This is a genomic window from Flavobacterium degerlachei (assembly GCF_900106645.1).
In the GTDB taxonomy this organism is placed as follows: domain Bacteria; phylum Bacteroidota; class Bacteroidia; order Flavobacteriales; family Flavobacteriaceae; genus Flavobacterium; species Flavobacterium degerlachei.
In genome coordinates this window covers 1-57,671 of sequence record NZ_FNMV01000019.1, presented here as the reverse complement: position 1 = coordinate 57,671, position 57,671 = coordinate 1, and the positions used below count along the sequence as shown (strand labels likewise).

General features: G+C 34.2%; 52 protein-coding genes (1 of these 52 running past the window's edge). 23 read left to right on the top strand and 29 right to left on the bottom strand.

Annotated elements, in window-relative coordinates; all coding sequences use genetic code 11:
- Nucleotides 1-155: the start of an HIT family protein gene (locus tag BLV91_RS15905; protein ID WP_091435057.1), read on the bottom strand. Its footprint begins 235 nt before the window's first position; 155 of the gene's 390 nt are visible here — the first part of the coding sequence; the start codon lies at nt 153-155; the stop codon falls past the left edge of the window.
- A 42-nt stretch (nt 156-197) separates the two neighbouring features.
- Nucleotides 198-674 (bottom strand): transcription elongation factor GreA, encoded by a 477-nt coding sequence (gene greA / locus BLV91_RS15900; RefSeq protein ID WP_091435056.1) that lies wholly within the window; start codon nt 672-674, stop codon nt 198-200.
- A 164-nt stretch (nt 675-838) separates the two neighbouring features.
- Between greA and BLV91_RS15895 the strand changes: the two genes are divergently transcribed.
- Entirely contained in the window at nt 839-1,258 is a 420-nt protein-coding gene (locus tag BLV91_RS15895) for a Rieske (2Fe-2S) protein (protein ID WP_091435054.1), read from the top strand.
- A 56-nt stretch (nt 1,259-1,314) separates the two neighbouring features.
- Here the strand turns inward: BLV91_RS15895 and BLV91_RS15890 are convergent, their stop codons facing one another.
- The 6 genes from BLV91_RS15890 to BLV91_RS15865 form a co-directional block, all read right to left on the bottom strand.
- On the bottom strand, nt 1,315-3,552 hold the full coding sequence (locus tag BLV91_RS15890; protein ID WP_091435053.1) for a TonB-dependent receptor: 2,238 nt from the start codon (nt 3,550-3,552) through the stop codon (nt 1,315-1,317).
- Between the two features lie 303 nt (nt 3,553-3,855).
- The gene (gene arfB / locus BLV91_RS15885) at nt 3,856-4,260 is read right to left on the bottom strand and encodes an alternative ribosome rescue aminoacyl-tRNA hydrolase ArfB (RefSeq protein WP_091435052.1); all 405 of its coding nucleotides are present in this window, start codon (nt 4,258-4,260) and stop codon (nt 3,856-3,858) included.
- A gap of 22 nt (nt 4,261-4,282) precedes the next feature.
- Entirely contained in the window at nt 4,283-6,397 is a 2,115-nt protein-coding gene (locus tag BLV91_RS15880) for a DUF4301 family protein (protein WP_175514029.1), read from the bottom strand.
- Complete coding sequence (pnuC, locus tag BLV91_RS15875; protein WP_091435050.1) at nt 6,358-6,981, bottom strand: nicotinamide riboside transporter PnuC; 624 nt, start codon at nt 6,979-6,981, stop codon at nt 6,358-6,360. Before pnuC ends, BLV91_RS15880 begins: the two co-directional genes overlap by 40 nt.
- Nucleotides 6,982-7,007: 26 nt before the next feature.
- Complete coding sequence (locus tag BLV91_RS15870; protein WP_091435049.1) at nt 7,008-7,724, bottom strand: phosphoglycerol geranylgeranyltransferase; 717 nt, start codon at nt 7,722-7,724, stop codon at nt 7,008-7,010.
- A 66-nt stretch (nt 7,725-7,790) separates the two neighbouring features.
- Nucleotides 7,791-8,432 (bottom strand): 4'-phosphopantetheinyl transferase family protein, encoded by a 642-nt coding sequence (locus tag BLV91_RS15865; protein WP_091435048.1) that lies wholly within the window; start codon nt 8,430-8,432, stop codon nt 7,791-7,793.
- 250 nt (nt 8,433-8,682) lie between these two features.
- Between BLV91_RS15865 and ahcY the strand changes: the two genes are divergently transcribed.
- The 3 genes from ahcY (at nt 8,683) to BLV91_RS15850 (ending at nt 11,090) form a co-directional block, all read left to right on the top strand.
- The gene (gene ahcY / locus BLV91_RS15860) at nt 8,683-9,999 is read left to right on the top strand and encodes an adenosylhomocysteinase (protein ID WP_091435046.1); all 1,317 of its coding nucleotides are present in this window, start codon (nt 8,683-8,685) and stop codon (nt 9,997-9,999) included.
- 406 nt (nt 10,000-10,405) lie between these two features.
- A complete protein-coding gene (locus BLV91_RS15855) occupies nt 10,406-10,741 on the top strand; it encodes a DoxX family protein (protein ID WP_091435093.1) in 336 nt (111 codons plus the stop codon).
- A gap of 10 nt (nt 10,742-10,751) precedes the next feature.
- On the top strand, nt 10,752-11,090 hold the full coding sequence (locus BLV91_RS15850) for a DoxX family protein (protein ID WP_091435044.1): 339 nt from the start codon (nt 10,752-10,754) through the stop codon (nt 11,088-11,090).
- A 320-nt stretch (nt 11,091-11,410) separates the two neighbouring features.
- On the opposite strand, the gene rpmA is transcribed toward BLV91_RS15850, so the two are convergent.
- Nucleotides 11,411-11,677 (bottom strand): 50S ribosomal protein L27, encoded by a 267-nt coding sequence (gene rpmA / locus BLV91_RS15845; RefSeq protein ID WP_007137428.1) that lies wholly within the window; start codon nt 11,675-11,677, stop codon nt 11,411-11,413.
- 32 nt (nt 11,678-11,709) lie between these two features.
- Nucleotides 11,710-12,345 (bottom strand): 50S ribosomal protein L21, encoded by a 636-nt coding sequence (gene rplU, locus BLV91_RS15840; protein ID WP_091435042.1) that lies wholly within the window; start codon nt 12,343-12,345, stop codon nt 11,710-11,712.
- Between the two features lie 243 nt (nt 12,346-12,588).
- On the opposite strand from rplU, the gene BLV91_RS15835 reads away from it, so the two are divergent.
- Together BLV91_RS15835 and BLV91_RS15830 are read left to right on the top strand one after the other, a co-directional pair.
- On the top strand, nt 12,589-13,914 hold the full coding sequence (locus BLV91_RS15835) for a M16 family metallopeptidase (RefSeq protein WP_091435040.1): 1,326 nt from the start codon (nt 12,589-12,591) through the stop codon (nt 13,912-13,914).
- 7 nt (nt 13,915-13,921) lie between these two features.
- On the top strand, nt 13,922-15,337 hold the full coding sequence (locus BLV91_RS15830; protein WP_245709723.1) for a M16 family metallopeptidase: 1,416 nt from the start codon (nt 13,922-13,924) through the stop codon (nt 15,335-15,337).
- A gap of 116 nt (nt 15,338-15,453) precedes the next feature.
- Here the strand turns inward: BLV91_RS15830 and BLV91_RS15825 are convergent, their stop codons facing one another.
- The gene (locus BLV91_RS15825; RefSeq protein ID WP_091435038.1) at nt 15,454-16,320 is read right to left on the bottom strand and encodes a DMT family transporter; all 867 of its coding nucleotides are present in this window, start codon (nt 16,318-16,320) and stop codon (nt 15,454-15,456) included.
- A gap of 110 nt (nt 16,321-16,430) precedes the next feature.
- Between BLV91_RS15825 and BLV91_RS15820 the strand changes: the two genes are divergently transcribed.
- The gene (locus BLV91_RS15820; RefSeq protein WP_091435036.1) at nt 16,431-16,811 is read left to right on the top strand and encodes a heavy-metal-associated domain-containing protein; all 381 of its coding nucleotides are present in this window, start codon (nt 16,431-16,433) and stop codon (nt 16,809-16,811) included.
- 62 nt (nt 16,812-16,873) lie between these two features.
- Here the strand turns inward: BLV91_RS15820 and gldD are convergent, their stop codons facing one another.
- From gldD to mutY, 4 genes are read right to left on the bottom strand one after another with little or no spacing between them, the layout of a single operon-like run.
- A complete protein-coding gene (gldD, locus tag BLV91_RS15815) occupies nt 16,874-17,470 on the bottom strand; it encodes a gliding motility lipoprotein GldD (protein WP_394331845.1) in 597 nt (198 codons plus the stop codon).
- Entirely contained in the window at nt 17,445-18,761 is a 1,317-nt protein-coding gene (locus tag BLV91_RS15810) for a gliding motility-associated protein GldE (RefSeq protein WP_091435032.1), read from the bottom strand. The genes gldD and BLV91_RS15810 overlap by 26 nt, the downstream gene beginning before the upstream one ends.
- Nucleotides 18,762-18,784: 23 nt before the next feature.
- A complete protein-coding gene (locus BLV91_RS15805; protein WP_091435030.1) occupies nt 18,785-19,225 on the bottom strand; it encodes a single-stranded DNA-binding protein in 441 nt (146 codons plus the stop codon).
- A gap of 50 nt (nt 19,226-19,275) precedes the next feature.
- A complete protein-coding gene (gene mutY, locus BLV91_RS15800) occupies nt 19,276-20,310 on the bottom strand; it encodes an A/G-specific adenine glycosylase (RefSeq protein WP_091435028.1) in 1,035 nt (344 codons plus the stop codon).
- 134 nt (nt 20,311-20,444) lie between these two features.
- Here mutY and BLV91_RS15795 point away from each other — a divergent pair, with 134 nt between their 5' ends.
- From BLV91_RS15795 to BLV91_RS15780, 4 genes are all read left to right on the top strand, one after another.
- Nucleotides 20,445-20,735, top strand: a complete 291-nt coding sequence (locus BLV91_RS15795) for an HU family DNA-binding protein (protein ID WP_007137418.1) — start codon at nt 20,445-20,447, stop codon at nt 20,733-20,735.
- A 387-nt stretch (nt 20,736-21,122) separates the two neighbouring features.
- Nucleotides 21,123-22,667 carry an Rne/Rng family ribonuclease gene (locus tag BLV91_RS15790; RefSeq protein ID WP_091435090.1) on the top strand — a complete coding sequence of 515 codons (1,545 nt, stop codon included), beginning with the start codon at nt 21,123-21,125 and terminating at the stop codon, nt 22,665-22,667.
- A 238-nt stretch (nt 22,668-22,905) separates the two neighbouring features.
- Complete coding sequence (locus BLV91_RS15785) at nt 22,906-25,656, top strand: COR domain-containing protein (protein WP_091435026.1); 2,751 nt, start codon at nt 22,906-22,908, stop codon at nt 25,654-25,656.
- Nucleotides 25,657-26,245: 589 nt separating this feature from the next.
- Nucleotides 26,246-27,214, top strand: a complete 969-nt coding sequence (locus tag BLV91_RS15780) for an ion channel (protein ID WP_175514028.1) — start codon at nt 26,246-26,248, stop codon at nt 27,212-27,214.
- Between the two features lie 52 nt (nt 27,215-27,266).
- Here the strand turns inward: BLV91_RS15780 and BLV91_RS15775 are convergent, their stop codons facing one another.
- Complete coding sequence (locus tag BLV91_RS15775; RefSeq protein ID WP_091435022.1) at nt 27,267-27,710, bottom strand: nucleoside deaminase; 444 nt, start codon at nt 27,708-27,710, stop codon at nt 27,267-27,269.
- 38 nt (nt 27,711-27,748) lie between these two features.
- Between BLV91_RS15775 and BLV91_RS15770 the strand changes: the two genes are divergently transcribed.
- Nucleotides 27,749-29,530 (top strand): 1-deoxy-D-xylulose-5-phosphate synthase, encoded by a 1,782-nt coding sequence (locus BLV91_RS15770; protein ID WP_091435020.1) that lies wholly within the window; start codon nt 27,749-27,751, stop codon nt 29,528-29,530.
- A 35-nt stretch (nt 29,531-29,565) separates the two neighbouring features.
- Entirely contained in the window at nt 29,566-30,552 is a 987-nt protein-coding gene (locus tag BLV91_RS15765) for a DUF3078 domain-containing protein (protein ID WP_091435018.1), read from the top strand.
- Here BLV91_RS15765 and dgt read toward each other — a convergent pair whose 3' ends face one another.
- Entirely contained in the window at nt 30,553-31,899 is a 1,347-nt protein-coding gene (dgt, locus tag BLV91_RS15760; protein WP_091435016.1) for a dGTP triphosphohydrolase, read from the bottom strand.
- A gap of 234 nt (nt 31,900-32,133) precedes the next feature.
- On the opposite strand from dgt, the gene BLV91_RS15755 reads away from it, so the two are divergent.
- Both BLV91_RS15755 and BLV91_RS15750 read left to right on the top strand, forming a co-directional pair.
- Nucleotides 32,134-33,186, top strand: a complete 1,053-nt coding sequence (locus BLV91_RS15755) for a flavin monoamine oxidase family protein (protein WP_091435014.1) — start codon at nt 32,134-32,136, stop codon at nt 33,184-33,186.
- Between the two features lie 17 nt (nt 33,187-33,203).
- Nucleotides 33,204-33,938, top strand: coding sequence for a hypothetical protein (locus tag BLV91_RS15750; RefSeq protein WP_091435012.1), 735 nt, complete (start codon nt 33,204-33,206; stop codon nt 33,936-33,938).
- A 156-nt stretch (nt 33,939-34,094) separates the two neighbouring features.
- Here BLV91_RS15750 and BLV91_RS15745 read toward each other — a convergent pair whose 3' ends face one another.
- The 5 genes from BLV91_RS15745 to BLV91_RS15725 all read right to left on the bottom strand — a co-directional run bounded on the left by BLV91_RS15745 (nt 34,095) and on the right by BLV91_RS15725 (nt 39,939).
- Entirely contained in the window at nt 34,095-34,595 is a 501-nt protein-coding gene (locus BLV91_RS15745) for an RDD family protein (RefSeq protein ID WP_091435010.1), read from the bottom strand.
- Nucleotides 34,596-35,004: 409 nt separating this feature from the next.
- Nucleotides 35,005-35,202 (bottom strand): hypothetical protein, encoded by a 198-nt coding sequence (locus tag BLV91_RS15740; protein WP_091435009.1) that lies wholly within the window; start codon nt 35,200-35,202, stop codon nt 35,005-35,007.
- A 294-nt stretch (nt 35,203-35,496) separates the two neighbouring features.
- Nucleotides 35,497-37,923 (bottom strand): ribonucleoside-diphosphate reductase subunit alpha, encoded by a 2,427-nt coding sequence (locus BLV91_RS15735; protein WP_091435007.1) that lies wholly within the window; start codon nt 37,921-37,923, stop codon nt 35,497-35,499.
- A 221-nt stretch (nt 37,924-38,144) separates the two neighbouring features.
- Complete coding sequence (locus BLV91_RS15730; RefSeq protein WP_091435006.1) at nt 38,145-39,122, bottom strand: ribonucleotide-diphosphate reductase subunit beta; 978 nt, start codon at nt 39,120-39,122, stop codon at nt 38,145-38,147.
- A 250-nt stretch (nt 39,123-39,372) separates the two neighbouring features.
- A complete protein-coding gene (locus tag BLV91_RS15725) occupies nt 39,373-39,939 on the bottom strand; it encodes a DUF3109 family protein (protein ID WP_091435004.1) in 567 nt (188 codons plus the stop codon).
- Between the two features lie 225 nt (nt 39,940-40,164).
- Between BLV91_RS15725 and BLV91_RS15720 the strand changes: the two genes are divergently transcribed.
- The 4 genes from BLV91_RS15720 to BLV91_RS15705 all read left to right on the top strand — a co-directional run bounded on the left by BLV91_RS15720 (nt 40,165) and on the right by BLV91_RS15705 (nt 42,484).
- Complete coding sequence (locus BLV91_RS15720) at nt 40,165-40,740, top strand: MarC family protein (protein ID WP_394331844.1); 576 nt, start codon at nt 40,165-40,167, stop codon at nt 40,738-40,740.
- Nucleotides 40,741-40,863: 123 nt separating this feature from the next.
- Nucleotides 40,864-41,067 carry a hypothetical protein gene (locus tag BLV91_RS15715; protein WP_091435002.1) on the top strand — a complete coding sequence of 68 codons (204 nt, stop codon included), beginning with the start codon at nt 40,864-40,866 and terminating at the stop codon, nt 41,065-41,067.
- Nucleotides 41,068-41,069: 2 nt separating this feature from the next.
- On the top strand, nt 41,070-41,675 hold the full coding sequence (locus BLV91_RS15710; RefSeq protein ID WP_091435000.1) for an FAD-dependent oxidoreductase: 606 nt from the start codon (nt 41,070-41,072) through the stop codon (nt 41,673-41,675).
- Between the two features lie 59 nt (nt 41,676-41,734).
- A complete protein-coding gene (locus tag BLV91_RS15705; RefSeq protein WP_091434998.1) occupies nt 41,735-42,484 on the top strand; it encodes a lysophospholipid acyltransferase family protein in 750 nt (249 codons plus the stop codon).
- Between the two features lie 17 nt (nt 42,485-42,501).
- Here BLV91_RS15705 and BLV91_RS15700 read toward each other — a convergent pair whose 3' ends face one another.
- Genes BLV91_RS15700 through BLV91_RS15690 form a run of 3 tightly spaced genes read right to left on the bottom strand, consistent with a single transcriptional unit; the run spans nt 42,502 to nt 45,107 of the window.
- Nucleotides 42,502-44,079: a S41 family peptidase gene (locus tag BLV91_RS15700; protein WP_091434997.1), complete on the bottom strand. Its 1,578-nt coding sequence runs from the start codon at nt 44,077-44,079 to the stop codon at nt 42,502-42,504.
- Entirely contained in the window at nt 44,080-44,511 is a 432-nt protein-coding gene (locus BLV91_RS15695) for a deoxycytidylate deaminase (protein ID WP_091434995.1), read from the bottom strand.
- Nucleotides 44,512-44,513: 2 nt separating this feature from the next.
- A complete protein-coding gene (locus BLV91_RS15690) occupies nt 44,514-45,107 on the bottom strand; it encodes a HupE/UreJ family protein (protein ID WP_091434993.1) in 594 nt (197 codons plus the stop codon).
- Nucleotides 45,108-45,292: 185 nt separating this feature from the next.
- Between BLV91_RS15690 and BLV91_RS15685 the strand changes: the two genes are divergently transcribed.
- Nucleotides 45,293-45,721 carry a tellurite resistance TerB family protein gene (locus BLV91_RS15685; protein ID WP_091435087.1) on the top strand — a complete coding sequence of 143 codons (429 nt, stop codon included), beginning with the start codon at nt 45,293-45,295 and terminating at the stop codon, nt 45,719-45,721.
- A gap of 47 nt (nt 45,722-45,768) precedes the next feature.
- Here BLV91_RS15685 and fbp read toward each other — a convergent pair whose 3' ends face one another.
- Nucleotides 45,769-46,788 carry a class 1 fructose-bisphosphatase gene (fbp, locus tag BLV91_RS15680; protein WP_091434991.1) on the bottom strand — a complete coding sequence of 340 codons (1,020 nt, stop codon included), beginning with the start codon at nt 46,786-46,788 and terminating at the stop codon, nt 45,769-45,771.
- A 168-nt stretch (nt 46,789-46,956) separates the two neighbouring features.
- Between fbp and BLV91_RS15675 the strand changes: the two genes are divergently transcribed.
- The 3 genes from BLV91_RS15675 to BLV91_RS15665 all read left to right on the top strand — a co-directional run bounded on the left by BLV91_RS15675 (nt 46,957) and on the right by BLV91_RS15665 (nt 52,238).
- Complete coding sequence (locus BLV91_RS15675; RefSeq protein ID WP_091434990.1) at nt 46,957-47,436, top strand: GNAT family N-acetyltransferase; 480 nt, start codon at nt 46,957-46,959, stop codon at nt 47,434-47,436.
- Nucleotides 47,437-47,463: 27 nt separating this feature from the next.
- Nucleotides 47,464-48,723, top strand: coding sequence for an aspartate kinase (locus BLV91_RS15670; RefSeq protein WP_091434988.1), 1,260 nt, complete (start codon nt 47,464-47,466; stop codon nt 48,721-48,723).
- 83 nt (nt 48,724-48,806) lie between these two features.
- Nucleotides 48,807-52,238, top strand: a complete 3,432-nt coding sequence (locus BLV91_RS15665; RefSeq protein ID WP_091434986.1) for a hypothetical protein — start codon at nt 48,807-48,809, stop codon at nt 52,236-52,238.
- A 64-nt stretch (nt 52,239-52,302) separates the two neighbouring features.
- Here BLV91_RS15665 and BLV91_RS15660 read toward each other — a convergent pair whose 3' ends face one another.
- From BLV91_RS15660 to BLV91_RS15650, 3 genes are all read right to left on the bottom strand, one after another.
- Complete coding sequence (locus tag BLV91_RS15660; RefSeq protein ID WP_091434985.1) at nt 52,303-54,243, bottom strand: OmpA family protein; 1,941 nt, start codon at nt 54,241-54,243, stop codon at nt 52,303-52,305.
- A 9-nt stretch (nt 54,244-54,252) separates the two neighbouring features.
- The gene (locus tag BLV91_RS15655) at nt 54,253-55,179 is read right to left on the bottom strand and encodes a PorP/SprF family type IX secretion system membrane protein (RefSeq protein ID WP_091434983.1); all 927 of its coding nucleotides are present in this window, start codon (nt 55,177-55,179) and stop codon (nt 54,253-54,255) included.
- Between the two features lie 32 nt (nt 55,180-55,211).
- The coding region (locus tag BLV91_RS15650) for a T9SS type B sorting domain-containing protein (protein ID WP_139262358.1) at nt 55,212-57,671 on the bottom strand (2,460 nt) is incomplete at its 5' end.

Genomic DNA, 57,671 nt, shown 5'->3' with positions numbered 1-57,671 from the left:
ATATCAAAAATCTTATCGACTTCAAATTTGGGTATACATAAAGTATGACCTTTTGCATTAGGATTCACGTCTAAGAAAGCTAAATAATTATCGTCTTCGGCAATTTTATAAGATGGAATTTCACCGTTTACGATTTTCATGAAAATTGAACTCATATGCTAAATATTAAAATGGATTATAAATAGTTTGTTGCACTTTTAGTCACGTGAAATTTCTAAAATCTCAAATTGTAACACTCCGTTTGGAACTGTAATTTCAGCAACATCCCCAACTGATTTTCCTAGTAAACCTTTCCCAATTGGAGAGGTTACAGAGATTTTACCCGTTTTCAAATCCGCTTCACTTTCGGCTACTAATCGGTATTTCAATTCCATCCCATTAGACTTGTTTTTAATTTTCACATTCGATAAAACCAAGACTTTAGACACATCAAGATGTGTTTCGTCAATTAGTCTAGCATTAGAATGAACCTCTTCTAGTTTGGCAATTCTCATCTCAAGCATTCCTTGTGCTTCTTTTGCTGCATCGTATTCTGCATTTTCAGATAAATCCCCTTTATCTCTTGCTTCAGCTATATCTGCGGATGCTTTTGGACGCATCACACTTTTCAAATAATCTAATTCTTCTCTTAATTTTTTTAAGCCTTCTGCTGTGTAATAAGATATTGCACTCATAGTTTCATCATTTATGTAAATAGAAAAAATCCCATCAGGACGGGATTTCTTTCCACAAGAATATTATTGTTTTACTTTTGTCTATAATAATATGTTAATCATATTTAATTCAAAGTTAAATAAATTAAATTTGTTTAACTAATACTTTTAATTTATTTTAAATAATGAAAAAACACCTCCTCATACTCATTGTATTGACCTTGTTTTTGGGCTGTAGCGACAGTAGTTTTAACAATAAAAATCCTTATATACCTAACTATACTTTTACGATAGACATCAATATGAATTTACCTGCATATTCGAACTTGCAATACCCTAGTAATGCCATATATTACGCTGGTGTTGGTGCAAAGGGAATTTATATATTCAATACAGGAAGTGGTTACAATGCTTTTGATGCGGCTTGTCCTAATCAAGTAATTAGCAGTTGCTCTACCATGACCCTAAAAGGAATTAATCTGATTTGTCCTTGCGACAGTACTGAATACAGCTTATTCACTGGTTTAAGTCAAGCTGGCTCACAGTATCCATTAAAACAATATCGTGTGGAGGTTAACGGAAATGTCTTGCGCGTTTATAATTAATACAAAAGCCCAAAAGTAAAACTTTCGGGCTTTTTACTATATAATAGGTTTTTGATCTAAAACTTTAACGTCAATCCTACAAGGAAATTAATCCCAGCTTGCGGATAATACCCAGCTCCTTCAATAGTCGTAATTTGATTTGGATCACTCCAGTTATCATCATAGGTATAGAAATAACCATTTGAAATATATTTGTAATCAAAAATATTGTTTACTAATCCTGTTACTAATATAGATTTGAAAACCGACTTAGGTTTAAACTCATAAGAAACATTCAAATCGTTTACAAAATAGGATTTTAATTTAGATCCTTCTGAATCTATATTTCCCATATATTGCTCTCCAACAAATTTAGATAGTAATGAAACTTGCAAATTAGTCACAGGTAAAAAAGTAATGATATTACCTGCGATAAAATCTGGAGAATACGCAATATTAGTGTTTCCTAAAGCAGTTAACACCCCGTCTCTTTCAAAATTAAAGTCTTTGTTTTTGTTACTGCTAATGGTAAAGTTTGGTCTAATAATTAAGTTATCCAATAACGCTATTGTAGCATCAACCTCTAAACCTAAACGATAGCTATCACCACTGTTTTTACGAATTGGAGCACCTACATCATCGAGCTCACCAGTTAAAATCAATTGATCTTTATACGCCATATAATACACATTGGCATTAAGCTTAATTTTTTCAGAACCATGACGCAATCCCAGCTCAAAATCATTTAGTTTTTCAGGTTTTGGACTTCCGTTTTCATAATCGGTTCTGTTAGGTTCGCGATTGGCTCTTGCATACGAAGCATACAACTGATTGTTGTCACTAATTTCAAAATTCAAACCCGCTTTTGGATTGAAAAAATTAAAATTATCGTTAACCAAACCTATTTCAGGACTATTGGCTTTGTAATGCACATTTCTTAATTGCAAATCACCAAAAAGACTTAGTTTATCTGCTATTTGATAGTTTGCTTTTGCAAAAATATTTCCGTCAGTTTTTGTCGCCGCATCATCATAATAACGGTCTCCCAATTCAGATGTTGAAGCATAACGCGCCCATATCACTTTCCCGAAATGACTTCCTTCGTATTTGTTATATCCTCCACCAAGAATTACATCCAACTTCTCATTTTTATAATTGGCAGAAAATGTAGTTCCGTAAAAGTCATTGTCCAACCATTTTTGGCGAATCAGATCCGTTTTATTAATTGTTGTTCCAGAAAGAACAATTGGAGTTAGTCCATAATCAGAGAATTTTGCATTTTCTTTATAGTTCTCATAATAGCCTTTCCCTTTTGAATAAAAAACAGCCAGATTTGTATTCCAATGATTGGATACTTTTTCGCTCAAATGCAATTGGTAATGATCTTGCTGGTAATTATCAGTTTCGTTATCATAAAAACGAGTATTCCCAGCTTCATCAGTAAACATTCCGGCAGTATTGAATGTTCTATCATTTTTTAAAACATCCAAATCTTCTAATCCATTCCACGATTGGTATGTTTTTTCATTTCCTCCAAAAGCCAATGCTTTTATCAAGGTAGTTTCTCCCACATAAGTTCCTTGCAAGAAATAGGATTTCATATCAGAACTTGCACGGTCAATGTATCCATCAGATTTTAAAGCAGATAATCTTCCTGCCAATTCAAAATGATCATCAATCAAACCCGTACTGAACTTTACCGTATGTTTCCGAGTATTGAAACTTCCAAAAGAATTAGAAATTTCGCCATTACTTTCTTTAGCATAACTATCTGTAAGCATGTTTAGGCTTGCGCCAAAAGCACCAGATCCATTAGTAGAAGTACCTACACCGCGTTGCAACTGCAAGCTTTCTACCGAAGAAGCAAAATCAGGCATGTTTACCCAATACGTTCCATGACTTTCTGAGTCGTTGTAAGGAATTCCGTTGATGGTCACATTGACACGCGTTGCATCACTACCACGCACCCGAATTCCAGTATAACCAACGCCATTTCCAGCATCAGATGTTGTCACAACAGATGGTAAATAATTCATCAAGATAGGAATGTCTTGTCCTAGATTTCGAAACTTGATTTCCTTTTTGTCTAAATTACTAAAACTAACAGGTGTTTTTGCAGTAACACGCACTGCCGAAACCAGCACCTCATCGAGTTGATTAACCTGCGTAGTATCTTTAACCTGTGAATAAGAAAATAGAGAAAAGAAAATAGAGAAAAGAGTAAATAAAAATGTTTTGCGGTTTGCACATTTTTGTAATTTTGAGACTTTGCAACTTTGAGACTTTGCAACTCTGTAACCAATAATTGTATTCATCTGTAAATAAAATTACAAATAAAAGGGGGAATTATTCTTTTTGTTAATTAATAAATGATTGTTTCCTATGACAATTAGATAGCGTGCACACTATTGTGTTTTGTCATTTTTTCCCTTAGCGACATTACTCGCTCAGGTTCGTTGGGTATGATCTCAGCTCGTTATTTAGAGCACCCCTTTGAGACGGCACAAATATAATCTTAAAAAAAATTAAAATCCAACAAGATTTTACAATTTAATTGGGCATCACAAATAAAAGCAAACAAGTTAAAAATTCAAACAAAAAGCCGAATTATAATTCGGTCAATCCAAATCAGGTTTCCTTCTATTTTTTTTAACCTGAGACACATTCTTTTTATTCTTTATCCGTTTCCTGATTGCAGATTTCGGCAGCTTTGTCTCTTTTCGAGGCTTTTGTACAGTCAATCCTTTTTTGATCAATTCTAAAAACCGCTTAGTGACAATTTCCTTATTCCGTAACTGGCTTCGGTCTTCATCACAATTCAAAATTAATATTGAATCTGTAGTTAAACGCGAAGACAGATTTGCTTCTAACAACAGTTTTTCTTCCTCCGTCAAAGCTTTTGATTTTTTTAAATCAAAAGACAAGACCACTTTCGACGAGACTTTATTGACATTCTGACCGCCAGCACCGCTACTTCGAACTGCTTTATAATTTAGCTCTGATATGAGATTTTGAATTTCCATTTGCTCCACTTATTTCATAAGCCTATTTTGGTTGATGCGCTCCATTAAGCAAATCATTCACTGTTTTTACAGGATTAAAAGTAACTAACGGCACTTGTACGAAAACTGTTAACCAATTAGCCATCGCACCATTCCATAAACCAGGTAATTCATATGCTTTAATATCTTTTCCAGAAATACTTTTCTCAACAATAAAACCGCGATCCTGATCAACAAATTGTGTTAAATCAAACTTTGTTTTTTTATAGTTTTTAATCCCACAAACTAAATCTACAGGGTTAAAATGAGTCGAACCAGTCAATATCTTTTCTTGTTTCTTGTTTACCAAATCGACTTCAGAAGATTCAACTATCTGCAAAGAAACTACCCCATCTCCATTCTTAGTCCAAAATGGTCCTCCTCCAGGCTCTCCTTCATTTATTACCATTCCGCATACTCTGATAGGCCTATCAAGTAATGTTACAATACTCTGTGCCTTTTCTTCAAAATTCAAATTATTAAAATCTAAAGGCAGAATTACATTTAGATTCTCCTTTAAAAAAGCAACAATTTCATCAAGTAACATCATATCAATGGTACCGCAGTCAATACGCTCCAAATAATAAAATGTTTTCTGTTGCAATTCGATCAAAATTCCGGCTAGTACTTTTTTATAAAAAGCAACCTTATCAACATCATTTTGACTCACATTGTCAATATTTTTGACAAATACAATATCAGCGTCTAAGTTATTTAGATTTTCAATTAAAGCGCCATGACCTCCAGGTCTAAAAACTAGTTTATTAACTTCTGATCTAAAAACGCTATTATTGACATTTACAGCAATCGTATCCGTACTTTTTTTCTGAAAAGAATAGTTCACATCGATACTTATTTTAGCTTCCTTTTCAACCAAAGGTCTAATAGTATTTATTATTGCCTCAAATTGAGGCAAATGCTCTTCTGAAACCGTAAAATGCAAATTAGATACCCCATTTGAACATGAATATTGAACACATTCTTGTAAATGCTCTTCTATAGCGGTTGCTGTATGTGTTTTGTATTTATGAAAAGGGAGAACTCCCTTAGGCTTATTTGCATAATCAAAATAATCTCCTGACAATAGCAGCTTAATAAAGTAGTATATTTTTAAATTTCTATGAAGAGAATCAAAACTTAAAATTTCTTCTCTTAACTTTTTGTCAATTTCTTCATAAAACGGAAATTTCTCTAAACCTACCACAAAAACGGGAAGCTTATTATTTTTTTTTCTGTTTACATACGCATTAATACTTTCTTTTGTAACGCTAAACTCCTTTAAAAAAGTAATTAAAAACTTAAACATTCGGCTAGCCGCTCCAGAAGCTGGAACAAATTTGAGTAGTGTATAGTCATCCTTATTATCATCAAAAAAAGCAGCTTTTTCTTTTGATTCTTTTTCAGAAAGATTAACTATCCCATTATCCAATGTAGCTGGCTCTATTAATTCCGTTTTAGAAATTCCTTTTTCAAATATATCTAGTTGCTTTTTAAAATTCCCTAACGAAATTCCGTGCTCATATAACTGCACAAAATCAATTGATGATAATCCCATTTCTTTGGCTTTAGCCAAGTCATCAATAATTGATATCGCTTTCTTAAGACGTAAATCTTTATCTCCAGAAAGTGTAATAAATGGTTTGTTATTATCTACCAATGATTTTTTAAAAACAGTAAAAACAGACTCTCTTCCTTGAGGTCTGTCTCTTAAATCATCCTTTTCCCAGGGAACATCAATATCCGTTAGAAAAAACAAATCATATTCGTGCTCTTGTGCTGCTTCATTCAATAATGGATCACAATAATCATAATACACTTCTGAAAAAACTTTAGTAACCATTAAATTAGTATCACAAAACAGATACTTATTAGCCACTGCTAGTTTTTCATTTTCTAATTTAGTTTGACCATATGCTATAGGTAACATATCATCGACATCACAAATAAGCTGGCTTTTATCCCATTTTTCTTGCAAATAATCCCTCGCAAATTCGGGAACCCAGACCGTTTTGTAGTATTCAGCCAGTTGTATGGCCAAAGTTGTTTTTCCAGTACTTTCTGGACCAAACATAGCAATTTTTATAATTGCAGATTGCTCTTGCGTAAGATTTTCCTCCATTCTAAATAAGCTGAAACAGCCAAAATTGTAAAAATTAAATATTGTAACGACAACATCCCTAGACCTCTATAAGCATATAACGGAGTGACAATCAAATCGCCAATAATCCAAAGTGTCCAGTTCTCGATTTTCTTGTTAGCCATGTACCACATGCCTGTAAAAAATATTCCTGAAGCAATTATGTCAATATAATTGTCTGCATTTATTTCATAATCAAACAGATTATATATCCCGAAAACTACAAAAATTGTAGCAAAAAACAACACAATACCAATTATTTTTTCTTTACTATTGGTTCTGGTAATTGGCATATTATCAGTGTCTTTTACTTTTCTAGTCCATTTATACCATCCATAAATACTCATTATTGAAAAGTACCCATTGATCATCATATCACCAAGATATCCCGCATTATAAAGCAAATAAGTCGAAATAATTGTTGCTATAAGTCCTGTGGGGTAAACCCAAATGTTTTCTTGTCTCGCATACCAAACACTTAAAATACCGAATACAAAAACGATGAATTCTAATATTATATGGGTCATGGACACATTACTGTAGGCATCTAGAAAAAAATCTATCATGGTCTTCTATTAATTCTTAATTGGAGCTATTTATTAAAAAAATCGTGGTCATTTTCAAAAGCCGTACCTATTACCACCAAATCAGCGCCAGCATCATAGGCTTTTTGAATATCATGCAAATCTACAATTCCACCCCCAACTATTAATGGAATTTTGATGTTTTGAGCAATTAACTCAATCATTCCTAACGGAACTGCTCTTTTCGCTCCACTTCCAGCTTCCAGATATATCAATTTATTCCCTAGCATTTCTCCTGCTTGGGCTGTCGCCAAAGCCAATTGGAAATCCTCCCTGCCTAAAGGTTTTGTTTTACTCACGCGTTCTACAGCAGTTTCCGTTCCGCTTTCTATGAGCATATATCCAGTAGAAATAACTTCTAGTTTGGTTTGTTTAAGAATTGGTGCCGCATTAACCTGATGTTCGATTAAATAATCTGAATTTCGGCCACTGATTAACGAAAGAAATAAAATAGCATCGGCCTCATTTGAAATTTGAGTTGGATTACCAGGGAAAAGCACCATAGGCAAATTCACTTTTTCTTTCAGCCGAATAATTAATTCGTCAATTCTATTTGTTTTAACCTGGCTTCCGCCAATGAATATATGGGTTGCTGGTGAATGATTTATTTTGGCAATTAGATTTTCCAAATTATCCCAGACAATCTTATCGGGATCAAGAAGAATAGCAAGGAGTTTTTTGAACTCATTTTTTGCCTGTATGATTTCTTTGTAAATATTTACCATTATTTGATATGCGAATTCTACTGATTTACGCGATTTTTTTTCTGAATAATAAAAAACTGATTCCTTTTATTCGAAGGCATACACAAGTCCAAAACCTTCAATTTCTTCATGAAACAATTTAAAATTTTTCACAATATCATCAAAGTGAAGTTCCGCTTTGGATTCTTTATCATCTAATCGAAATGCTTTGACTTTGATATGATCTTTGAAACTAATTCCCTTTTCGTTTCTTATTTTGAAAATCGCTTCTTTCGCCCCCCAAATCACGGTGAGTTTCTTGATGTATTCCTCCTGATTATTTTTATCTAAATAGCTAAATTCTTCGTCAACAAATTTATCTGCGATTCGGATGATTTTCTCTCGTTGTAATTCGATATCGATTCCTACAGTCTGATCACTGACGATTATTGCCGAAAAATGATGGGAATGGGTAATTGAGATATATTTGCCATTTTTGAGATAAGGCTTGCCGAATTCGTCATAATGTAAATCAAAATCACTGTAACCCGCTTCCTGCAACAACATACGTACACTTAGAAATCCCCGTTGATGCAATTCAGACTTCATACCGCTAAGTCGCCTGAGATTATTCTCATTCAAGAGCACTCCAGCAAATAAGTCGGAATAACTCTCGGTAATTTTCCAAACGAAAATTTGAGTCGAAGACCCGACACATTGAGCGAAATTTATGGTTTTATGTAAAGGCATGTTGTTCGTATCCTGATTTTTAGCCCCGATGGTAACGGCATCCTTATTATGGCGGTGTTAGCCATAAAAGATATAGTGTACAGCGGGAAATAGCTCCTCCCAAAAAATAAACTGGGATAAATTAAAAATTATTACGTTAATATTCAAAAGATTAACCCCTTAAACATTTCATAAATCTTTTAGAAATTAGTGTATTTCTAAAGATATTACGTAATTTTGCAAAAAATTTATAATTACAAATATACTATAAATGAGTACTACAACTATGCCTTTTGTGGCTTTCAAAGTAAAAGATATCTCTCTAGCAGCCTGGGGAAGAAAAGAAATTGAATTAGCTGAAGCTGAAATGCCAGGTTTAATGGCACTTCGTTCTGAATATAAAGACGAACAACCACTTGCTGGTTCTCGTATTGCTGGATGTTTACACATGACAATCCAAACTGCAGTTTTAATCGAGACTTTAATCGCTCTTGGTGCTGAAGTTACTTGGTCTTCTTGTAACATTTTCTCTACTCAAGATCAAGCTGCTGCTGCTATGGCTGCTGCTGGAATTCAAGTTTACGCTTGGAAAGGTCTTAATGAAGAAGATTTTGACTGGTGTATCGAGCAAACTCTTTTCTTTGGTGAGGACAGAAAACCATTGAACATGATCCTTGATGATGGTGGAGATTTGACTAACATGGTTATCGACCGTTATCCAGAATTAGTTGCTGGAATCAAAGGATTATCTGAAGAGACTACAACTGGAGTTCACAGATTGTACGAAAGAGTAAAAGCTGGAACTTTACCTATGCCTGCAATCAATGTTAATGACTCGGTTACTAAATCGAAATTTGACAACAAATACGGATGTAAAGAATCTGCAGTTGACGCAGTTCGTCGTGCAACTGATATTATGCTTGCTGGTAAAAGAGTTGTTGTATGTGGATACGGTGATGTAGGAAAAGGTACTGCTGCTTCTTTTAGAGGTGCTGGATCTATTGTTACAGTTACTGAAATCGATCCTATTTGTGCTTTACAAGCTGCAATGGACGGTTTTGAAGTTAAAAAATTAAACACTGTTGTTGGAAATGCTGATATCATCATCACAACTACAGGAAATAAAGATATCGTTCTTGGTTCTCACTTTGAGCAAATGAAAGACAAAACTATCGTTTGTAACATTGGACACTTTGATAACGAAATTGCTGTTGCTTGGTTAAACACTAACCACGGAGCTTCTAAAGTTGAAATCAAACCTCAGGTTGACAAATACACTATTGACGGTAAAGACATCATCCTTTTGGCTGAAGGTCGTTTAGTAAACCTTGGTTGTGCTACAGGTCACCCAAGTTTTGTAATGAGTAACTCATTTACAAACCAAACTTTAGCTCAAATCGAATTGTGGAAAAACAGCGCAAACTACGATAATGACGTATACATGTTACCAAAACACTTAGACGAGAAAGTAGCAATGCTTCACTTAGCTAAATTAGGAGTTGAATTGGAAACTTTACGTGATGATCAAGCTGCTTACATTGGAGTGCCAGTTGACGGTCCATTCAAACCAGAATATTATAGATACTAAATGATTGTAGATTGCTTCGCCTATTCGCCTTTCAGGCTCGGGTAGCGATTGCTGATTTATAATTTTAGATTTATATAAACCCTTGCTGAGAAGCGAGGGTTTTTTTGTTTTAGGGCGAGACCCTGCGGGTCGGGCTATTCGCAGTATCTTTTATGAAAGTCCTGATAAATATCGGGACTTTCACAAAAGGATGCCGCTACTATCCCTCTCGCTGTAATCTATAAACAACATTGTTGTTTTTTAACCATACACATGTCTTCTGGCAGAAATGCACTGCAGAGCGACTTTACTTTATAATTATATAAAACCGATTCTTAATTATAGTATATTTGATTACTTTAGAGAAATAAATTCACTGACAAGCTTTATTTGTAAAAATCAAGAAAAAAAATTTAAATATAAAATTATGATTATATACACCACGATCGCCCAACTTGTAATCGCGATTTCTGTAGCTTATGTTTGGATTTTCAGATTTGACAACATCGTTACAGAATTTAAACAATTCGGCTTGTCCGATTTGACAAGGAATATAGTAGGCGCTTCAAAAATGGCGTTGGCAACACTGTTAATAACTGGAATATGGTTTCCAACATTAGTCTTTATACCGGCACTCGCAATGGCTTTTTTAATGGTATGTGCACAGTTTTTTCATTTCAAAGTAAAAAATCCATGGTTTAAACACCTGCCTTCTTTATTACTTTTAGCACTATCTCTTTTTGTAGCACTATCTGTTTCCTAATAATCAAAACATGAATTTCTTAAATGTCCTTATTTTTTTTTCGGCAACCTCCTTCCTCGTCTACGGGATAGCTTATTTTGTCTCCTCGAATATGAAAAATGAGTTTAAACGCTTTGGTCTTGAAAAATTTGGCCCGTTAACCGCAATTTTAGAATTGGCGGGAGCATTAGGTTTATTTATAGGCCTACAGAACTATACTGTTTTAGTTCTGGCTTCAGGATGCCTGGCTTTATTGATGCTTCTTGGCACGGCAGTAAGAATAAAGATGAAAGATTCATTATTAGTTTCTTTACCTGCCTTTTTTTACTTTTTATTAAATGCCTTTATTTTATACAAAACCGTAGCGTAAACCAATCTCAAGCTTTTTATCTTCTTCGTCGATAATTTAAAATTCATTGAAAGAACTAACTGCCCAATCTTATCAGACATTAAAAAAAAAAAAAAAAACACCCTTCGGAATCTCCCGACTTAGTAAGCAATATAGAATACCAAAACTGTTAACCTTTAAAAGGCTAGCAGCTTTTTTTTAGGTAAAAAGGTGTAAAACCCACTACTGTTCACCCTAGCCCACCCCTTTAGACTGCTTCGACGCCCGCAATGACGTTAGGGAGAGACCACAAAAAAACCCGCTTCTTTCGAAACGGGTTTTAAATAAATTGAGAAAATCAATTATGCTTCAACTTCGAATGGAAGTATAGAAACGTAAGATTTGTTATCTCTTTTCTTTTGGAACTTAACAATTCCCGGTACTCTTGCGTGTAACGTGTGATCTTTACTGATGTAAACATTTTCACCTGGATTGTGTTTTGAACCTCTTTGTCTTACGATGATGTTCCCTGCAATGGCAGCTTGTCCACCAAAAATCTTAACACCTAAACGTTTTGATTCTGATTCTCTACCATTCTTGGAACTACCGACACCTTTCTTGTGAGCCATGACGTATTAGTTTTATATTGTTAATAAATTAATTAAACCGCTTTACCACCGTTTAATTCATCTTGTAATTTTTTCAATTCATCCATTTTACCATCTGCAGCTAATTGAGCTTGTTGAGCCCAAGTAGTTGGATCTAAATGAGATAATTTAGATTCTGACGCTTCTAAAATTGCTTTTACAGCATCAGCACTTGTTTTTGCTAATTTAGAGAATGTTGCAATCCCAGCAGCAACTAACGCTTCTGCAGCTTTTGGTCCAACTCCTTCAATTAACTTTAAATCATCAGCTTTCTTTGTTGCTTTTGGAGCTTTAGCTTCAGCAACTTTTTCTGCTTTTGGAGCCGCTTTCTTTGTACCTGACGCAGAAATACCTTCAATTACAATTTGAGTAAGATACTGTCTGTGACCGTTTCTCTTTTTGTACCCTTTTCTTCTTTTCTTTTTGAAAACGATAACTTTATCTCCTTTTAAGTGTTGTAACACTTTAGCTTCTACTGAAGCACCTTCTATAGCTGGGGCGCCTAAAGTGATAGATCCATTGTCATCTAATAAAAGAACTTTGTCAAAAGAAACTTTTGAACCTTCTTCATTAGTCAAACGATGAACATAAACCTTTAAGTCTTTGCTTACTTTAAATTGTTGCCCTGCTATCTCTACGATTGCATACATACGGATTGATTTATTGATTTTTAAGGTTGCAAATATACAATTTAATTTTTACTATCCAATTACTTAAAAATAAAAAAATATTCTTCTCCTTTACCCCTATTTTCAAGGCTTTAACTACCCATACCTATATCCGTTAAGCTAATAAGACGCAACTTTCAAGCATTCATCATTAAAAAAAGGTAATTTTGAAGTAACAATAATTTCCGTTTTTATACCTATGTATATATATTTTTATTAATCCTTATGAAAAAATCAATAATGGCAATAAGTACTGCGCTTTTACTTGGAGGAGTGGCCACAGCCCAAAAAATAGCTTTCGAAGAATACAATCTCGATAATGGCATGCACGTTATTTTACATCATGACCCCACTGCCCCAGTTGTCATAACCTCAGTGATGTATCATGTGGGCTCAAAAGATGAAAATCCAGAGAAAACAGGATTCGCCCATTTCTTTGAGCACCTACTATTTGAAGGAACCGCAAACATCAAACGCGGGGAATGGTTCAAAATAGTAACTTCAAATGGAGGAACTAACAACGCGAACACCTCGGATGACAGAACGTATTACTACGAAGTATTCCCTTCTAACAATCTAGAATTGGCACTTTGGATGGAATCCGAAAGACTGATGCATCCTGTTATCAATCAAATTGGCGTAGATACCCAAAACGGAGTCATAAAAGAAGAAAAAAGCTCTCGCTATGACAATCGTCCTTACGGCAAAATAATAAACGTCGTAAAAGAAAATATGTTCACAAATCATCCTTATAAATGGTCTACTATTGGTTCTATGGAACATCTGGACACAGCAACTTTAGAAGATTTCAAAGCATTCAACAAAAAATTCTACATTCCTAATAATGCCGTTTTAGTGGTTGCAGGTGATTTTGAAAAAACAGTAACTAAAGCATGGATTGAAAAATACTTTGGACCAATCCAAAAAGGCGAAAAAATAAAAAAACAAACTTTCATCGAAGAACCAATAACACAAACTTTAAAAGCGACTTACCACGATCCAAATATTCAGATCCCTATGTTAGTGGCATCATACAGAACGCCATCGATGAAAACAAGAGATGCCCGTGTTCTCGACTTCATTTCATCATACTTAAGCGATGGCAAAAGCTCGAAGCTCTACAAGAAAGTCGTAGACGAGAAAAAAATAGCACTTCAAATTGGTGCTGTTGGCTTTAGCCAAGAAGACTATGGCATGTATATATTATATGGTTTACCAATGGGAACTCACACTTCGGAAGATTTATTAAAGGAAATAGATGAAGAAATTATTAAAATACAAACGGATTTAATTTCTGAGAATGATTATCAAAAACTACTAAACAAGTTTGAAACACAATATGTAAACAACAACTCAAGTGTTGAGGGAATTGCTGAAAATTTAGCAAAGTACTATTTACTTTATGGAGATATCAATTTGATAAATACTGAAATCGATCTTTACCATTCTATTACTAGAGAAGAAATCAGGGAAGTTGCAAAAAAATACCTAAATCCAAACCAACGATTGTTATTGGATTATGTTCCCGCTATAGCAACTGCTCAGAATTAAGACAATCATGAAAAAAACAAGAATTATACTAATCCTCTTATTCATAACAGGAATTATGCAAGCACAAGATCGCACACAACCTAAAGCCGGAAAAGCACCAGTTGTAAATCTAAAAAAGCCACAAACCTTCTTTTTACCTAACGGACTAAAAGTAATGATTGTTGAAAATCACAAATTACCCAGAGTTACCTACAACCTAACTTTAGATAACCCACCATTTGCAGAAGGAAACAAAAAAGGAGTAGATCAATTAGGCAGTAGTTTAATAGGAAGCGGAAATATCAAAATCACCAAAGATGATTTTAATGAAGAGGTCGATTTTCTAGGCGCTAATATGGCTTTTAGCTCAAATGGCACCTATGCCAGTTCGCTTTCAAAATATTCGGGACGTGTATTACAACTAATGTCTTACGGCGCACTTTATCCTAATTTCACACAAGAAGAGTTTGACAAAGAAAAAGCAAAGCTACTAGAAGGCATAAGAGCTCAGGAAAAGAGTGTTCCCACAATTGCTAACAGAGTAGTTGACGCTTTGGCCTTTGGACCCAATCACCCATCTGGAGAGTACATGACTGAAGAAACAGTTAAGAACATAACTCTTGCTGATGTTGTTGCCAATTATGAAAACTACTTCGTTCCTGAAAATGCCTACTTAGTCATCATTGGAGATGTGAAATTCAAAGAAGTCAAGCCAATTGTCGAAAAACTTTTTGGTTCCTGGAAAAAAAGAGCCACACCAAAACTGACCTATGCCACGCCACAAAACGTCCCGTTTACCCAAATTAATTTTGTGGATGTACCAAATGCCTCACAGTCTGAAATTTCTTTGGTAAATACCATTGATTTAAAAATGGGCGATAAAGACTTCTTCCCTGCTGTTATAGCAACCTATATATTAGGAGGCGATTTCAATAGTTACTTAAACATGAATTTAAGAGAAAAACACGGTTGGACTTATGGCGCCAATGCAATAATAGGCGCTGGTAAATATGTTTCAAAATTAAGATCAGCATCATCTATTAGGACTTCTGCAACTGATAGCGCAGTTGTCGAATTCATCAAGGAGATTAAAAAGATACGAACTGAAAAAGTTTCCGAAGAAGTATTGAGTGATGTAAAAGCAGGTTATATTGGCCGCTTTGTAATGCAGGTAGAAAAACCACAGTCTGTTGCCAGATATGCATTAAACATAGAGACAGAAGACCTCCCTAAAGACTTTTACGAAAACTACATCAAAATTATCAATGCAGTAACTCCAGATGACATCCTTAAAGCAGCGAATAAGTACTTCCTAATTGACAACACCCGCATTATTATTGCAGGAAAAGGATCAGAGGTAATTCCGGGTCTGGAAAAACTTGACATACCGATGTTTTATTTTGATAACTACGGGAATCCTATTCAAAAACCCGTTTACAAATAAAATACTTTCAATTATTTTTAAAAACAATATAGGCCGTCCATAAGACGGCCTATATTGTTATATAAATGCTTCTCAATTTTATAAAAAACCTAGCTTAGCTAAGCTCCATTCTAAAACTACTTTTTGGCAGACAAATAGACACCTATCAAAATAATAAATGCACCAAAAAACTGAACAGGAGTTAGCATTTCATTATCCAGCAAACCCCAAAAGAAAGCCACAACCGGAATCAAATAGGTTACTGAAGTTGCAAAAACCGGAGAAGAAATCTGAATTAATTTAAAGAATAGAATATTAGCAATTCCTGTACCTACTACTCCCAAGATAACAATAAACAAAACAGCATGCTGCACGCTTTCTATATGAATCGCTTCAGCAAAACCAGTGAAAAACAAAATTAGAGATGCTGGAACAAGCAATACCGCAAAGTTCCCTGTCGTAATACTCAACGGACTCAAATCTGACAGAAACCTTTTTATAAGGTTAACGTTTATAGCGTAGCAAATTGATGCAATGATCACTAAAATAGCATAATAATAGTTCTGATCAGGATGATTCATGGCGCCATTAAACACCAAAAGCAAACTTCCCACAAGACCTATAAAAACACCCCAAACCTGACGTCTCTGAAAACCAACTCCAAAAAACAAAGTCCCTAAAACCAAAGTGTTTAACGGCGTCAAAGAATTCAAGATTGAACTTACTGAACTATCAATTTCAGTCTGCGCCAATGCAAAAAGAAAAGCCGGTACAAAAGTTCCAAACATAGAAGTCATTGCAATATACTTCCACTTTTGCTTGGGAATCTTTGGCAAACTTTTAAAACCAATTAATAATAAAAAAATAGCGGCAAATATAATTCTCAAAGACCCTACCTGTAAAGCAGATAGCCCAATCAACCCTTTTTTTATCAGAATAAACGAACTTCCCCACACTAAGGCAAGAACCGTTAAGTACGCCCATTTTATTTGTTTCGATTCCATAAACACTATTTTGCCCCAAAATTGTAATAATTTTATGAATTAGAGCTTGTTTTTTTATTAATTTTGCAATGAATTTTAAATTTTAGTAAAACACTCAAAATCAAAACACAATGAACTTTACAAAATCAATAGCTACCCTTGCAGTTACCGCTCTTTTGTTTGTAAGCTGTAAAAATAATACTGAGGAAGCTCCAAAAGAAACCGCCACAGCCGAAACAGTTGCCCCAAAAGTAAAAAAAGAAATTGCTGCCGAAAACCTTCAGACAGCTAGTTTTGCGGTTGAAGGAATGACTTGTGAATTTGGATGTGCAAAAACAATTCAAGAAGAATTATCAGATCTTGACGGGGTGCAAAACGCCACAATTGATTTTGAGAAAAAAACAGGCACAGTAACTTTTGACAAAACCATTCAAACACCTGAAACATTGACAAAAGTAGTACAAGCTACTGGAGACGGTAAAACATACACCGTTTCAAACATGAAGTCATAATTGACCCCATTTGTTATAAAAAAAAAGCATTCACCGCGGTGAATGCTTTTTTTTTTATACTCTTATTTCCATTTCAAGGTTTCCATCAACCGTTGCATATCGTTTCTAACATAACTCGCCGCAGGCATAATCGAGTCATAATTGGGCTTTGTGTAGAAATAAACAGAACCCGTAACAAAATGCTTGGTGCTATCCGTTACATAAAACTGGGAATTGGTAGCCGCATTTCCATCTACCTGATAAAACATTCCATATACTTTTTTACTTGGGTCCAAATAAGGCTGCTCTAATATGTCATCGGCTTTAATAACATGCTCATACGTTAATTTCTGAGCATCTCTCAACAAGAAATTTATATTACTGTTGACAGGTTTATAAGTAAGATAAATTGTCGCTTTCATTTTTGGGTACGAAATAGTAAATCCGCAATCCTTCTCCCCTTTTATAACCGCATCCGAATTCATTTCGAAACTAAACGGACAGTCGTTTTCAAAATCCACATATTTCGCCATTGGGTAATCCAAACGTAAATGACTAGCTGGCTTAGGAAAAACATCATCCTTACAACCGCTAAACAATAATAGTCCAAAAACCGTAAAAACTATCCCAACAACGGACTTACGATTTTGTCTTTTATTTCCCATCTTTAATCTTAGCATCAATCGCTACTTTTATCTGTTTGATCCGTTTTTTATCTACTGTTTCTATTGTAAACATGCAATTTTCGTATAAAATCTTTTGACCTTTTGCAGGGAAGTTTCCTGAAATTTCGAGGATAAATCCAGCCAGCGTTTCCGCTTCACCTTTTTTAATTTCAAACACTTCTTCATCAACATCTATAATCCTATAGAAATCTTTCAAGTTTGCTCTCCCTTCAAAAAGGTAATTCCTATCGTCAATTTTAATGAAATTTGCATTTTCGTTATCAAATTCGTCACTGATATCACCTACAATTTCTTCAATAACATCTTCAAGAGAAACAAGACCTGAAGTACCTCCATATTCATCAACTACGATGGCAAGATGACTTTTCATTCTCTGAAAATCTTTTAACAAATTGTCTAGTTTTTTATTTTCAGGAACGAAAAACGGCTCTCTGATCAAGGTATTCCACTCAAAATTATCATTATCTAAATGAGGTAGTAAATCTTTAACAAATAAAACGCCTTCTATCTGATCAATATTATCTCTGTAAACTGGGATTCTTGAATATCCTTTTTCTATAATTTTCGAATAAATATCAGAAAAAGATTCCGTCATTTCTAACCCAAAAATATCAATCCTAGGACTCATCACCTGTTTAGTATCTGTATTCCCAAAAGTCACAATACCAAACAATATTTTTTGCTCTTCAACCGAGGTTTCCTCTGACGAAGTCAATTCTAAAGCTTGCGACAACTGATCTACCGAGAAATTATTTTTTTGCTTTCCTAGCTTATTGTGCAAGTACACCGTTGTTTCCCTCATTGGAATACTAATTGGCGAAAGCAATTTATCAAGTACTGCTATTGGGTAGGCTATCGCTTTAGCAAACTTTATATTATTTCTGCTGGCGTATACCTTAGGTAAAACTTCACCAAATAGCAATAACAAAAAGGTTACTAGGACTACTTCTAAAGTAAATTTTAATACTGGGGAAGTTATAGAAGAAAACAAGTTTCCGCCTATAAATGAGAATAAGATCACCACTCCAATATTGATGAAGTTATTAGCCACAAGTAGCGTTGCCAATAATTTTTTTGGTCGTTGTAGCAGTTCGGAAATGATTTTCCCTTTGGAAGCATTTCCTTGTATTGTTTCATCTACTTCCGTTTGCGACAACGAGAATAATGCCACTTCTGCACCGGAAACTAATGCCGAGCATATAAGCAACACGGCTATTCCGATAAATCCATATACTAGATTAGTATCTACTGTATACGCAAGAATTAAACTGGGATCTGGGTCCAAATTATATAAAATTAGTTAAACAATCAAAATGGCAAATCATTGATTGGTAAGCCATTATTTTGTGGGTCAAAGTTAGTATTTTTTACGGATTCTGGTGCGGGAATCTGCTTGTTGTTTTCAGCAGCTTTTTTAGTAGACAGAAATGTAAATTCGGTCACCTGAATTTCACTCGTATGTTTTGTAGTACCGTCCTCAGCCTGCCATTGGCGGGACCTGATTCTGCCTTCTACATATATCTTATCCCCTTTTGACAAATGCTTTTCACAAAGTTCAGCAGCTTTATTGCGCACTACCAGATTATGCCACTCAGTAGAGGTTATCTTTTCGTTGGTCGTTTTATTGATATAAACTTCATTTGTCGCCAATTGAAATCGCCCAATACAATTACCACCATCAAAATAGTGCATTTTTATTTCATCGCCAAGATGCCCAATTAGCATCACTTTATTTAGTGTTCCGTTCATGTCAATATTATGGATATATCTCAAAGATACATTTTTTTAAGTCTCTAATATTACTCCTTTTCGATAAAATTATGAATTACTATAGGAAAAGGAAACGTTCTTAAAGTAGCCGCATCCGTACCATTTTCAATGATTCCTTTTATATTTACTTTCCAGAACTTGATATGTAAATGCTGATGAGAAAGCTTGTGAATGATACTTTTTTCATTATACTCCATTACGTTCTCTATAGTTTCGTTTACAAAAAATTCTTTCTCGATACGTTCTACTATATAATCAAAACTTTCAACCGCCTCCGTTTCTATCAAAGGAAACTCATATAGATTTTGCCAAATCCCTTTTGATGTTCGTTTTTGGACAATTGTATCTTCATTATCATCCGAAACCACTAAATAATTAAAATAGCGATTCCTTACTTTTATCTTCTTCGATTTCACCGGCAATTGGTCTACTTTCTTTTTTTGCAAAGCAGCGCAACTATCATTAAACAAACAAACACCACAATTAGGACTTTTAGGAACACATTGCAACGCTCCAAATTCCATTATTGCCTGATTAAATGTTGCAGGATTATCTTTTGGCATTAATTCGAAAGCCAATGCTGCAAACTCCTTTTTGGCGGAAGCCAAAGCAATATCAGTTTCTAGATCAAAATAACGAGACAAAACTCGAAATACATTTCCGTCTACAACTGGAACCGCCTCCTCATAAGAAAATGAGGCAATAGCAGCGGCCGTATATTCCCCTACACCTTTAAGACCTAAAAGATCATTGTAGTTATTAGGAAAAACACCATTGAGTTCCGTGGCGACATATTGAGCAGTCTTATGAAGGTTTCGAGCACGGGAATAATAACCTAGTCCTTGCCACAGTTTCAAAACCTGTTCTTCATCGGCTTTAGCCAAGTCAAAAACGGTAGGAAAAGCGTCTACAAAAGACAAAAAATACGGCGTTCCTTGAGCAACACGCGTCTGTTGCAGCATGATTTCAGAGAGCCAAATTAGATATGGATTTGTTGTGTTTCGCCAAGGTAAATCTCGCTTATTAATTAAATACCACTGTATAAGCGAATTAGAAAATCTCATTGTTAAATATTTGTTTGCAAATGTAAAAGTTTATGTGATTAAATTTTAACGAATTAGCTTGAATAATTGTTTTTTAAATTCATATATTTGCACACTCAAAAAAATTATTACAATATAATAAATAAGGAAAGAAAATGACGAAAGCAGATATCGTAGCAAAAATTTCAGAAAAATTAGGTCTAGAAAAAGGTGATGTTCAAGCAACAGTAGAGACTTTTATGACTGAAGTTAAAAATTCATTAGAAACTGGTGATAATGTATACTTAAGAGGATTTGGAAGCTTTATTGTTAAAACAAGAGCTGAAAAAACTGGAAGAAATATTTCTAAAAATACCACCATTAAAATTCCTGCACACAACATTCCTGCATTCAAACCTGCAAAAGTTTTTGTGGAAGGTGTAAAAATAAATAACGAAGCAAAATAATAATATTAATCATAAAATCGAAAAGATATGCCAAGCGGTAAAAAAAGAAAAAGACATAAGGTCGCTACTCACAAACGTAAAAAAAGAGCGAGAGCTAACCGTCACAAAAAGAAAAAGTAGTTTTAAACTACTTTTTTCTTTTTAAACGTTCATTGAAATTGAAAAAAGATCAAAGAGAAAAGATAATAGAACATAGACGACGAAAAGTCTATGCTCTTTATTCTGCTCTCCAATAATCTTCTTTTCACCGGGTTCAATACCTGTTAAATTTATTGTTTAATCCATCCTAACAATTCAGTTGTGAGTTAAAAGTTTATGGTCCGAGTTTTTAACTTTAAACCTGAAATTTTAAACTTTAAGCTAAAAGTTTGGATAAAAATTTACATCGTGAATAAAGAATTAATCATTAGATCTAGTTCTGATTTCGTAGATTTTGCCTTATTAAAAGATGGAAAACTAATTGAATTACACAAAGAAGAAGAAAAAAGCAACTTTCAAGTAGGTGATATTTTTATCGCTAAAATACGGAAACCAGTTGCTGGATTGAATGCTGCTTTTGTAAATGTAGGCTACGAAAAAGACGCCTTTTTACATTATCATGATTTAGGTCCAAATCTAACTTCCCAACTGAAATTCATAAAACTTGTAAGCGCAGGTAAAATAAAAGATTTCTCCCTAAAAAACTTTCAGTTTGAAAAAGAGATAGACAAAGACGGTACTATTACAGATGTAATAAATGCCAACCAATCTATTTTAGTACAAGTTGTTAAAGAACCAATATCTACAAAAGGACCAAGGATTAGCGCTGAGCTTTCTCTTGCCGGAAGATTTATTGTTTTAGTCCCTTTCTCGGATCGTGTCTCTATTTCTCAAAAGATAGAAGATAAGAAAGAAAAGGACCGTCTTAAACGATTAGTACAATCTATCAAACCTAAAGGATTTGGTGTTATTGTTCGCACAGTAGCAGAAGGCAAAAACACAGCCGAATTAGAAAAAGACATGCAGAACCTGCTTAGCAGATGGGATGCAATGTGTAAAAAATTACCAACCGCTCATCATCCGTCAAAAATATTAGGAGAGCTCAATAGAGCTTCATCAATATTAAGAGACGTCTTCAACGATACCTTTAGTGGTATTCAAATTGATGATGAAGAGTTGTACAATCAAACGAAGGATTATTTGCAAGAAATTGCACCTTCAAAACAATCAATTGTTAAGTTTTATCAATCAAATGATACGCCCATTTTTGAGAAATACAACATAGAGAGACAAATCAAGACTTCATTCGGGAAAACAGTGTCCATGAGTAAAGGTGCTTATCTTATTATCGAACATACTGAAGCTTTACACGTCATTGACGTAAATAGCGGAAACCGTTCTAATAAAGCCACCAACCAAGAAGACACCGCAATGGAAGTTAATATGATTGCCGCTGCCGAAATCGCCAGACAATTGCGTCTACGTGATATGGGTGGTATAATTGTAATTGATTTTATCGACTTGTCTAATCCTGAAAATCGTAAAATATTGTTCGACTTCCTTAGAGAAGAAATGAGCGATGATAAAGCGAAACACAAGATCTTACCCCCAAGTAAATTTGGATTAGTTCAAATTACAAGACAAAGAGTAAGACCAGAAGTAAATATTAAAACTAGAGAAGAAGATCCTAATGATGTTAAAGGTGAAATTGAAGCACCAATTTTAATTATCGACAGAATCAATTCTGATTTAGAAAGAGTTTTAAAAAGTCATCAAGAAGTTGTGCTTAATGTACATCCTTTTGTGGCAGCATACCTTACCAAAGGTTTTCCATCATTACGTTCAAAATGGTTTTTTGAACATAAAAAATGGGTGAAAATTATACCTCGTGACGCTTACACGTATTTAGAATATCATTTCTACGATAAAAAAGGAAATGTTATAAAGGAATAAACAAAAACCGCCTTTCGTGAGATTGGCGGTTTTTTTGTGACTTTTTTTCAGGAGCTTTTTCCAGCTTTACACTGCAATCTTTTTATTTTTAAAGAAAAAACAAAAAGGATTTCCGCTTCAATCTGGGCTAGGGCATTTGGGCTCTTAATAAATTATTATATCGAAATTGTAGGGTAATGTTTGTTATATTTGAACTTAAATAAAGTTTAATTAAAAAGTTTATTGTAAAAAAGCTGATATGAACAATCTAAACATAATAAATGAATTAGAAAAAGAATATAGAATAACAATTTCACAAGGCAGAGATGAAACCTATGAAATGGATTATTATGATGAAAATTATTTTTTATTAAACGAAACAGGTGAAATTATAGAACTTGTTTTAAGACAACTAAACAAGCATTTAGATTTAAAAATTATAAGTAGTTTAGTCAAATTAGAGACATTGATTATTACTGATATCAAAATAAATAATTTAAATGATATTATTTATTTTAAAAACCTCGTAAAACTAACTTTACGCGGTTGCTCTATTGAAGATTTAGCCCCATTAAAAACCTTAAACTTTTTATCCTATTTAGATTTAGGCTCAAACGAAATATCACAGCTATCAATTTTGAAAAATTTTAAAAAACTCAGATTTCTTGGATTGAGAAATAATAAAATTGTCGATATATCACCCCTTGCTGAACTAATAAATATTGAAAATTTATTTTTGTGGAATAATCAAATATCGGATATAAATATATTATCTAATTTGCATGATTTAAATAATCTGGATTTAGGAAACAATAGAATTACTGATATATCATCTCTTTCAAATTTAAACAGTTTAACCCATATAGATATTAGCAGTAATAAAATTAGTGATTTAAGACCTTTAGAGAAATTCATTGTGAAAAATTTTGATATAATTTATGATCAATTTGATCTCGATGAAGAATTAGAAAACATCATTTATATACAATATAATCATTTTACAATCCCACCAATTGAAGTAATTGAACAAGGAAACGAAACTATAATTCAATATTTTGAAGATGCTAGGACCTATAATCTAAAATCTTTAAATGAATGCAAACTTATTTTTGTTGGTGATGGAGGATTAGGGAAAACCAGTTTGATGAAAAAAATAATTGGCATGCCTTATACAAAAGAAGAAACAACACACGGTATAAATAAAAAGACTTGGAGTGAAATTAAAAACAAAGAAGGAGAAGATATTAGAGTTAATTTATGGGATTTTGGAGGTCAACATATCCAACATTCACTTCACCAATTTTTCCTAACAGAGAAAGTTATTTACATACTGCTTCTAGACCCTAGAAATGATTCATCTGCAATTTATTGGCTAGAACAAATTGAAAAATTAGGAAAAGGTTCTGAAGTTTTAATAGTTTATAATTGGAAAGAAGAAAAAGATAAAAATTCACATAATAATAAAAATTTCTATGAATTAAGAAAAACATATCCTAAATTAAAGGACCCTTTTTTATTATCCTGTAAAGAAGGAGAAGGTTTTGATAATTTTAAATATGAATTAACCAAAATTATTTTAACTCAAAGAGATTTATTAGTTCAATATCCAATTAACTGGTTTAAAATTAAAAGCGAACTAGAGAAAAACGTAACCGTAAACAAAAATTTCATTGCATATAATGAATATGATATAATATGTGATAACAATAAATATTATAATGAGACTAATCGAAAAAATCTTTTAAAACAATTAGATAAAATTGGATCTATAGTGTTTTTTGACAGACCAATATTAGAGGAACTACAAGTTTTAAACCCTGATTGGATAACAACTGGAGCTTATTCTGTTATTACTTCTGAAATAACAAGAACCAATAAAGGGCATTTGAATTTTAAAGACTTAAAAGAGATTTTTAAAGAAGAAAAATATTTGTTTGCTAATGAAAAAGTAAAATTAAAATATAGAACAAAGGATTTTCAATTCATACTTGCATTAATGACAGATTATGATTTGTGCGTTTATAATCCATTTGTTCAAGACGAATATCTTGTTCCTTGTGCTTTCGAAGGCGAAAAACCAATTGAATTTGAAACATATAAAACAGATGCTAAACATTATAGATTTCAATTTGAATCGGCATTTGAAATGTTAATAATGTATCGTTTTATGGCACGTAATATTTCTAAATGTATAGAAAATGGATATTGGCAATCCGGCATTGTTCTTAAAGATTTAAACAACGAAACATTTGCTTTAGTTGAAACTAATCAACACTCAAAAATAATTGATTTTTGGATAAAAGGTCAGAATATAAGGGGCTTTTGGGAAGTTTTAAGAAGTGACATAAAAGATATTAATTCAAAATATTCTTTAAAATTTAAAGAAGAGGTTTTATATGATAACTATGTTGAACAACAAAATGAATTTTATTATGACGAAGAATATGAAGATGTATTTCTTTCATATGACGAAATGATAGGAAGTCTATATAATGGAATTAGAGTTATTGATTATCATCCAACGCACAAGATTAAAAATATTGATGTTTTAAAAGTAATAGAAAATTTTGAAGACTCTTCAAAGATAATTAAATCTATGGAAAAACAAGGGATTCATTTCCACGGAAACGTAATTAACAATGGGCAGTTATTAAGCAAAAATAGTACTCAAACAGTTTACAACAACAACTATTCTAATAATCATAAAATAGAAGAACTTAAGGATATTTTGGAAGACTTTGAAGATGTCAGTAAGGCAAATAAAGAATGGCAGGACAACTTTACCAACGCATTATTGGAAATTTGCAGATTGGAAGATGCCAAAAATGAAATCGAGGTAAAGAAATCGGTAGGTAAATTAAAAAAATTCTTTAATAAAGCAAAAGAAATAAAAGATTGGGTAGCAATTGGTGTTCTACCAACCGAACTAGTCGCAAAAGGTGGTAAAATGATAGAGTTAGGAGAGGATTTATTTAAATTCATTTCAAAACTACCAAAACTTCCTTTTTAACAATACTAACAAAAACCGCCCTTTGTGAGATTGGCGGTTTTTTTGTGTCTAATTTTGAAGGAATCGTAGTACTCCGATTTTCTTTAGGAGCTATTTCCAGCTTTACTCGACAATCTTTTTCTTTTTAAAGAAAAAAAACAAAAAGGATTTTCGTTTCAATCTGGGCTATGGGCTTGGGAAACCAAAACAATTTTCATTTACAATTTCGACGAAGGTGACATCACATTAGTTGCTCTAGTTATGTGATTTCTCCCTATGGTCGAAATGACAAATTAATCTCTAACTTAAGACATTGAGTCCGAACATCACAATCACACACACAAAACTATATTACAAAGCCCCCCCTTTTGCTCAAAGCGGGACGTTAACCTTCAGCCGAAGAGTCAACTTAAGCCGCGTTTAATTACCGTTTAATTCTTATCTTAGTTGCCTAACCACACAACAACGCTTTATGCAAGACCGTTAGAGTACAACCAATACTACAGTTGGTCTATTTCAACAGATTAAAGTTAATAATATGAACTATTTTATATTTTTTTTAGGAGTCATTCTTCTGCTTGTTACAGCTGCCGACTTAATTAACACTTCCTTGTCAGTACGAGGGGCTGGTTTTATTTCGAAACGATTATCTAAATCCATCTGGAGCATCTTACTATTGATTAATAAAAAAATGGGGCGCAGAAAAATTTTGCAAGTTGGCGGGGCTGTTATATTGGTTTCTATTCTTATCAATTGGTTACTGCTCATTTGGATTTCTGCTAGCTTGATGTTCATCAGCGATCCAGGTTCATTAATGAATGTCGAAACCAACTCTTCTACGACAGTCATAAACAAGATATTTTACACAGGTTACACGCTTTCCACTTTAGGCCTAGGAGACATAGAATCCACTGGGGATTTTTGGGACGTATTGACCGCAATACTTTCGTTTACTGGACTGATTCTGATTTCAATTGCCATCACTTACTTAATTCCGGTCGTTTCAGCTGAAATAATGAAACGGAGAATAAGTGTATACATAAACACTCTTGGCGGTTCTGTAGTAGAAATCCTGTTAAATTATTGGAATGGAAAAGATTTCAAGGAGCTGGAACAACCTTTCATAAGCCTTATCGACTCTATCATTTTACATGGTCAAAATCATAAAGCATACTCTGTTCTGCATTTCTTCCATTCATCAGACAAAAAAGAGGCTTTCGTACTCAATCTCACGAACCTTGACGAGGTACTGACCGTACTGCTGCATAATATTCCTGCAGAACAACGACCTTCATTCAATGTACTTATCAGGTTAAGAAAAGCTATTTCCAGCTACCTCATAACACTCCCTGCAGCTTTTATAATTCCCGGCAAAGAAACCCCTCCTGTCATAATTCTTACAGGACTTGAAAACAAGGGAATAAAAGTTATATCTGGTGAAGCGGTAGATTTGGAATATGCAAAACTAAAAACCAGACGCAGATTATTATTGTCACTCATTAAAGATGATGGATGGGAGTGGACTGACCTTAACTCCGCAGGCTACAATCATGAAATAACCATGACTGAACCCTATTGATCCGTTTGGCCTACCTATATTTAGGTCAGAATCTCCAAAGCCCCATAAAAAATCACTTTCTTTTCTCTGCAAAAAACCGTTTCATCAAGTCCGAAGCTTCTTCTGCCATAACACCACGTTTTACAATAGTTTTGGGGTGCAGCTGTGTTCCCATTTTCTCAAAACCTCTGTTTTCATCACGGGCTCCAAAAACAATCTTAGAAATTTGACTCCAGTATAAAGCGCCAGCGCACATCTGGCAAGGTTCCAGGGTCACATAAAGTGTACAACCAATTAAATATTTACCTCCAAGATAATTGGCTGCAGCAGTTATTGATTGCATTTCGGCATGGGCAGTTACATCATTAAGTAATTCAGTCAAATTATGACTACGCGCAATTACAGTATCATTGACTACTACAATCGCTCCCACAGGAATTTCGCCTTTTTCAAAAGCCATTTCGGCCTCGTTCAAAGCCTTTTTCATAAAATATTCATCAGTGAAAATGTTTTCCATAAAACAAAAATACAGCATTCAATTCGTACATTTGCTTTATGTCAGATAATTTACTTTCAACCATTAATTACCCAACGGATTTACGTGAACTACATGAAATACAACTTCCTTTATTAGCCAAGGAATTACGTGATTTCATAATTGATATTGTATCCGTAAAAGAAGGCCATCTTGGAGCAAGCTTGGGTGTGGTCGAACTGACCATCGCCTTGCATTACGTATTCAACACCCCTGATGACTTACTGATTTGGGATGTAGGACATCAAGCTTATGGACATAAAATTTTAACAGGCCGAAGAGAAAATTTCCATACCAACAGGCAACTTGGAGGTATTTCTGGTTTCCCAAAAAGAAGCGAAAGTATCTATGATGCCTTTGGCGTAGGCCACTCCTCCACTTCTATATCGGCAGCTTTAGGAATGGCAATTGCATCTAATTTGAAAGGAGATTTCGAAAAACAACATATAGCAGTAATTGGAGACGCATCCATAGCGTCAGGCATTGCGTTTGAAGGACTAAATCACGCCGGAGTTACTGATGCTAATTTATTGGTGATTCTTAACGACAACGCAATTGGGATTGACCCAAGTGTGGGCGCATTGAAAGATTACCTTACCGCAGTAAAAAACGGAAAGAACCCGAGGCAAAATAACATGATTAAGTCTTTGAATATCGATTATTCAGGACCTATTGACGGCCATGATATTTTTGCAGTTATCAAAGAACTGAAACGTTTAAAAAAAATAAAAGGCCCAAAATTCCTTCATGTAATAACCACAAAAGGAAAGGGTCTTAAACAGGCCGAGGAAGATCAGGTAAAATACCATGCTCCAGGAAAATTTGACGCAAAGTCTGGCGAAATTCATTTAAAATCAGAAGAAAACCTTCCTCCAAAATATCAGGATGTTTTTGGCTTGACCGTACTAGACTTAGCCAGAAAAAATGAAAAAATAATAGGAATTACACCCGCAATGCCTTCCGGAAGTTCCTTGAAATTTATGATGGATGCCTTACCTCATCGTGCTTTTGATGTGGGAATTGCTGAACAGCATGCCGTCACACTTTCAGCTGGAATGGCAACACAGGGAATGGTTGTTTTTTGCAACATATACTCAACCTTTTTACAGCGCGCTTATGATCAGGTCATTCACGATGTAGCTATACAAAACTTGCCCGTCATTTTCTGTTTAGATAGAGCTGGCTTAGTGGGTGAAGACGGCGCAACACACCATGGCGTGTTTGATTTGGCTTATTTGCGTTGTATCCCCAATATCATTATCTATTCGCCATTGAATGAAATCGCATTACAAAACATTTTATATACCGCTCAATTAGGTTTAGACCATCCTATAGCAATCCGTTACCCTCGAGGTCGCGGAGTAATTGCTAATTGGCAATCTAAACATTTTGGCAATTATGAAAAAATTGAAATTGGTACTGCAAGCTGTCTAAAAAAAGGTACCGAAACAGCGGTGCTATCTAATGGTCCAATAGGTAAAAATGTTACTTTGGCTTTAGCCAATTTAAACAATCCAGACACTATCGCTCATTATGATTTTGCATTTGTCAAACCTTTAGATGAAACGGAATTACATACCATATTCAAAACGTTTAAAACTGTAATAACATTAGAGGACGGAGTGATTTCGGGAGGCTTCGGAACTGCTATTCTCGAGTTTGCATCGCGTAACAATTATTCTGCAAACATGAAAACATTGGGAATTCCTGATGAATTTATAGAACATGGAACTGTTGATGAATTACAACAATATTGCAATATTGACGTTAAAAGTTTAGAAATAATTTTTTCAACTAAATGAAAATAATTATTTTGCGCCCTGTAACGAACTAACCTATGACCAAACTATTATCTTTTGCCTGCCTCTTCTTTTTCTTTTCAATCAATACTTTCTCACAGAAAATCATAACCACTATACAACCGGACAAACCAGTTAAAGTAGCTAAACCAGTTCCGGTAAAAGATACATTGTCACATTGGACAAATAAAAACAAAATAGGTTTCGACATATCTGAAATCGCTTTTGTCAACTGGAACGCCGGTGGAACTAGTTCAATATCAGGTCTTTTAAAAACCAAATTTAACAGAGTATACGCCACAGACAATTACACCTGGTCAAACGAACTGATAATGCGTTATGGTTTAAACAAGCAAGATGGTATTGAGCTTAGAAAAACAGAAGATGCGTTTCAGTTTAGCTCAACATTAGGCTATCGAAAAGACACTCTTTCCAACTGGTATCATTCGGCAAAATTTAATTTCAACACGCAATTTACCAATGGTTATTCATACCCAAACAAGGAAATATCTGTTTCCAGACCTTTTGCCCCAGCTTATATTTTCCTAGGTCTTGGTGCTGAATATGCCACAAAAAAGAAGGATGAAATGCTTTATCTCTCACCATTCACTTCTAAAATAACTTTTGTAGCAGATCAACGATTAGCAAACCTAGGTTCTTTTGGGGTTGTTAAAGCGGTATATGACTTGAACGGTAATTTAATTTCTGAAGGTGAAAGATCGAAGATTGAACTTGGTTTTCTGCTGACAGCATTATATAAAAAAGAAATCTTAAAAAACATCACTTTGGAAAATCGCTTAAGCCTATATTCTGATTACATAAATAATTTTGGAAATATCGACGTTGATTATGACCTGATGTTAGATTTAAAGGTAAATGAATATGTAAAAACGAACATTGGCCTCCATATCATCTATGACGATGATATAAAGGCCAAAGAAGAACTTGATGGAAAACAAGTTACCGTAGGTCCAAAAACACAATTAAAACAAGTTTTAGGAGTGGGAATCTTGTATCAATTCTAATTAATCTCTTTTTTTACCATTTATCGTTTCGAACAATTCTAAAGCATTTCCGTCAGTAAGTAGTGATACATAATGACAAATATGAAGCAACCTACCGTATAAATCTTCTTTTTCTAAATGGTGTCTTTCCGGCAACATTTTTAAAATCAATTTATCATAGTTAGAAGCGGTACCATTAAAATTGTTGTCGTAGGCCGTAATGAATTTATCTAATAAGGTTTGGATGATTTGGTAACCCACAATCTCCTTCTCGATTACCTCTCTGCTTTGGTAAATATTTTTTACACTGATGCTGATAATGTCATCCATCTGTGCTTTGTATTTGCTTTTGTCTGTTAAAGCAAAAGGGAATTTACCCTCTAAAATTGCCTCTTCATTATCTATAAAGACCTTTACGGCATCATTAATCAGACTCCCAATCGCCAAAGCACGCAAATAACTGATGCGATCTTCTTTGGTGGTAAGCGTTTTATATTTAGAGGTATCAATGCTGTCTTTTACCAATTTAATCAAGTACTCCAAAGCAAAATCTTCAGAAACCAGTCCAAGATTAATTCCGTCTTCAAAATCTATAATAGTGTAGCAAATATCATCAGCAGCTTCTACTAAATAAGCCAGAGGATGTCTTTCAAAACCGATATCGTCTCCTGTTTTATTCGGAATCAATCCCATGTCTTTCGCTGCTTCCTGAAAAAACTTTTTGTCGGTTTGGAAGAAACCGTATTTTTTATCAGCTATATCTTTTGTTGGTTTTTTAGGCAAGCTTTCTTTTGGATATTTCATAAAAGCCCCTAAAGTCGCATACGAAATACGAAGTCCGCCTTCAATTCCGGGACGACTGGCAGTAAGAACTGCAAATCCATTTGCATTCCCTTCAAAATCAATTAAATCTTGCCATTCTTTCTTAGACAATTGCTCTTTGTATTGTTTTCCTTTTCCAATAGAAAAGTACTCTCCTATCGCTTTCTCACCTGAGTGACCAAAAGGAGGGTTCCCAATGTCATGCGCCAAAGAAGCTGCAGCGACAATAGCTCCAAAATCATTCATGTGAAAACCATGCACCTCTTTTAAATGCGGGTATTTCTCAATAATTTTCTTTCCTACCAATCTTCCCAAAGAACGCCCAACTACCGAAACCTCTAAACTGTGTGTCAGCCTAGTGTGAACAAAATCAGTTTTAGACAAAGGAATAACCTGCGTTTTATCCTGTAAACTTCTAAAAGCGGCAGAGAAAATAATACGATCATAATCCACTTCAAAACCCAATCGAGTGTCATCTTGTTCAATACGTAATCGCTTGCTTGTATCGCCTTGGCGTCTTAATGATAAAAGTTGTTCCCAGTTCATACTGTATTTTTCGATTTTGAATAATTGGATTATTTTTCAAAGATAGAGAAATAGCAATAACTAAAAATAGCTTTATCTTTATTTATAAAAGTTGTTCTGTAGAATTGAGTTTTTATAGCCCTCTTTCTTCTTCAAATGACTGAAATCACAATAACACTATTTGATAAATTGATACTTCGAAAGTCAATTTTAAACAAACAGATTGTACTTTTACGACACTTAACTACTATGTAAATGTCTAAAAAAATAATCATCCTAGGAGCTGGATTAAGCGGATTATTAACCGCCTACCGCCTACAAAACAAAGGTTTTGAAATTGAAATTATTGAAGCTAGAGAACGTATTGGTGGACGAATTCACACATTACATTCTGATACCGCTCAAGTAGAAATGGGCGCCACTTGGTTTAACGACATTCATGTGAATTTCAGAACGCTTTTAAAGGAGCTAGAACTTGATTATTTTGAACAGTTCATGCAAGGCACATCTTATTTCGAACCGTTTTCAGCAGCTGCAGTGCAAGAAATCCAAATTCCACAAAACAGTCCAAGCTACAGAGTTTCGGGTGGTACAAGCCAACTTATCGAAACCCTAAAAAATAAATTAATTCAAGTTCCTATTCACTTAAACGAATCAGTTTCTAGTCTTAATTTTGAAAATGATAAAGCCTTAATTACAACTCAAAATCAATCTATCGAGGCTGATTATGTAATTTCGACATTGCCACAAGCCTTGTTCACAAATGACATTATTATCACTCCTGCTCTACCACAGAAACTGAGCGCTATAGCTGAGAAAACTCATACATGGATGCAGGATTCAATTAAAGTCGCCTTTGTATACGCTGAACCTTTCTGGCGCAACAAGAAATATTCAGGCACTTTTTTTAGTAATGTGGGACCTATAACCGAGTTTTACGACCAGTCAAATTCCGACTTAGATAAATTTGCACTTTGTGGCTTTATCAGTTCTGGAATGGAGATGTATTCTAAAACAGAGCGCTTGGAAAAATTAAAAACACAATTATTTAAAATTTTTGGTCAGGAAGCACTGGATTTCACGTCTTACCATGAGACTGTTTGGGCAAAGGAAAAACACACAAAAAGTGCGGAACAAATTGGGTTTATGTATCCGCATCAAAATAATGGGCATCCTTTATTTAGGGAATCATATTGCGACAACCGCTTATTTTTTGCGGGAACAGAAACTGCCAATCAATATCCTGGTTATATGGAAGGCGCTGTAATTGCTGCCGAGAATACTGTTAAAGCCATTTTAAATTTATAAAACCCTTTTTTAAAATCATGAAAAAAATTATCAAAATAATCACTTTTCTCATCCTGATCCTTGTAAGTATGCTCTTGGGAGTGCTCTATTTTGCAAGCAAACCATTGCCTGTAGGACAAAAAGGAATAAAAGCCGAAGCACTTACTGATAAAATCCAAATAGCTATCAATCAAAAAGCTTGGGACACTACTAATGTCGTTTCTTTTACATTTAGAGGGAATCATCATTACCTATGGGACAAAAAACGCAATTTAATTCAGGTAAAATGGGATGATAAAAAAGTGCTTTACAATAATAAAACCCTAGAAGGTGTAGCTTATGAAAATGACAAAAAACTAACCGACTCCCAAAAAACGGATGCCATAAACAAAGCAAATGATTACTTTAACAATGATTCGTTCTGGCTTATTGCTCCTTTTAAATTACGCGACTCAGGTACTACAAGAAGTATCGTGATGCAAGATAACCAAGAAGCTCTTATGATTACCTACGCATCTGGAGGAAGTACGCCTGGAGATTCGTACGTATGGTTAGTAGATGAAAACTATATGCCCAAAGCATGGAGAATGTGGGTTAGTATTATTCCTATTGGCGGATTAGAAACCAGCTGGGAGGATTGGAAAACATTTCAAAATAATCTAAAAATCGCTACAAGTCATAAAGGACTACTCGATTTAAAATTAGAGAATGTTCAAATAGGACAATCTATTGAAGAGATTAATAATGGTGTCGATCCGTTTACTGAGTTATAAGTTTTATGCAACACAGCTATTAAGCTTGCCATTGCACTTAAGGCTAAATACCAATGAAAAAGGGAAACAAAAACTGTTTCCCTTTTTTTTATACAAAACTCCTTCTTAAAACTTAATTCAAAAAACTAAAAGGCTTCTTTAAATAGTGTTTCTTTATTATTCTACTCTTCCAAATTCTTCTGGATGTTGAAAGTAATATTTACTTTTTGCTAATTTTTTTTTCCTAACCACATAAGTTCCTGAAAGACTATCATGCCAGCCTCTAGAAATTGCACCTAAATAAGATAAGGCTTCAAAAATAATAAACCGACTTAAGGTTCTGATAAATATCATTTTGATTGTGGGTTTTGAACCATCACTTTTAACAACAATAGTATGAGTAATTAATTTAGCAAGTGTTCTAGAGAAATAAACTTCGGTTAAAAAGTAATACAAAAACATTATCAGCAATCCGTAACCCATAATTTCTACTCCACTCAAGTTTTCAACCCAAGCAGAAACCGCAAAGTTATTTGTAGCTTCAGCTATTAAAACAATAGTCGTTCCTGCACTCAAAACAAGGATATAAATAAAGAGCGAGTCAATTACTGCGTTTAGGAAACGTTGCCCTTGTGAAGCGAGTATATTATCGGTAATTTTAAATGTTTTACTTTTCATATTTACTATTTTTAAAAATTAAAAAAAGTCTGATAAATAATCTCAACCTACTCAAATATAGTGATTTATTCTTAAATTATTATTAAGAATATTCATTATTATGCAGCTTTAGCAATTGCTATTTAACATTTAAAATAATTAAAAACAAACTCAACTGACAACCCTAAAATCATTTCAAACATCAATTCCCTAGCCCCGACTACAGTGAAAATGCTTTTTGTTTTTCCTTAAAAATAAAAAGGTTGAAACGAAAAGCGAGACACGAGCGAAGCGAACCGAGGAAGTAAATAGCTCCAAAAAAAAACAGCTACCAAAATTGATAGCTGTACTTATTATTTAAACTTGAGTATTGTATGCGTATTGATTCGTATTTGCGCTCTATAATCGATGTTAGATGTTATTTAAGATACTACATGTATTTCTTAAACACATTCATAAAAAGACTGTCAGCGATAAAGTGGCGATTACATTCTATGAAAAAGGCTAGGATAAATATCTCAACATTACTGGCTTGTTTTGAATATATAATCAGGTCATTAGTACAAGTAGCATAAAATAATTGTATTACTCCTTTGCATATTTTCTTACTATTTTCAATCGCTCCCATAATTGTGTCATTTGATATTACAAATATACTCTGCACAAAGCAGTTCACTTTTATAGAATTTTTGGATATTTTTATATAATTCCATCAAAACGCAAAAAGAAACTTAGTTTTAAAGATTAACAAGTCTGAAAATAACATACGTATCAATACCTACAATTGATTAAGGCAGCTCTATTTAGCTTTGTATACTATTAAAAACGATATTGATTGTCAAAAAATATAAGTATAAAAAAAACAGCTACCAAAATTGATAGCTGCTCCTCTTTATTCTTTATTCTTTATTCTTTATTCAAATTAAGAACCGCACATTTCGCAATCATCAGGACCGGCATTTTTAGCCAATTCTAGCATTGCTCTGTATTCGTCAGCATTTATTGAAACAGGCTCAACAGCTTCAACCGCCTCAACTGCTACAGCCGCTGGTTTTGATGATACTACAATAGGTTCTGCTTTCTTATCGTTGTTTAAGGTAAACTTGATCGCATCAACCGCAGCTTTTGTTCTCAAATAATACATTCCTGTTTTTAATCCAGATTGCCAAGCATAAAAATGCATCGAAGTCAATTTAGAATAGTTGGCATTTTGCATGAACAAGTTCAATGATTGAGATTGATCTACAAAATAACCACGTTGACGTGACATATCGATAATGTCTTTCATTGACATTTCCCAAACTGTTTTGTACAACTCTTTCAAGTCTTGTGGAATATCTAAATCCTGAACTGAACCGTTATTACGCATCAATTCTTGTTTCAATGTTTCATTCCACAAACCACGATCTACTAAATCGTGCAATAAATGTTTATTTACCACAATGAATTCTCCAGACAATACACGACGTGTGTAAATATTAGACGTATAAGGTTCGAATGCTTCGTTGTTTCCAAGAATCTGAGAAGTTGAAGCAGTAGGCATTGGCGCAACTAATAGCGAGTTACGTACTCCGTGCTCCATTACTTCTTTTCTCAATGCACCCCAATCCCAACGTCCTGATAATTCCTCATCTTTAATATTCCAAAGATTGTGTTGGAATTCTCCCTGAGAGATTGGCGAACCTTTGAATGTTGAATAAGGTCCTTCTATTTTTGCCATTTCCATCGAAGAGGTTACAGCAGCAAAGTATAAGGTTTCAAAAATTTCTTGATTTAGCTTTTTAGCCTCATCACTTGTAAAAGGCAAACGCAACATAATAAATGCATCTGCTAATCCTTGCACTCCAAGACCAATTGGTCTGTGACGCATATTTGAATTTTCAGCTTCTTTTACAGGATAGTAATTTCTATCAATAACTTTATTCAAGTTTTTTGTCACACGTTTTGTTACATTATAAAATGCTTCGTGATCAAATTTTCCGTTTTCAACAAACATTGGTAATGAAAGTGAAGCCAAGTTACAAACCGCTACCTCATCAGGAGAAGTATACTCCATGATTTCCGTACATAAATTAGACGAACGAATCGTTCCTAAATTCTTTTGGTTTGATTTACGGTTAGCCGCATCTTTATACAACATGTATGGTGTTCCAGTTTCAATTTGAGATTCTAGAATTTTCTCCCACAATTCATGTGCTTTGATGGTTTTTCTACCTTTACCTGCTTTTTCATAATCAGTGTACATTTTTTCAAATTCCTCACCGTAAACGTCATATAATCCAGGACATTCATTAGGACACATTAAAGTCCAATTTCCGTCTTCCTGTACACGTTTCATGAATAAATCTGATGTCCACATGGCAAAGAATAAATCTCTAGCACGCATTTCTTCTTTTCCTGTATTTTTTTTCAAGTCTAAGAAATCAAAAATATCGGCATGCCAAGTTTCGATATAAATAGCAAAACTACCTTTACGTTTTCCACCACCTTGATCTACATAACGAGCAGTATCGTTAAAAACTCTCAACATAGGAACAATTCCGTTTGAAGTTCCATTAGTTCCACGAATGTAAGAACCTGTTGCACGAACATTGTGAATAGAAAGTCCTACACCACCTGCCGATTGCGAGATTTTTGCCGTTTGTTTTAATGTATCATAAATCCCGTCAATACTATCATCTTGCATTGCCAAAAGGAAGCAAGAAGACATTTGAGGTTTTGGTGTTCCTGAGTTGAATAATGTAGGCGTTGCATGTGTAAAGAACTTTTTAGACATTAGATCATAGGTCTCTAAAACCGACTCTAAATCGTCTAAGTGAATCCCTACAGAAACACGCATTAACATATGTTGGGGTCTCTCTACAATTTTCCCGTTTATCTTAAGCAAATAAGAACGCTCTAATGTTTTGAAACCAAAATAATCGTAGTTAAAATCTCTGTTGTAAATGATGTGTGAGTCAAGAAATTCAGCATTTTCCTGAATTACTTTATACACATCTTCAGCAATTAATGGAGCATATTGTCCATTTCTTGGGTTTACATATTCAAACATTTCGGTCATTGTTTCCGAAAATGATTTTGTTGTATTCGAATGCAAATTCGAAATCGCAATTCTAGCGGCTAATTGTGCATAATCTGGATGCGCAATAGTCATAGAAGCTGCGGTTTCAGCTGCTAAATTATCTAATTCTGACGTAGAAACTCCATCATAAAGCCCTTCAATTACTCGCATTGCCACTTTCACAGCATCCACTAAATCATTCAAACCATAACATAGCTTTTTAATTCTATCTGTGATTTTGTCGAACATTACCGGTTCTTTGTGACCATCCCTTTTTACTACGTACATACTTTTTTTGGTTTTTAAAACAGAAAATCCCTTCGCTGTTTCTTGTTATTTGTTATTTAATTTTTGCCACTAGGACGCTAAGGCACAATGTATTCATGCTTTAGTAATTCATCTTCGCTAGCCTTAAAGACACGAAGATTCAAAGTTTCCTTTATTATAATTTTTCTACTAAAACGAAGCTTTCAAGTTACTTTCCTGCTGCGTTTTTTTGCTTTTAAAAATTAAAAGTCAGCGTCAAATGAGATTTTTTGGGAATCACCATCAGAGTTCATAACACCTGATTTTTGATATTCAGCCACTTTCTTTTCAAAGAAATTCGTTTTTCCTTGTAATGAAATCATATCCATGAAGTCAAAAGGGTTTGTAGTATTGTATTCTCTTTCGCAACCTAATTCAACTAACAATCTATCAGCAACAAACTCTAAATACTGTGTCATCAACACCGCATTCATCCCAATCAAACTTACTGGAAGTGATTCCGTAATAAATTCTCTTTCTATGTTTAAAGCATCCACGATTATTCCTCTGATTCTTTCTTTAGGCACTTTATTCACCAAGTGATGGTTGTGTAAATGCACTGCAAAATCACAATGAACTCCTTCATCACGAGAAATCAACTCATTTGAGAAAGTCAATCCTGGCATTAATCCACGTTTTTTCAACCAATAAATAGAACAAAATGCTCCTGAGAAGAAAATACCTTCCACAGCTGCAAATGCAATCAATCTTTCAGCAAACGAATCTGATTCAATCCACTTTAAAGCCCAATCCGCTTTCTTCTTAATTGCTGGAAAAACTTCTAATGCATTAAACAATTGGTCTTTTTCAATATCATCTTTCACATAAGTATCAATCAATAATGAGTAAGTCTCACTATGAATATTTTCCATCATTATCTGGAAACCGTAGAAAAATTTCGCTTCAGCATACTGCACTTCGTTTACAAAGTTCTCTGCTAAATTCTCATTTACAATCCCATCAGAAGCTGCAAAAAATGCAAGAATGTGTTTCACAAAATATCTTTCGTCATCATTCAGCTTATTATTCCAGTCATTCAAATCTTGAGACAAATCGATTTCCTCTGCAGTCCAAAAACTAGCCTCCATTGATTTATAAAACTCCCATATATCATGGTGTTTGATAGGAAAAATTACGAAACGATTTTTATTTTCTTGTAGTATTGGTTCAATTTGCGACATTGCTGTTGTTGTTTTTTTGAAAATTTATGTATTCTGTGGATTACAAAGATTGTAAAAAATGGCGGTTATAAAAAGCCAAACTTATCCACAATCGGTTATAGTTTTTAACAAAATGATAAAATCAGAACGATTTTAAGAGCATCCTCAACAATCTGAATTACAGCATCTTAAATTTTACAAAACTAGCTAAAGCACCGTAAAACATAGGATTCTAAAAACAGAGAACAGAGAAATATTTATAATTTGTATTTTATTTTTTCATGTCTTGAGCTACTTTCTCAAGTTCCATATACCAGTCTTCACCAAATTTTCTAACTAGTGCTTCTTTAACAAATTTATATACGGGAACTTCTAGCTCCTGACCTAAAGAACAGGCTGGATCACAAATATCCCATTTGTCATAATTAACTGCAGCAAACTCCGTAAAATCTTTTACTCGGATAGGATACAAATGACAAGAAACAGGTTTTTTCCAGTCAATCACACCTTGATTATACGCTTGCTCGATACCGCATAGTGCTGTTTTACCGTCAAAAATAACGTAGGCACAATCTTTATCATCAATCAGTGGAGTTTCAAGATCACCATCAGTACCTTTTACCCAAATTCCCTGAGCCTCAATTGCAGCAATTCCCTGCTTGCGAAGGAATGGTTTTACTTTAGGATATATTTCTTCTAGAATTTTAGTTTCCTCCTCACTTAATGGTGCTCCGGCATCGCCATCAACACAACAAGCTCCTTTACAGGCTGACAGATTGCAAACAAAATCTTTACTTAATATATCTTCTGAGACGATGGTTTTTCCTAATTGAAACATTGCTATGGGTACTGTGATTATAAAGCGCAAAGATAGTCAAACTAAGACAAAGCTTCTTGATTAAATATTGCTTTTAACACAACACTAATACAATACGCAACTGAGTCGGTTTAAAAAAAAGAATGTGATAAAACCGCCACTTAGAATACTTAATAAAGTGGTGATTACACAAAAAACTCATCTAATCTTATACCTTTGCAAAAAATTAAAAATTAAAAAATGATAATGGACGTTGATTTAAGAGAGATTGCTACAGTTGGAATGGTACTTTTTGCCGTAATTGATATTTTAGGAAGCATTCCTATTATTATTGATTTGCGCACAAAAGTAGGACACATTCAGTCTGAAAAAGCCACTATCGTAGCCATGATCATAATGATTATGTTTCTTTTTGTTGGAGAGGAATTGTTAAACATAATTGGAATTGACGTCAACTCTTTTGCCGTAGCCGGTGCTTTTGTTTTATTCTTTCTAGCTTTAGAAATGATTTTAGGTATTCGTTTATATAAAGAGGAGGAATCTGAGACAGCTTCTATTGTCCCAATCGCCTTTCCTTTAATTGCTGGCGCAGGAACAATGACTACTTTGCTATCTTTAAAGTCACAATACCATACCGTCAACATAATTATTGCCATCTTCCTTAATATGGCTTTAGTGTACCTTGTTTTAAAATCATCTTCAAAAATCGAAAAAATGCTTGGATCTTCAGGTTTAGGAATTATCAGAAAGGTTTTTGGAGTAATATTGCTAGCAATTGCTGTTAAATTATTTGCAGCTAATGTTAAAGGTTTGTTTGTCTAACTATTTTTTTTATAAATTTACCCCCTAATGTAGCCTGTAAAAATAATCTGGTTTTTCTGGAAATGCATTCAATTTAAATCGTTTCCAGCACTCATTTTTTAAATACAGCGAAAAAAAAATCTTATGAAAATATTCACCAACATCTTAGTATTTCTGGCATTGGCGCTTATTATCTTCAACATCACCTTATTAGACTTCAAACACCCATTTCAAGGAGATAGCATAGTTGCTTTTATTGGAATTGCAGCATCATTCTGCGCAGTGTTAATCCTGTTGATTTTTAGAATGTCTAAAAAAATCGAAGAAAAGATGAACGACAAACTATAATTATGTTTGATGTATTAGTTATCGGAGGAGGCGTTTCTGGAATGTCTTGTGCACTTGTTCTTGGTTCAGCAAAAAATAAACCTTTTGTCACTGACAAAAAAATTGGAATATTCACACATCAAAAGGCTTCATCGCTTCAAGATGCTCTTTTTAATAATGCTTACGGAATTGCTCCAGGAACCTTAGGCTCTACTTTACTACAAGAAAGCACAGCGCATTTATCAAGCACTTATCCTCACATAAACCAAATACCAAACGAAAAAGTCTTCAAAATTGAAGGGGATTATCCCGAATTCACAGTAACCACAAACAAAAACACCTATAAAAGCAAAATTGTAGTTATTGGTATTGGGTCAGCAAATACATTTGCTATTGACGGCTTAATGCAATATGTAGAACCACACAAAAAAGCGCTACCAGAAAAACAACGAATTCAATTACAAAACATCGACCACAAAGTAGCCGATGGGATTTATGCGATTGGAACTTTAGCTGGCTGGAGAAGTCAACTGGCTATCGCAGCTGGAAGCGGAGCGGCTGTTGCTACAGATATCCTTACTTTATGGAATGGTGGCATACCAACTCATGCACACGACAGCATCAGATAAGCAGAAATTAGCATATTAGAAAAATAATGTTAGATTTACGTTTTCTATAAAGCCAATCTATGTTTTCATTTCTTCTAGGCCTCGCCAGACTTCTGGTTTTCATCATTTACGTTTCCTTTTTTTCTCTAAGCTTCTATATATTAAGTCTATTTTGGAGTAAAAAAACCACAAAGCGAAACGCACTTTTATTACGTGATTTTATAATTAAAATAACCAACTTCATTTTAGGAATCCGCACAACTGTATATGGCGAATTACCAATAGTTCAAGGATTAATCGTAGCCAATCATCGTTCTTACTTTGATCCAATAGTTATTGTAGGACATATTCATGCTTTCCCTGTAGGTAAAAAAGAAGTGGAATCTTGGCCGCTGATTGGCTACATCTGTAAAATATCGGGAGTGATTTTTGTTGAAAGAGAATGTCCGGAAAGCCGACAAAAAACATGCGAAAACATAAAAGAAGTCATCAATAATGGCAACTCTGTAATTAATTTTCCAGAAGGCACAACTCACATTTTACCTACAACGGTAGACTTTAATTATGGCTCCTTTAAAACTGCCGCCCAAATAAAAGCAGCAATACTACCCGTCGCTATTGATTATAAAGTAAAGTCAGATGCTTTCATAAATGACGATACGTTTATTCCACACTTTTTAAAATGTTTTGGAAAACTCACCACCGAAATAAAAATCACTTACTTCCCACCACTTTACTCTGAAGATCCAGAATATTTATTAAAAACCTCTAAAGAGATGATAGACAAGGAACTTATTCGATATAGAAAAGACTGGGATAAGGAAAAATAAAAAAACTACTGCGTCATTTACTTTTTAGCTTTCAAGACTGCTTTAACCATTGCATCTTCCTTTAGAACAATTTCATAATAACTTATTTCTCCATACAACTGTCGGGCAAATTCAGCCATGAGATAGCGCTTTACAATTGCCTTACTATCTGTTAAATTTATATCTAAACCGTTTTGATATAGTTTTTTCTGAAATTGATTAAAATACAAATTACTAGCATTCATTTTAGAAACAAAATCCACATATGAAAGTCCTTTAAAAATACTTCTATCACGATCTAACTGCTCAAATACAAAGTTACCCACGATTCCAGATTGCATTAAATAAACAACATTTATATCACCGTGTTCTAATTCAATTGGTATAAAAACATCTGGAACAATTCCTCCTCCGCCATATACAATCTTTCCCTTTGGCGTTTTGAATTTCAAGCTATCAACTACCTTTATACTGTCTTTCTCATACAACTCCCCTTTTTCAAAACGAGATTCTGATTCTTTAAAATATTCTTCATTCCCCTTAGAATATGGTTTTTGAATGGATCGCCCAGTGGGAGTATAATACCTAGCAACGGTCAACCGCACAGCAGAACCATCATTAAAATCCATTTCGCGCTGCACTAAGCCTTTCCCAAAAGAACGACGACCTACAATAGTTCCCCTATCATTATCCTGAATAGCACCCGCTAAAATTTCGCTGGCAGAAGCACTATTTTCATTGATTAGCACAAATACGTTTCCACTCTCGAACTCCCCTTTTTTAGTAGCATAGGTTTTTTTGACATTGCCTTTTTTATTTTTGGTAAAAACAATTAACTGCTTGTCTTTTAATAATTCATCAGCAATTTCAATGGCTTCATCCATATAACCACCGCCATTATCTCTAAGATCAATAACCAATGTTTTTGCCCCCTCTTTTTTCAATTTGGCTAGACCTATCTTAAACTCTTCAAAAGTTGTCTCAGCAAATCGATTGATTTTAATATAACCTGTATTTTGATTGAGGAGTACCGCAACATCAACACTTTTCAAAGGAATGACATCCCTTTTAATTTTTACTTTTAATTTCTTTTGCTCTGATTTTCTGTATATTGTCAGCTCGACTACGGAACCTTGTTCTCCTTTTAAACTAGAAAACAAACTGTCACTGGGTAGTTTACGGCCAAATAGCTTTGTCTTTCCAGCATATAAAATTCGGTCACCCGCTTTAATTCCCGCTTTTGCCGAAGGGCCATTTTCAACTGGTTTTATAATCGCTAGAGAATCTTTGTACATATAAAAGTTAACTCCTATTCCCACAAAATCGCCTTTCATATTTTCAGCAACTTGTGCCTGCTCACTTGGAGGCATATAAACAGAATGTGGATCAAGTTGTCCTAATATATTATCGACCGTTATATCAACGATAGAATCGGTATTCACATCATCGACATATTCATTGTCGATAAAATCAATAAGTTTATTGAGTTTTGTTTTTGAAGTGCTAGTTGCTGAAAAATAATTTTCGTTAGAGGAATTCAAAAGCCCGCCTAACGCAAACCCAAGAGCAAGAGTTGCGCCAAGAAGTATAGGAAGATATGTAATTTTTGTTTTCATTTATTCCTCTAATGCTGGGATATGCTCAACCACTACCCCCGCTTTTATTAAAAACTGAATCCCTGAATCATCACGGTATCCATTATGATACACCACTCTTTTAATTCCGGATTGGTGTATTAATTTACTGCATTCTTTGCATGGCGAAAGCGTTATATATAAAGTAGCTCCCTCACAAGACTGAGTAGATCTAGCCACTTTTAGTATCGCATTTGCTTCAGCATGTAAAACATCCCAACGTGTCAATCCTTCTTCATCTTCACAGCAATTTTCAAAACCGGAAGGCGTTCCGTTATAACCATCAGAAATTATCATTCGGTCGCGAACGATTATCGCGCCCACTTGTTTTCGCTTGCAATACGACAAAAGTCCCCATTCTGTAGCAATTCTAAGATACGCTTTATCGTATTTATTCAACTTTTTTGTCTCCATTTTTATCTTATCCAAATTTCATTTCCAATTATCATTGGCAATACCACTCCTATTACGAATGCCGAAAACACTAATGCCCAATCTCTTCTTGAGAATCTAAAAACGGTTTGTACAATATACGACAAAATTAAAACAATAAAAACTACAACAATTTGTGCAGCTTCAATTCCTAATGCAAATTCAGACAAAGGCAATATTTTAGATACGGCATCTCCGCCAAGAATCGATTTAAAGTAGTTTGAAAAACCCAATCCATGTATGATACCAAAAAATAAAGTCACGAAAAATATCAAATTCAGGCCTTCTTTTTTACTAGATCTTCCCGCCGTAAAAAGATTATAAAATGCTGTTATCAAAATAGTTATAGGAATCAACAGTTCCACCACACTCACTTTGATCGTAATAATCTCAAAAACAGAAAGCATTAAGGCCATTGTATGACCAATGGTAAAGAGCGATACTAAAAGTACTAATCTCTTCCAGTCCTTGAAAGTAAACGGAATAGCTAATGCGATTAAGAACAGAACATGATCATAAGAATTGATATCTAAAACATGCTTTAATCCTATTTGAAAATATATCCAAAACTGCGACATAGGTTAAATAATTAAATTGATAAAGGGGCTGTAAACTTACGATTAATTTTGAAAATGACTGAATCGAACGTTCAAATCCTTAGTTAAATTTTACTAAAAATCACAGTTTGCAAAGAAAAATTAAAAAGAAAATTAATATTTTAAAAATTGAATTATCTTTGTCCAATATAAATAAAAAATTAACTATGTCATTTTCAGATTTATTTGATAGCGAATTCAAACAAAGAAATAAAGGTCACTTTTCTTCCATTGTAAGATTAGCATTAGCAGACGGGATTTTTGCCCCGGAAGAAAAAGAATTTTTAGACAAATTAGCGATTCGACTAGAAATTTCTCAAGCAGAATATGCCGAAATTCTAGAAAACCCTTCAAAATACCCAATCAACCCTCCTTACTTGTATGCGCAACGATTAGAACGTTTGTATGATTTAGCTCGAATAGTGAATGTTGACCATATATTAGGAGACAATCAAGAAGTAATGTTGAAAAAACTTAGTTTAGGTATTGGATTTACACCTGAAAATGTAGATTTTATTGTTGCCACTGCACTATCACTGGTAGACAATAAAGCAGACTTAGACGACTTCCTTACAGAAATGCAAAAACACGAATAATTAAAGTATATAAAAAACGCCCTAATTTAATTAGGGCGTTTTTACTTTTAGTACTTGCTTAATTTTGCATCGTGCATAAACTCTTCTGCTTTTTCAACCATGTTATAGCTTCCACAGAAAAACGGAACACGTTCGTGTAATTCGGTTGGTTCAATTTCCATTATTCTTCCAAAACCATCAGATGCTTTTCCTCCAGCCTGCTCTACAATAAATGCCATTGGATTACATTCATATAACAGTCGTAGTTTTCCTTTTGGTGCTTTAGAACTGGTTGGATATATATAAATCCCACCTTTTATCATATTTCTATGAATATCTGAAACCAGACTTCCTATGTAACGAGATGTATATGGTCTATCTCCCTCTTCTGATTGGCAATACTTAATATAATTTTTAACGCCTTGAGGAAAGTGAACATAATTCCCCTCATTAATAGAATAAATATTTCCGTCTTCGGAAAACCTCATGTTTGGATGCGATAAATAAAAGGTTCCAATTGCTGGATTTAATGTAAACCCGTTTACTCCATGACCAGTTGTATAAACAATCATTGTCGATGTACCATAGATTACATATCCTGCAGCAACTTGATTTGTTCCTGGTTGCAAGAAATCTTCTATTGTTACTGGACTTCCTATTGGAGTTATTCTTCTATAAACAGAAAAAATAGTTCCCACAGAAACGTTTACGTCAATATTAGATGAACCGTCCAATGGATCCATTAAAACCACATATTTGTTGTTATGGCTATTATCGCTTCCTTCGACAGTTATAAATTCGTCATTTTCTTCAGAAGCAATTCCACATACAATTTCACGGTTTATTAAAGTTTGAATAAAAACCTCATTTGCATAAACATCCAATTTTTGTTGGTCTTCCCCCTGAATGTTTTGTTCACCTGCTGCTCCCACTATATCCACTAGTCCAGCTTTGTTCACTTTATAATTAACAACTTTGGCTGCTAATCGGATTGAATTGATGATTCGGGATAATTCGCCCGACGAATATTGAAAGGCATTTTGGTTTTCAATGATAAATTCCCCTAAGGTCTTGTTGCGTTCTTCCATTACGACATCGTTGTAGTTAGTTTAAGGTCACAAATATCGCTTATTTTGTGAAAATGAATTGAATAAAATTTACTTAGTTTGTCAGTATTGTATATTTGCTGATAAAACAGCTAAATTAGGAGTCCAAAAAGCTTATTTTAAGCATTTAAACCTTTAAAATTAGATAATATGAAAATTCGAATAGGAACAGCAGAAGACATGGGTGCCGTTTTGGGGCTGATTCAAGAACTGGCAGATTATGAAAAAGAGCCAGATGCGGTTTTAATAACGGTTGATGATTTAGTTCGAGATGGCTTTGGTACTAATCCATTATTTCATGTTTTTGTTGCAGAACAAGATTCAGAAATTGTAGGAATTGCATTGTACTATTACCGATATTCTACTTGGAAAGGAAAAATAATCCACTTAGAAGATTTAGTAGTTAAAGAAAAGATGCGAGGCACAGGATTAGGATATGCTTTGTATTCTGAAATCATCAAACAAGGTAAGAAAGACAATGTACGCAGAATTGACTGGCACGTTCTTGACTGGAATACACCCGCCATTGAATTTTATGAAAAATCAGGAGCAAAAGTACTTAAAGACTGGTATCTGGCACAAATGGACGAGGAAGGAATTAATTATTTTGTCGATAATAGATTGAAATAGAGTTACAAATTATTTGTTTAAAAAAATATGAGAGTATTCAAATTTGGAGGAGCATCAGTAAAAGATGCCGAAGGGATCAGAAACGTTTATGACGTTTTACAAAAAGTAGGTTTTGAGGATGTACTGTTAGTAGTTTCCGCTATGGGAAAGACAACAAATGCCCTAGAGGTGGTCATAAAAGACTATTTTGACAAATCATCAGCATTGCAATCATCTGTTCAGGAAGTCAAAAAGTACCATAACCAAATCTTATTGGATCTTTTCGACAACGACAAAAATGAAGTTTTCGTCGCGGTGAAATCCCATTTTTCAGATTTAGAATATTTTTTAGCACACAATAAATCACCAAATTATGATTTTGTTTATGATCAAATAGTGAGTTTTGGAGAATTAATCTCTACAACTATATTGAGCCATTTCATGAATTTTATGGGTATCCAAACGAATTGCCTTGATGTTCGTAATTTCATCAAAACAAATTCAAACTATAGAGATGCAGAAGTGGATTGGGATTTAACTCATAAAAACATCTCAAAAAATGTAAAGAGAAAAATTCTGAACGTTACTCAAGGATTCTTGGGTTCTGATGAAAATAATTTCACAACAACATTAGGTCGTGAAGGCTCTGATTATACTGCTGCGATTTTTGCTTATTGCCTGAATGCAGAAAGTGTGACTATCTGGAAAGATGTACCTGGAGTCATGAATGCTGACCCTAGATATTTTGAAAATGCGAGCTTGCTAAACCAAATTTCTTATCGTGAAGCGATAGAATTAGCTTTTTATGGTGCAACGGTTATACATCCAAAAACATTACAGCCTTTACAAAAAAAGGAGATTCCATTGTATGTAAAATCTTTTATAAACCCTTTGCTAAAAGGAACAAGTGTTTCTAAAGGAGTTGCATTAGAGCCTTTTTTACCTTGCTTTATCGTTAAAAGAAACCAATTGTTAATTTCTCTTTCATCAATTGACTTCTCTTTCATTATGGAAGAAAACATAAGCGAAATCTTTGCTTTGTTTCACCAATTTAAGCTTAAAGTAAACTTGATTCAGAATACTGCCATTAGTTTTTCAGTATGTGTAGAGGATAAATTTGATAATTTTAAAACTTTGAATACCATATTGTCAAAAAAATTCAAAGTTGACTTTAGCGAAAATGTGACTTTATATACCATTAGACATTTTGATGACATGGCCACGCAAACAGTTGAACAAGGTAAAAAAGTGATTTTAAAACAAGTGAGCACGGAAACTATGCAAATTGTAACCAGTGACGAAAAATAATAAAACTTTAATCGTTATTACGTTACAAACGCCCACAATAATATAGAATACACTACTTTTGAGACATAGACGTTATTTTCTTTATGTTAAAAAAAGTATTGCTATTCGTGATGATTATTTATTTTTCTGGGTTACAAGCCCAGGAAAATAAATCATTATACAAAATAAAAAAAATCCCTGTTTCTAAGGACAGTATTCATCTTGAAAGTGAAAGTCTCAATTCGAGTTTTTTCAAGTTGCTTGACGCCAAAGACAATACTATTGACCCCGCTCACTATAATGTTGACTTTCAAAATGGGACATTATTCCTAAACGAAAGTTTTCTCATAACCTCAGATTCTTTAACGGTACAGTATTTAAAATATCCCGATTTTTTAACGAAAAAGTACCAAACTTACGACCCCAGCCGAATCGTCAGCAATGACATCAATGAAGAAAAACTTTATAGAGTTGATGCTAACCCAACACAAAAAAACATTCCATTTGATGGACTAAGCACTTCGGGAAGCATTACACGTGGCGTTACTATTGGAAACAACCAAAACACGGTTTTAAACTCCAATCTGGACTTACAAATCACCGGTAAATTATCCGAAAAAGTGAGTTTGCGTGCCTCTTTGCAAGACAGTAACATTCCACTTCAGGATGGAGGATATTCCCAAAAACTAGATCAGTTTGATAATGTCTTTATGGAACTTTACAGCGACAAATGGAATCTTCGCGCAGGCGATGTATTTCTTGAAAATCATAAAACTCAATTTTTAAATTTCAATAAAAAAGTACAGGGAATTTCAGCCAATTTCACTTTTGGAACTGATAAAAACAAAACCAATGTCTTTGCATCTGCGGCTTTGGTAAAAGGCCAATACGCCAAGAGCAATTTTACAGGAATCGAAGGTAGTCAGGGACCCTATAAGCTAAAAGGCACAAACGGAGAATTGTATGTCTTAGTGATTTCAGGATCTGAACGCGTCTATGTAAATGGCCTTCTTTTAAAAAGAGGAGAAAACAACGACTATACAATTGACTACAATGCTGGGGAAATTACATTTACTCCCTTGTTTACGATAACTTCAGAAATGCGAATTGCAATAGAATACCAATACTCTGATAGAAATTACACTCGATTTGTAACTTATGCTGGAGTAACGCATGAAAATGAGAAATGGAGTTTTGGTAGTTATTTATATTCTGAAAATGATATTAAAAACCAACCGCTGCAACAAAATCTTACTGAAGAACAAGCGCAAATATTAGTTGCAGCGGGAGATAATCCAGAATTGATGGTGGCGCCTTCCGCATATGTTGATTCCTATTCTGACAACAAAGTGCTGTATAAAAAAACAATAATTAACGCTGTTGAAGTTTTTGAATATTCAAATGACTCACAGCAAGAATTGTTCAATGTTCGGTTCAATTCAGTTGGTGCTAAAAAAGGAAATTACGTTTTGACGAATGCTTCGGCAATTACTCGGATATATGAATATGTTGCTCCTATTAATGCGATTCCTCAAGGAGATTACGAACCAATTATTCAATTGGTATCACCTACAAAAATTCAAGTCGCCACATTTTTGGGAAATTACAGACCTTCAGAAAAATCAGCAGTTGATTTTGAAATAGCTGTCAGTAATAATGATAAAAATCTTTTTTCGAATAGTGACGACTCCGACAACCAAGGTTTAAGCGGAAAACTAAATATAAAACAGCGCCTATTTTCATCAAAATGGAATGTCGATGCCTTTGCTAATTACCAATTTACCCAAAAAGAATTTAGCTCAATTGAACGCTTTTATACCATTGAATTTAACAGAGACTGGAATTTGGCGACAACAGCAACGGGGAACCAAAGTTTATTAGTATCAGGGCTTAACTTTAATTTGAACAACGGAATTGATTTCGCAAATAAAGGATTGATTACCTATCAATTTGAAAAATTGGCATTTTCAGACAGTTTTTCGGGAAACAGGCATATTTTAAATGGCCAATATAGTACTCAAAACTGGCTGTTTAAAAACCAAGGAAGCTACTTAAAAAGTGATGGAACAGTGACTTCATCAAAATTCATTCGGAATGAATCTCAAATCCGATATCATTTTGATAAAAACTGGATTGGCACAAGCCAGCGCCTTGAAGACAATCAAGAAAAAAATAAATCTACAAACCAATTTTCTGATTTGAGTCAACGATTTTCAGAATTTGGATTTTTCACAGGCCGTGGCGATAGCACAAAAGTATTTGTCGAATTAGGTTTTTTGAAAAGAAACAATGACAGCATCCAAAATGGTTTATTACAAAGGGTAAACAGTTCACAAACCTATTTTTTAAAATCGAAATTAATACAAACGAACAAAAGCGACTTGTCCGTTTATGCTAATTATAGGGTGCTAGATTTTGCTGATTCTTCAAAAAAGAAGGAACCTTCCCTAAATTCAAGAATCGTCTATAACGATCGATTTTTTAATCAATTAATTCAAGGGACTAGCGCATACGAAACTAATTCCGGAACATTGGCGCAACAGGAATTTACTTATTTAGAAGTTGCTGCCGGACAAGGAGTTTACACTTGGAATGATTATAACAATAATGGAATTCAAGAACTACAAGAATTTGAAGTGGCTCCGTTTATCGATCAGGCTACATTCATTAGAATCTACTTACCCAATCGGGTTTATATAAAAACCCATCAAACTAAATTCTCTCAATCTCTGATTTTAAATCCGAATCAATGGCAAAATGAAACTGGATTTAAAAAAGTAGCATCGTTCTTTTATAATCAGGCCTCTTTTATCATTGATAGAAAAACTAAAAACGAAGGGAACAATTTCGAACTAAATCCATTCTCTTCTTCAAAGGAGAATATATTGGGCTTGAGCTCGAGTTTCAGAAACAGTTTGTTTTACAATCGAGGAAAGCAAAACCATTCGGTTACCTATTCCTATTTGGAAAACAAAACAAAAAACTTACTTTCTATAGGTTCGCAAGAATCAGACAATAATTCTCATCAAATCCAGTATTCCCATTTGTTAAAGAAAAGTTGGTTGTTTGGTTTCTTTGCCAAAACTATTCAAACATCAATCGTATCTGAAAACTTTCCTGAACAAAACTACACGATAAAAGGCTACCAATTAGCACCAAAAATTAGCTACTTATTTTCTAAAAACACAAGTTGGGATCTATTTTACGAACTGCAAAATAAGGATAATAGAATAGGTGATTTCGAAACCTTATTACAAAGTCGTTTCGGAACTTCATTCTCTTATGCTGGCGAAAACAAGTTAACCATGAATGGAGAAGTTTCTTTTTACCAAAACAAATTTGATGGTAATCAATATTCTTCCGTTGGATTCCAAATGTTAGAAGGCCTGCAAACAGGCCAAAACATGACATGGAGATTCCTAGTTCAGAAGAACATCACCCAATTTCTTGACATTAATCTAAATTATCAGGGGCGCAAAAGTGAATCCAGTCAAGCCATACATACTGGAAACATACAATTAAGAGCTTATTTTTAAGTCAAAAAAGCTAATTGTGTGATTACTCAAACAATTAGCTTTTTACATATTTTCATACTACTACTTAGTCAACTGAAATAATTATAAACTCACTTCGTCTATTTAGCTGATGTTCCGCTTCAGTACATTGAACTCCATCACCACAATTATTTACAAGTCGAGACTCACCATATCCTTTAGCAGTTAACCTACTTGCATTTACACCATTTTTAATCAACCAATCTCTAGTTGATTTTGCTCTTCGGTCAGATAAAGCTTCGTTATATTTTGCTGTTTGACGGCTATCAGTATGAGAACGTATATCTATTTTAATTTTAGGAAAATCATTCATTACTGCAACTATTTTTTCTAGTTCAAAAGCAGCATCTTCTCTTATAAATGATTTATCTAAATCAAAATATATAATTGGAATATCTAAAACTTTGGCGAGATCAGTACCTACCGTTATTGGCTTCATTCTCGTTTCTAATTCAAGAGATAAATGACTTTCTCCATTTACATTTTCAATAGAAATAGTACCCTCTTTAGTTTCATAATTAGATTTCTCTGCACGTACATAATACGTACTTCCACATTCTACTTCAAAACTATACTCTCCATTTTCATTAGTTTTACTTTCTTTTAGAAATTGGTATTTTTCGTCAAATAAACTCATTTTAGTTTCTTCAAGAACATCACCAGATTCCTTATCAGTAATTGTCCCCTTTAAGATTTGCTCACAAATTATTTCCTTTATTTCAGAAAATTTGTAAATATCATCGTATCCTTTCCCTCCATCTCTATTAGAGGTGAAAAATCCACTACGGGTTTTGCTATTGATTAAGAAAGCAAAATCATCATTAGGTCCATTAACCGGCGAACCTACATTCTTCACTTCATTAAAACTCTCGTTATTTTCAATTTTGGCAACATAAATATCTAATCCTCCTAGTCCGGGACGACCGTCAGTGGCAAAATACAACTCATTGTCATCACTAATAAAAGGGAAAGTTTCTCTTCCTTCGGTATTGATTTTTGTCCCTAAATTAATAGGAGCTGAATAGGTTCCATTAGCATTAATAGCAACTTTAAACAAATCAGATTGACCAAAAGTTCCTGGCATATCTGAGGCAAAATATAAAGTTCTATCATCACTACTAAGTGCAGGATGAGCAACGCTGTACTGATTACTATTGAACGGCAGTTCAGTAACATCCGTCCATTCTCCATCTTTTAATGTCGCTTTATATATTTTTAGCAAAACTGTTCTGTTACTGTTTTTTCCTTTTTTACCGTCTAAAAAATTATTTCTGGTAAAATACATTGTAGAGCCATCTTTTGTAAAAACTGGTGTAGACTCATGAAACTTTGAATTAATTCTGTTTCCAAAACGTTTTGGCTCTTCTAACTTACCGTCCGGTTTTATTTCTGAGCTATACAAATTAGTAAAAGACTGATTTGTCCATTTAAAAACTTTTTTAGAACGCTCGACTGTATCTCGTGCCGAAGCAAAAACCAATTTATTACCAGAAAAAGAGCTTCCATAATCTGAAAATTCAGAATTTATTCCTGCGTCTTGGACATTAAATCGACCCGAATTTTCTTTAATCTCTTCTAAATAATCTTTGTGCTTTTCGTATAATTTAGCCCTTAAATCATTTCCTGATTTCTTATTAAACTGATCTAATATTTCGTCTGCTTTAGTATATTCTCCTATAGATTTAAGAGTTTGCGAATATCTATAAAGATATTCTGGCTCTTGATTTTTATTCATCAAAAAAAGTTCAGCATACCATTTGGCCGCCTTATCTAATTCTGCATTGAAATAGTAAGCATTACCTAATTTTTGAAACATTTTTTCGTCTTTGTACCCTTTTTCAGCCACTTTTTCATAGGTAGCTATCGCATCAATATAAGCATACTGTTCGTATTGTTTATCGGCTTGAGCTATTTTGACTTTTTGGGCATTTCCCGTAAAACTTAGAAGGCTTACAAGAGTAATGTATACGTAGGATTTAATTTTCATAATAATTAATTAAAAGAATCTTGGGGATACTATTCTATCGTAGTTTTTAAACAATTCATATCTTAAAAATATTTCATGTGAACCCGAATTATAATTAGCTAGTTTAGTCGTTTCTAAGTCATAACCATAACCAATAAACCAAGAGTCATTAGCTTGAAAACCCACCATAGCACTTACTGACGCACTCCAACGGTACGCAACACCAGCTACAAATTTTTCATTTATCAAAAAATTTCCAGACAAATCAACTTGTAAAGGAGAACCTTGAACTACTTTAGTCAGCATGGATGGTTTGAACTTCACATTTCCATTTAAGTCAAACACATGGCCTGCCATTAAATAATAATGTATTTTTTCTCTCGCAATGTAAGTACTCGATCCTACACCAGCATACCTGTCAAAATGATTAGTTTCCAATAAATTTGGAGCTGACAAACCTACATATGTATAATCGGAATGAAAATACAAACCTACACCTATATTTGGAGAAAACTTATTGTCTATGTTGGTTTCAAAACTATAGTCATTCAAATCATATCTATTAAGCCTAGTAAAATCTACATTCAGTAGGTTAGCTGTCGCTTTTAATCCAAAAGAAAGTTTAAAATCTTTTGATGTATTAATACTATAGGACAAGTCAACTGCAATGTTATTCTCATCAGAAGGTCCAATCTTATCATTTACGATAGAAACTCCAATACCTATATTACTGTCATTTATAGGTGTATGAATTGATGCTGCATTTGTAGTTGGCGCTCCATCAAGACCCACCCATTGGCTACGGTGCAAAATAAAGACATTCAGTGACTCTCTTGATCCAGCATACGCTGGGTTAATATTAATTGTGTTATACATATATTGGGTAAACTGAGCATCTTGCTGTGCATAGATACATCCCGATAATAGCATTAAAACTAATAATAATTTTGTTTTCATCATTTTATATTTTAAACCCTGAGGGAATAGTTTTATCTGTTTATATATAAATATCCTGCTTTTTCATGCCCTTTTGCTTCGTTGTCTTTATATTTCAAAATATAATAATACGTTCCTGTTGGCAATCCTTCTGATTGGTTTACGGTAACACGCCCTTCGGAGATACCTTTGAATGATTTGTCCGAGTTATTGTAACCGTCTCTTTCAAATACTAAAACACCCCAACGATTGTATATTTCAACTCTATTTTCAGAATAACATTCTAATCCGTCTATTCTGAAGAAATCATTATTTCCGTCACCATTAGGAGAAACTGCATTATAAACTTCAATAACACAATTTACAGCTGGTAAAACAATTGGCTCTTCATTAAGTACCATTTCAACTTGGGTATCATCTTTAACAACTGTTCCATTTAAAGTCGAACCAGTAACACTTGCTTTATTAGTAACCAAACCTAATTGTATATCTAATAAAGTAACAGCATAAGTTGCAGAATATGCGGTACTATTTGTCTCTCCAACTTCTAACTTAAGGATTGGACTACCTGTTAAAACTAAGCCAGACAAATTATCTGTTACTGTAACATTTGAAAGCGGCATATTTCCAGTATTGGTAATAAGGAAACTATATGTTATTGTCTCTCCTACTTGAGCAAAACCGTCATTGTTACGATCATTGAAAACAGCAGTCTTTACAATCGAAATACTTGGTGAATCTGGTTGAACAGCAATTACTGTTACTGTTACCGTTGCTGTATCACAATTGTTTGGATTCAACACTTCACAGATCGTATAATCTACCGTATAAGTTCCTGCTGGCGTGTTAGCTGCTACAGTTACCGTTCCGTTTGGATTTACTGTTAATGGTCCATTTGGTGTAGAAGTTAATACTACATCTGATGGATTAACTGGAACTCCGTTTAAAGTATCATTTGTAAATACAGATGGTATCGTTCCTCCCGTTGTTCCATTGATCGGCCCTGCAACATCATTTACTGCATCTATTAGTGCTGCAACTACTGTTACTGTTACCGTTGCTGTTGAACAGTTGTCTGCATTTAATACTTCGCAGATCGTATAATCTACTGTGTATTCTCCTGCTTTTGTGTTCTCTGCTACAGTTACGGTTCCGTCTGTGTTTACTGTTAATGGTCCGTTTGGAGTAGAAGTGATTTTTACATCTGATGGAGTTACTTTAACGCCATTCAATAAATCATTATCCAATACATTGATTCCTGCATCTCCGCCAACTATTCCGTTGATTGGCCCTGCAACATCATTTACTGCATCTATTAGCGCTGCAACTACTGTTACTGTTACCGTTGCTGTATCGCAATTGTTTGGATTCAACACTTCACAGATTGTATAATCTACCGTATAAGTTCCTGCTGGCGTGTTAGCTGCTACAGTTACCGTTCCGTTTGGATTTACTTTTAATGGTCCGTTTGGTGTAGAAGTTAATACTACATCTGATGGATTAACTGGAACTCCGTTTAAAGTATCATTTGTAAATACAGATGGTATCGTTCCTCCCGTTGTTCCATTGATCGGCCCTGCAACATCATTTACTGCATCTATTGGTGCTGCAACTACTGTTACCGTTACTGTCGCTGTTGAACAGTTGTCTGCATTTAATACTTCGCAGATCGTATAATCTACTGTGTATTCTCCTGCTTTTGTGTTTGGCGCTACCGTTACGGTTCCGTCTGTGTTTACTGTTAATGGTCCGTTTGGAGTAGAAGTGATTTTTACATCTGATGGAGTTACTTTAACGCCATTCAATAAATCATTATCCAATACATTGATTCCTGCATCTCCGCCAACTATTCCGTTGATTGGTCCTGCAACATCATTTACTGCTTTGATTGGTGCTGCAACTACTGTTACCGTTACTGTCGCTGTTGAACAGTTGTCGGCATTTAATACTTCGCAGATTGTATAATCTACTGTGTATTCTCCTGCTTTTGTGTTCTCTGCTACCGTTACGGTTCCGTCTGTGTTTACCGTTAATGGTCCGTTTGGAGTAGAAGTGATTTTTACATCTGATGGAGTTACTTTAACGCCATTCAATAAATCATTATCCAATACATTGATTCCTGCATCTCCTCCAACTATTCCGTTGATTGGTCCTGCAACATCATTTACTGCTTTGATTGCTGCTGCAACTACTGTTACCGTTACTGTCGCTGTTGAACAGTTGTCGGCATTTAATACTTCGCAGATTGTATAATCTACTGTGTATTCTCCTGCTTTTGTGTTTTCTGCTACCGTTACGGTTCCGTCTGTGTTTACCGTTAATGGTCCGTTTGGAGTAGAAGTGATTTTTACATCTGATGGAGTTACTTTAACGCCATTCAATAAATCATTATCCAATACATTGATTCCTGCATCTCCGCCAACTATTCCGTTGATTGGTCCTGCAACATCATTTACTGCTTTGATTGGTGCTGCAACTACTGTTACCGTTACTGTCGCTGTTGAACAGTTGTC

Coding starts and splice junctions, on each gene's coding strand:
- BLV91_RS15880 (WP_175514029.1), bottom strand. CDS start 6,397: ATGGAGGAAAATCTTACGCAAGAGCAATCTGCAATTATAAAAATTGCT.
- BLV91_RS15855 (WP_091435093.1), top strand. CDS start 10,406: ATGATTATATACACCACGATCGCCCAACTTGTAATCGCGATTTCTGTA.
- BLV91_RS15685 (WP_091435087.1), top strand. CDS start 45,293: ATGTCATTTTCAGATTTATTTGATAGCGAATTCAAACAAAGAAATAAA.
- BLV91_RS15850 (WP_091435044.1), top strand. CDS start 10,752: ATGAATTTCTTAAATGTCCTTATTTTTTTTTCGGCAACCTCCTTCCTC.
- BLV91_RS15870 (WP_091435049.1), bottom strand. CDS start 7,724: ATGGTAAATATTTACAAAGAAATCATACAGGCAAAAAATGAGTTCAAA.
- BLV91_RS15725 (WP_091435004.1), bottom strand. CDS start 39,939: ATGTTTCAATTAGGAAAAACCATCGTCTCAGAAGATATATTAAGTAAA.
- BLV91_RS15730 (WP_091435006.1), bottom strand. CDS start 39,122: ATGTCGCAAATTGAACCAATACTACAAGAAAATAAAAATCGTTTCGTA.
- BLV91_RS15835 (WP_091435040.1), top strand. CDS start 12,589: ATGAAAAAATCAATAATGGCAATAAGTACTGCGCTTTTACTTGGAGGA.
- BLV91_RS15795 (WP_007137418.1), top strand. CDS start 20,445: ATGACGAAAGCAGATATCGTAGCAAAAATTTCAGAAAAATTAGGTCTA.
- BLV91_RS15720 (WP_394331844.1), top strand. CDS start 40,165: ATGGACGTTGATTTAAGAGAGATTGCTACAGTTGGAATGGTACTTTTT.
- BLV91_RS15670 (WP_091434988.1), top strand. CDS start 47,464: ATGAGAGTATTCAAATTTGGAGGAGCATCAGTAAAAGATGCCGAAGGG.
- BLV91_RS15830 (WP_245709723.1), top strand. CDS start 13,922: ATGAAAAAAACAAGAATTATACTAATCCTCTTATTCATAACAGGAATT.
- BLV91_RS15665 (WP_091434986.1), top strand. CDS start 48,807: ATGTTAAAAAAAGTATTGCTATTCGTGATGATTATTTATTTTTCTGGG.
- pnuC (WP_091435050.1), bottom strand. CDS start 6,981: ATGATAGATTTTTTTCTAGATGCCTACAGTAATGTGTCCATGACCCAT.
- BLV91_RS15660 (WP_091434985.1), bottom strand. CDS start 54,243: ATGAAAATTAAATCCTACGTATACATTACTCTTGTAAGCCTTCTAAGT.
- BLV91_RS15805 (WP_091435030.1), bottom strand. CDS start 19,225: ATGAACGGAACACTAAATAAAGTGATGCTAATTGGGCATCTTGGCGAT.
- gldD (WP_394331845.1), bottom strand. CDS start 17,470: ATGCTAAGATTAAAGATGGGAAATAAAAGACAAAATCGTAAGTCCGTT.
- dgt (WP_091435016.1), bottom strand. CDS start 31,899: ATGAACTGGGAACAACTTTTATCATTAAGACGCCAAGGCGATACAAGC.
- BLV91_RS15700 (WP_091434997.1), bottom strand. CDS start 44,079: ATGAAAACAAAAATTACATATCTTCCTATACTTCTTGGCGCAACTCTT.
- BLV91_RS15755 (WP_091435014.1), top strand. CDS start 32,134: ATGTCTAAAAAAATAATCATCCTAGGAGCTGGATTAAGCGGATTATTA.
- BLV91_RS15820 (WP_091435036.1), top strand. CDS start 16,431: ATGAACTTTACAAAATCAATAGCTACCCTTGCAGTTACCGCTCTTTTG.
- BLV91_RS15770 (WP_091435020.1), top strand. CDS start 27,749: ATGTCAGATAATTTACTTTCAACCATTAATTACCCAACGGATTTACGT.
- BLV91_RS15765 (WP_091435018.1), top strand. CDS start 29,566: ATGACCAAACTATTATCTTTTGCCTGCCTCTTCTTTTTCTTTTCAATC.
- BLV91_RS15655 (WP_091434983.1), bottom strand. CDS start 55,179: ATGAAAACAAAATTATTATTAGTTTTAATGCTATTATCGGGATGTATC.
- BLV91_RS15740 (WP_091435009.1), bottom strand. CDS start 35,202: ATGGGAGCGATTGAAAATAGTAAGAAAATATGCAAAGGAGTAATACAA.
- BLV91_RS15690 (WP_091434993.1), bottom strand. CDS start 45,107: ATGTCGCAGTTTTGGATATATTTTCAAATAGGATTAAAGCATGTTTTA.
- BLV91_RS15895 (WP_091435054.1), top strand. CDS start 839: ATGAAAAAACACCTCCTCATACTCATTGTATTGACCTTGTTTTTGGGC.
- BLV91_RS15675 (WP_091434990.1), top strand. CDS start 46,957: ATGAAAATTCGAATAGGAACAGCAGAAGACATGGGTGCCGTTTTGGGG.
- BLV91_RS15865 (WP_091435048.1), bottom strand. CDS start 8,432: ATGCCTTTACATAAAACCATAAATTTCGCTCAATGTGTCGGGTCTTCG.
- BLV91_RS15745 (WP_091435010.1), bottom strand. CDS start 34,595: ATGAAAAGTAAAACATTTAAAATTACCGATAATATACTCGCTTCACAA.
- BLV91_RS15695 (WP_091434995.1), bottom strand. CDS start 44,511: ATGGAGACAAAAAAGTTGAATAAATACGATAAAGCGTATCTTAGAATT.
- rpmA (WP_007137428.1), bottom strand. CDS start 11,677: ATGGCTCACAAGAAAGGTGTCGGTAGTTCCAAGAATGGTAGAGAATCA.
- BLV91_RS15890 (WP_091435053.1), bottom strand. CDS start 3,552: ATGAATACAATTATTGGTTACAGAGTTGCAAAGTCTCAAAGTTGCAAA.
- BLV91_RS15785 (WP_091435026.1), top strand. CDS start 22,906: ATGAACAATCTAAACATAATAAATGAATTAGAAAAAGAATATAGAATA.
- BLV91_RS15750 (WP_091435012.1), top strand. CDS start 33,204: ATGAAAAAAATTATCAAAATAATCACTTTTCTCATCCTGATCCTTGTA.
- BLV91_RS15825 (WP_091435038.1), bottom strand. CDS start 16,320: ATGGAATCGAAACAAATAAAATGGGCGTACTTAACGGTTCTTGCCTTA.
- arfB (WP_091435052.1), bottom strand. CDS start 4,260: ATGGAAATTCAAAATCTCATATCAGAGCTAAATTATAAAGCAGTTCGA.
- rplU (WP_091435042.1), bottom strand. CDS start 12,345: ATGTATGCAATCGTAGAGATAGCAGGGCAACAATTTAAAGTAAGCAAA.
- ahcY (WP_091435046.1), top strand. CDS start 8,683: ATGAGTACTACAACTATGCCTTTTGTGGCTTTCAAAGTAAAAGATATC.
- greA (WP_091435056.1), bottom strand. CDS start 674: ATGAGTGCAATATCTTATTACACAGCAGAAGGCTTAAAAAAATTAAGA.
- BLV91_RS15710 (WP_091435000.1), top strand. CDS start 41,070: ATGTTTGATGTATTAGTTATCGGAGGAGGCGTTTCTGGAATGTCTTGT.
- fbp (WP_091434991.1), bottom strand. CDS start 46,788: ATGGAAGAACGCAACAAGACCTTAGGGGAATTTATCATTGAAAACCAA.
- BLV91_RS15715 (WP_091435002.1), top strand. CDS start 40,864: ATGAAAATATTCACCAACATCTTAGTATTTCTGGCATTGGCGCTTATT.
- BLV91_RS15705 (WP_091434998.1), top strand. CDS start 41,735: ATGTTTTCATTTCTTCTAGGCCTCGCCAGACTTCTGGTTTTCATCATT.
- BLV91_RS15775 (WP_091435022.1), bottom strand. CDS start 27,710: ATGGAAAACATTTTCACTGATGAATATTTTATGAAAAAGGCTTTGAAC.
- BLV91_RS15735 (WP_091435007.1), bottom strand. CDS start 37,923: ATGTACGTAGTAAAAAGGGATGGTCACAAAGAACCGGTAATGTTCGAC.
- mutY (WP_091435028.1), bottom strand. CDS start 20,310: ATGAGATTTTCTAATTCGCTTATACAGTGGTATTTAATTAATAAGCGA.